56 protein-coding genes and 1 tRNA gene (2 of these 57 running past the window's edge) are annotated in these 57,671 nt (G+C 46.2%); 29 read left to right on the plus strand and 28 right to left on the minus strand.

Annotated features, from left to right (window positions below; translation table 11 throughout):
- Together H608_RS0118585 and H608_RS0118590 are read left to right on the plus strand one after the other, a co-directional pair.
- A protein-coding gene (locus H608_RS0118585; protein WP_028789003.1) for a type II toxin-antitoxin system HicA family toxin crosses the window boundary here: on the plus strand, nt 1-83 show its end. It extends 181 nt beyond the left edge of the window; the window shows 83 of its 264 coding nt (coding positions 182-264); its start codon lies beyond the left edge, outside the window; the stop codon is at nt 81-83.
- On the plus strand, nt 76-438 hold the full coding sequence (locus H608_RS0118590; protein ID WP_028789004.1) for a type II toxin-antitoxin system HicB family antitoxin: 363 nt from the start codon (nt 76-78) through the stop codon (nt 436-438). The genes H608_RS0118585 and H608_RS0118590 overlap by 8 nt, the downstream gene beginning before the upstream one ends.
- A 15-nt stretch (nt 439-453) precedes the next feature.
- On the opposite strand, the gene H608_RS0118595 is transcribed toward H608_RS0118590, so the two are convergent.
- On the minus strand, nt 454-2,697 hold the full coding sequence (locus H608_RS0118595; RefSeq protein ID WP_028789005.1) for a serine hydrolase: 2,244 nt from the start codon (nt 2,695-2,697) through the stop codon (nt 454-456).
- A gap of 88 nt (nt 2,698-2,785) precedes the next feature.
- On the minus strand, nt 2,786-3,256 hold the full coding sequence (locus H608_RS0118600; RefSeq protein WP_028789006.1) for a hypothetical protein: 471 nt from the start codon (nt 3,254-3,256) through the stop codon (nt 2,786-2,788).
- Between the two features lie 123 nt (nt 3,257-3,379).
- Here H608_RS0118600 and H608_RS0118605 point away from each other — a divergent pair, with 123 nt between their 5' ends.
- Genes H608_RS0118605 through H608_RS0118615 form a run of 3 tightly spaced genes read left to right on the plus strand, consistent with a single transcriptional unit; the run spans nt 3,380 to nt 5,446 of the window.
- Nucleotides 3,380-3,709 carry a PadR family transcriptional regulator gene (locus H608_RS0118605; RefSeq protein WP_028789007.1) on the plus strand — a complete coding sequence of 110 codons (330 nt, stop codon included), beginning with the start codon at nt 3,380-3,382 and terminating at the stop codon, nt 3,707-3,709.
- Complete coding sequence (locus H608_RS0118610) at nt 3,706-4,284, plus strand: HAAS signaling domain-containing protein (RefSeq protein WP_028789008.1); 579 nt, start codon at nt 3,706-3,708, stop codon at nt 4,282-4,284. Before H608_RS0118605 ends, H608_RS0118610 begins: the two co-directional genes overlap by 4 nt.
- Nucleotides 4,285-4,303: 19 nt before the next feature.
- Nucleotides 4,304-5,446, plus strand: coding sequence for a type 1 glutamine amidotransferase domain-containing protein (locus H608_RS0118615; protein WP_028789009.1), 1,143 nt, complete (start codon nt 4,304-4,306; stop codon nt 5,444-5,446).
- A gap of 6 nt (nt 5,447-5,452) precedes the next feature.
- Here H608_RS0118615 and H608_RS24975 read toward each other — a convergent pair whose 3' ends face one another.
- Nucleotides 5,453-5,836, minus strand: a complete 384-nt coding sequence (locus H608_RS24975; RefSeq protein ID WP_162142906.1) for a putative polyvalent protein kinase domain-containing protein — start codon at nt 5,834-5,836, stop codon at nt 5,453-5,455.
- On the minus strand, nt 5,820-6,104 hold the full coding sequence (locus H608_RS24470) for a hypothetical protein (RefSeq protein ID WP_155990252.1): 285 nt from the start codon (nt 6,102-6,104) through the stop codon (nt 5,820-5,822). The genes H608_RS24975 and H608_RS24470 overlap by 17 nt, the downstream gene beginning before the upstream one ends.
- A 267-nt stretch (nt 6,105-6,371) precedes the next feature.
- Here H608_RS24470 and H608_RS0118630 point away from each other — a divergent pair, with 267 nt between their 5' ends.
- Nucleotides 6,372-7,562, plus strand: coding sequence for a cytochrome-c peroxidase (locus H608_RS0118630; protein ID WP_028789010.1), 1,191 nt, complete (start codon nt 6,372-6,374; stop codon nt 7,560-7,562).
- A gap of 6 nt (nt 7,563-7,568) precedes the next feature.
- On the opposite strand, the gene H608_RS0118635 is transcribed toward H608_RS0118630, so the two are convergent.
- The 4 genes from H608_RS0118635 to H608_RS0118650 form a co-directional block, all read right to left on the minus strand.
- Entirely contained in the window at nt 7,569-8,336 is a 768-nt protein-coding gene (locus H608_RS0118635) for a hypothetical protein (protein ID WP_028789011.1), read from the minus strand.
- An 11-nt stretch (nt 8,337-8,347) separates the two neighbouring features.
- Nucleotides 8,348-11,008 carry a peptidase associated domain and porin domain-containing protein gene (locus H608_RS0118640; RefSeq protein ID WP_155990253.1) on the minus strand — a complete coding sequence of 887 codons (2,661 nt, stop codon included), beginning with the start codon at nt 11,006-11,008 and terminating at the stop codon, nt 8,348-8,350.
- 4 nt (nt 11,009-11,012) lie between these two features.
- Nucleotides 11,013-11,876: a GLPGLI family protein gene (locus H608_RS23890; protein WP_051268473.1), complete on the minus strand. Its 864-nt coding sequence runs from the start codon at nt 11,874-11,876 to the stop codon at nt 11,013-11,015.
- A gap of 108 nt (nt 11,877-11,984) precedes the next feature.
- Nucleotides 11,985-13,046: a BF3164 family lipoprotein gene (locus H608_RS0118650; protein ID WP_028789013.1), complete on the minus strand. Its 1,062-nt coding sequence runs from the start codon at nt 13,044-13,046 to the stop codon at nt 11,985-11,987.
- Nucleotides 13,047-13,489: 443 nt separating this feature from the next.
- Here H608_RS0118650 and H608_RS0118655 point away from each other — a divergent pair, with 443 nt between their 5' ends.
- Complete coding sequence (locus H608_RS0118655; protein WP_028789014.1) at nt 13,490-13,861, plus strand: hypothetical protein; 372 nt, start codon at nt 13,490-13,492, stop codon at nt 13,859-13,861.
- Entirely contained in the window at nt 13,854-14,846 is a 993-nt protein-coding gene (locus tag H608_RS0118660) for a type II toxin-antitoxin system antitoxin SocA domain-containing protein (RefSeq protein ID WP_028789015.1), read from the plus strand. The genes H608_RS0118655 and H608_RS0118660 overlap by 8 nt, the downstream gene beginning before the upstream one ends.
- A gap of 52 nt (nt 14,847-14,898) precedes the next feature.
- On the opposite strand, the gene H608_RS23000 is transcribed toward H608_RS0118660, so the two are convergent.
- Nucleotides 14,899-16,020, minus strand: coding sequence for a serine hydrolase domain-containing protein (locus tag H608_RS23000; protein ID WP_051268475.1), 1,122 nt, complete (start codon nt 16,018-16,020; stop codon nt 14,899-14,901).
- Nucleotides 16,021-16,207: 187 nt separating this feature from the next.
- Between H608_RS23000 and H608_RS0118670 the strand changes: the two genes are divergently transcribed.
- Complete coding sequence (locus H608_RS0118670) at nt 16,208-16,810, plus strand: DNA alkylation repair protein (protein ID WP_038009100.1); 603 nt, start codon at nt 16,208-16,210, stop codon at nt 16,808-16,810.
- Nucleotides 16,807-17,163, plus strand: coding sequence for a VOC family protein (locus H608_RS0118675; protein ID WP_038009103.1), 357 nt, complete (start codon nt 16,807-16,809; stop codon nt 17,161-17,163). The genes H608_RS0118670 and H608_RS0118675 overlap by 4 nt, the downstream gene beginning before the upstream one ends.
- An 8-nt stretch (nt 17,164-17,171) precedes the next feature.
- Here H608_RS0118675 and H608_RS23005 read toward each other — a convergent pair whose 3' ends face one another.
- Nucleotides 17,172-18,227: a serine hydrolase domain-containing protein gene (locus H608_RS23005; RefSeq protein WP_051268477.1), complete on the minus strand. Its 1,056-nt coding sequence runs from the start codon at nt 18,225-18,227 to the stop codon at nt 17,172-17,174.
- Between the two features lie 33 nt (nt 18,228-18,260).
- Nucleotides 18,261-19,517: a flavin monoamine oxidase family protein gene (locus tag H608_RS0118685; protein ID WP_028789018.1), complete on the minus strand. Its 1,257-nt coding sequence runs from the start codon at nt 19,515-19,517 to the stop codon at nt 18,261-18,263.
- A gap of 159 nt (nt 19,518-19,676) precedes the next feature.
- Between H608_RS0118685 and H608_RS0118690 the strand changes: the two genes are divergently transcribed.
- Nucleotides 19,677-20,762, plus strand: a complete 1,086-nt coding sequence (locus H608_RS0118690; protein WP_028789019.1) for a WG repeat-containing protein — start codon at nt 19,677-19,679, stop codon at nt 20,760-20,762.
- A 105-nt stretch (nt 20,763-20,867) separates the two neighbouring features.
- On the opposite strand, the gene H608_RS0118695 is transcribed toward H608_RS0118690, so the two are convergent.
- Both H608_RS0118695 and H608_RS0118700 read right to left on the minus strand, forming a co-directional pair.
- The gene (locus tag H608_RS0118695) at nt 20,868-21,869 is read right to left on the minus strand and encodes a lipocalin-like domain-containing protein (protein WP_028789020.1); all 1,002 of its coding nucleotides are present in this window, start codon (nt 21,867-21,869) and stop codon (nt 20,868-20,870) included.
- Between the two features lie 123 nt (nt 21,870-21,992).
- Complete coding sequence (locus H608_RS0118700) at nt 21,993-24,191, minus strand: B12-binding domain-containing radical SAM protein (RefSeq protein ID WP_028789021.1); 2,199 nt, start codon at nt 24,189-24,191, stop codon at nt 21,993-21,995.
- 161 nt (nt 24,192-24,352) lie between these two features.
- Between H608_RS0118700 and H608_RS24275 the strand changes: the two genes are divergently transcribed.
- From H608_RS24275 to H608_RS0118725, 5 genes are all read left to right on the plus strand, one after another.
- The gene (locus H608_RS24275; protein ID WP_081658952.1) at nt 24,353-24,790 is read left to right on the plus strand and encodes a helix-turn-helix transcriptional regulator; all 438 of its coding nucleotides are present in this window, start codon (nt 24,353-24,355) and stop codon (nt 24,788-24,790) included.
- Nucleotides 24,791-24,792: 2 nt separating this feature from the next.
- Nucleotides 24,793-25,125 carry a HipA N-terminal domain-containing protein gene (locus H608_RS0118710; protein WP_028789022.1) on the plus strand — a complete coding sequence of 111 codons (333 nt, stop codon included), beginning with the start codon at nt 24,793-24,795 and terminating at the stop codon, nt 25,123-25,125.
- 110 nt (nt 25,126-25,235) lie between these two features.
- The gene (locus tag H608_RS0118715; protein WP_211227090.1) at nt 25,236-26,087 is read left to right on the plus strand and encodes a HipA domain-containing protein; all 852 of its coding nucleotides are present in this window, start codon (nt 25,236-25,238) and stop codon (nt 26,085-26,087) included.
- A gap of 436 nt (nt 26,088-26,523) precedes the next feature.
- On the plus strand, nt 26,524-27,663 hold the full coding sequence (locus H608_RS23015) for a glycosyltransferase family 2 protein (RefSeq protein ID WP_051268479.1): 1,140 nt from the start codon (nt 26,524-26,526) through the stop codon (nt 27,661-27,663).
- A gap of 211 nt (nt 27,664-27,874) precedes the next feature.
- Entirely contained in the window at nt 27,875-28,732 is an 858-nt protein-coding gene (locus H608_RS0118725; protein ID WP_038009107.1) for a restriction endonuclease, read from the plus strand.
- Here H608_RS0118725 and H608_RS0118730 read toward each other — a convergent pair.
- The 3 genes from H608_RS0118730 to H608_RS0118740 are packed head-to-tail and all read right to left on the minus strand — an operon-like array spanning nt 28,724 to nt 30,462.
- Nucleotides 28,724-28,948 carry a hypothetical protein gene (locus tag H608_RS0118730; protein ID WP_028789025.1) on the minus strand — a complete coding sequence of 75 codons (225 nt, stop codon included), beginning with the start codon at nt 28,946-28,948 and terminating at the stop codon, nt 28,724-28,726. The two genes, H608_RS0118725 and H608_RS0118730, sit on opposite strands and share 9 nt — an antisense overlap.
- Before the next feature lie 6 nt (nt 28,949-28,954).
- Nucleotides 28,955-29,827 (minus strand): nucleotidyl transferase AbiEii/AbiGii toxin family protein, encoded by an 873-nt coding sequence (locus H608_RS0118735; RefSeq protein ID WP_028789026.1) that lies wholly within the window; start codon nt 29,825-29,827, stop codon nt 28,955-28,957.
- The gene (locus H608_RS0118740) at nt 29,824-30,462 is read right to left on the minus strand and encodes a type IV toxin-antitoxin system AbiEi family antitoxin domain-containing protein (protein WP_028789027.1); all 639 of its coding nucleotides are present in this window, start codon (nt 30,460-30,462) and stop codon (nt 29,824-29,826) included. Before H608_RS0118740 ends, H608_RS0118735 begins: the two co-directional genes overlap by 4 nt.
- 346 nt (nt 30,463-30,808) lie before the next feature.
- On the opposite strand from H608_RS0118740, the gene H608_RS0118745 reads away from it, so the two are divergent.
- Entirely contained in the window at nt 30,809-31,204 is a 396-nt protein-coding gene (locus tag H608_RS0118745) for a hypothetical protein (RefSeq protein WP_155990254.1), read from the plus strand.
- 3 nt (nt 31,205-31,207) lie between these two features.
- Here the strand turns inward: H608_RS0118745 and H608_RS0118750 are convergent, their stop codons facing one another.
- The 6 genes from H608_RS0118750 to H608_RS0118785 form a co-directional block, all read right to left on the minus strand.
- Entirely contained in the window at nt 31,208-32,461 is a 1,254-nt protein-coding gene (locus H608_RS0118750; protein WP_028789029.1) for a protein NO VEIN domain-containing protein, read from the minus strand.
- 125 nt (nt 32,462-32,586) lie between these two features.
- Nucleotides 32,587-32,901, minus strand: a complete 315-nt coding sequence (locus tag H608_RS0118755; protein WP_028789030.1) for a hypothetical protein — start codon at nt 32,899-32,901, stop codon at nt 32,587-32,589.
- A gap of 503 nt (nt 32,902-33,404) precedes the next feature.
- The gene (locus H608_RS0118765) at nt 33,405-34,634 is read right to left on the minus strand and encodes a Shedu immune nuclease family protein (protein ID WP_028789032.1); all 1,230 of its coding nucleotides are present in this window, start codon (nt 34,632-34,634) and stop codon (nt 33,405-33,407) included.
- 34 nt (nt 34,635-34,668) lie between these two features.
- Nucleotides 34,669-35,595, minus strand: coding sequence for a DUF5677 domain-containing protein (locus tag H608_RS0118770; protein WP_155990256.1), 927 nt, complete (start codon nt 35,593-35,595; stop codon nt 34,669-34,671).
- A 59-nt stretch (nt 35,596-35,654) separates the two neighbouring features.
- On the minus strand, nt 35,655-35,954 hold the full coding sequence (locus tag H608_RS0118775) for a hypothetical protein (RefSeq protein ID WP_028789034.1): 300 nt from the start codon (nt 35,952-35,954) through the stop codon (nt 35,655-35,657).
- A gap of 703 nt (nt 35,955-36,657) precedes the next feature.
- A tRNA-Arg gene (locus H608_RS0118785) sits at nt 36,658-36,732 on the minus strand.
- A 158-nt stretch (nt 36,733-36,890) separates the two neighbouring features.
- On the opposite strand from H608_RS0118785, the gene H608_RS0118790 reads away from it, so the two are divergent.
- Together H608_RS0118790 and H608_RS0118795 are read left to right on the plus strand one after the other, a co-directional pair.
- A complete protein-coding gene (locus tag H608_RS0118790; protein ID WP_051268483.1) occupies nt 36,891-37,406 on the plus strand; it encodes a DinB family protein in 516 nt (171 codons plus the stop codon).
- Between the two features lie 221 nt (nt 37,407-37,627).
- Nucleotides 37,628-38,677 (plus strand): nucleoid-associated protein, encoded by a 1,050-nt coding sequence (locus tag H608_RS0118795; RefSeq protein ID WP_028789037.1) that lies wholly within the window; start codon nt 37,628-37,630, stop codon nt 38,675-38,677.
- Here H608_RS0118795 and H608_RS0118800 read toward each other — a convergent pair.
- Entirely contained in the window at nt 38,659-39,054 is a 396-nt protein-coding gene (locus tag H608_RS0118800; RefSeq protein WP_038009115.1) for a response regulator, read from the minus strand. The genes H608_RS0118795 and H608_RS0118800 overlap by 19 nt on opposite strands.
- Nucleotides 39,055-39,240: 186 nt before the next feature.
- On the opposite strand from H608_RS0118800, the gene H608_RS0118805 reads away from it, so the two are divergent.
- The 8 genes from H608_RS0118805 to metH all read left to right on the plus strand — a co-directional run bounded on the left by H608_RS0118805 (nt 39,241) and on the right by metH (nt 52,659).
- On the plus strand, nt 39,241-39,891 hold the full coding sequence (locus tag H608_RS0118805) for a tetratricopeptide repeat protein (protein ID WP_028789039.1): 651 nt from the start codon (nt 39,241-39,243) through the stop codon (nt 39,889-39,891).
- 178 nt (nt 39,892-40,069) lie between these two features.
- Nucleotides 40,070-41,968 (plus strand): beta-N-acetylhexosaminidase, encoded by a 1,899-nt coding sequence (locus H608_RS0118810; protein ID WP_028789040.1) that lies wholly within the window; start codon nt 40,070-40,072, stop codon nt 41,966-41,968.
- Between the two features lie 6 nt (nt 41,969-41,974).
- Nucleotides 41,975-42,949, plus strand: a complete 975-nt coding sequence (locus tag H608_RS0118815; RefSeq protein WP_028789041.1) for a helix-turn-helix transcriptional regulator — start codon at nt 41,975-41,977, stop codon at nt 42,947-42,949.
- Between the two features lie 130 nt (nt 42,950-43,079).
- On the plus strand, nt 43,080-46,232 hold the full coding sequence (locus tag H608_RS0118820; RefSeq protein ID WP_028789042.1) for an ATP-dependent helicase: 3,153 nt from the start codon (nt 43,080-43,082) through the stop codon (nt 46,230-46,232).
- A 269-nt stretch (nt 46,233-46,501) separates the two neighbouring features.
- The gene (locus tag H608_RS23020; RefSeq protein ID WP_071836981.1) at nt 46,502-48,028 is read left to right on the plus strand and encodes an Ig-like domain-containing domain; all 1,527 of its coding nucleotides are present in this window, start codon (nt 46,502-46,504) and stop codon (nt 48,026-48,028) included.
- A gap of 24 nt (nt 48,029-48,052) precedes the next feature.
- Complete coding sequence (gene recR, locus H608_RS0118830; RefSeq protein WP_028789043.1) at nt 48,053-48,673, plus strand: recombination mediator RecR; 621 nt, start codon at nt 48,053-48,055, stop codon at nt 48,671-48,673.
- 291 nt (nt 48,674-48,964) lie between these two features.
- Nucleotides 48,965-49,963: a homocysteine S-methyltransferase family protein gene (locus H608_RS0118835; RefSeq protein WP_028789044.1), complete on the plus strand. Its 999-nt coding sequence runs from the start codon at nt 48,965-48,967 to the stop codon at nt 49,961-49,963.
- A gap of 5 nt (nt 49,964-49,968) precedes the next feature.
- On the plus strand, nt 49,969-52,659 hold the full coding sequence (metH, locus tag H608_RS0118840; RefSeq protein WP_028789045.1) for a methionine synthase: 2,691 nt from the start codon (nt 49,969-49,971) through the stop codon (nt 52,657-52,659).
- Between the two features lie 106 nt (nt 52,660-52,765).
- On the opposite strand, the gene H608_RS0118845 is transcribed toward metH, so the two are convergent.
- Both H608_RS0118845 and H608_RS23025 read right to left on the minus strand, forming a co-directional pair.
- Nucleotides 52,766-53,266 (minus strand): RDD family protein, encoded by a 501-nt coding sequence (locus H608_RS0118845; protein WP_028789046.1) that lies wholly within the window; start codon nt 53,264-53,266, stop codon nt 52,766-52,768.
- Nucleotides 53,267-53,433: 167 nt separating this feature from the next.
- Complete coding sequence (locus tag H608_RS23025) at nt 53,434-54,633, minus strand: serine hydrolase domain-containing protein (RefSeq protein ID WP_051268484.1); 1,200 nt, start codon at nt 54,631-54,633, stop codon at nt 53,434-53,436.
- A 165-nt stretch (nt 54,634-54,798) separates the two neighbouring features.
- Here H608_RS23025 and H608_RS23030 point away from each other — a divergent pair, with 165 nt between their 5' ends.
- On the plus strand, nt 54,799-55,872 hold the full coding sequence (locus tag H608_RS23030; RefSeq protein ID WP_081658954.1) for a sensor histidine kinase: 1,074 nt from the start codon (nt 54,799-54,801) through the stop codon (nt 55,870-55,872).
- A complete protein-coding gene (locus tag H608_RS0118860; RefSeq protein ID WP_028789047.1) occupies nt 55,844-56,545 on the plus strand; it encodes a LytR/AlgR family response regulator transcription factor in 702 nt (233 codons plus the stop codon). Before H608_RS23030 ends, H608_RS0118860 begins: the two co-directional genes overlap by 29 nt.
- Here H608_RS0118860 and H608_RS0118865 read toward each other — a convergent pair.
- The 3 genes in view from H608_RS0118865 to H608_RS0118875 are tightly spaced (at most 37 nt apart) and all read right to left on the minus strand, a layout consistent with a single transcriptional unit that may run on beyond the window.
- Nucleotides 56,542-57,162 carry an HAD family hydrolase gene (locus tag H608_RS0118865; RefSeq protein ID WP_028789048.1) on the minus strand — a complete coding sequence of 207 codons (621 nt, stop codon included), beginning with the start codon at nt 57,160-57,162 and terminating at the stop codon, nt 56,542-56,544. The genes H608_RS0118860 and H608_RS0118865 overlap by 4 nt on opposite strands.
- Nucleotides 57,143-57,424: a SemiSWEET family sugar transporter gene (locus H608_RS0118870; RefSeq protein ID WP_028789049.1), complete on the minus strand. Its 282-nt coding sequence runs from the start codon at nt 57,422-57,424 to the stop codon at nt 57,143-57,145. Before H608_RS0118870 ends, H608_RS0118865 begins: the two co-directional genes overlap by 20 nt.
- Before the next feature lie 37 nt (nt 57,425-57,461).
- On the minus strand, nt 57,462-57,671 hold the end of the coding sequence (locus H608_RS0118875) for a glycoside hydrolase family 97 protein (protein WP_051268488.1). The gene runs 1,929 nt beyond the window's last position; 210 of the gene's 2,139 nt are visible here — the last part of the coding sequence; the start codon falls outside the window, past its right edge — the gene reads right to left on this strand; it ends in the stop codon at nt 57,462-57,464.

The raw sequence follows: 57,671 nt of genomic DNA on the forward strand, positions 1-57,671 counted from the left end.
ATCCGGGAAATGTAGTTAAGCACTATGTGATAAATCAAATAATTCAACACTTAAAAGAAAAAATGAAAATTAAAGATGAATGATGTGCTTGAATATAAAGGGTACTTAGGCGAAATCCGGTTTAGCAATGAGGATGAGATTTTCTATGGTAAAATTGTTGGAATCAATGATCTCGTAAATTTTGAGGGCAATTCCGTTAAGCAGCTAAAAAAAGCATTTCGTGATGCTGTAGATGACTATCTGCAAACCTGTGAGGTTTTAGGAAAAGAACCCGACAAAACTTATAAGGGAAGTTTTAATGTTCGGATATCCTCAGAACTTCACCGTGAGGCGGCCCGGTACGCAATTTCGAATGGAATGTCCTTAAATGATTTTGTAAGATATGCCCTTGACTATACAGTAACGAGGCGCCTGGCACCAGGCGCCTCAAGCCGTTAAACAATAGTAAGTTGCTTACTCCTTCAACGCCATCAACAACAGGTCCGTCATGTCGTACCTGGGAAAATCTCCGTGGTTACCCAGCAATACAATACATGTTTGTGTTTCCGGCACCATCACAAACATACTGTAGTAACCAACATCGGTTCCCGGATGATACCAGATCGAATAGTTTTTAGAAGCGCTGAAAGCTTTTTCATCTTTCATCCAGCCGTATCCGTACCAGGCATCCCAGTCGGTATAAGCAAACCGCGGCGCCAGCATGCTATCCGTAAGCGACTTCGAAATCAATTGATGATTATAAACAGCCAATGCCCATTTTCCCATATCAGTAACAGTGGATGATATACCACCTGCACCGGCCATATTTTCCAATGGATATAAAACCTCGGGTGAACCCATCCAATAACCCCGCGAATTAATAGCCGTATCTGCAAATGCCGTTTCCTGCATTTCCACTGGTTTGAAAATGCGTTCTTCCAATGCCTGCTTCCAGCCCGTGCCGGTAATCCTTTCTGCAACAGCAGCCAGCAAAAGATAACCTGTATTGCTATACCGGAAAGCCGTTCCGGGTTCAAACTCCAATGAATCACTTCCAAATTTTTCGATCAGTTCCTGCAGCGGATACCGTTTCTGCACCATGGCTGACAATGATTCAGCCGACCGGCTATAACTTGGTATCCCCGAACTATGACTGAGTAATTGCTCCAACGTCACCCGACCATGTACATATCCCGGCAGCCAGGTGCCAATGGTATCGGTGAGATGACATTTGTTTTCCTGCACCAACTGCATCAGCAATACTGCTGTGAATGTTTTTGAGGCAGACCCGATCCTGAATTGCGTATGTATGTCATTGGGCTGGCCGCCAACGCGCGACAAACCATATCCTTTTTGTAAAATCGATTGTCCTTTGTGGTTGATGAGCACGCTACCGTTGAACAATCCGTTACGGTGATAATAACTTATTATGGAATCAATGCGTGGTTCGGCTTGCTTTGGGAGCTTCTTCCATTTGGCGAGCAATTGATTTTTCAGGCGGTTGCTCTCATTCTTCGCTTCGATGGTGGCGGCGATTTCTTCCGCATTGTAGTCCGCGAGCAGGATATTGTAATCTTTCCAGAAATCAGCACCGCTTTTTTGCTGCTGCGATTCGATGAAACGGTTATTACCCAACGTCTCTTTTGCAGCGAAGGAACTTACTCCCGCAGTGTCGATTCCGGTAATGATATAATCTACGCGAACATCAGCATTGAAATCATAGTTTCGTCCCTTGCTCCGGAAGCGGAGCGTATTATCGTTGCGCACACGGGCCAGTATCCATTTGCCTGAGATGGACTGATACTCGACAGACAGATCGTCCCTGTTGATATCGATATGCATGCCCATCACTTTCAGCAAGGCCCGCTCTGCAGCCGATCCGTATTTTGCATAAGCAATGCCTTTCGGGCTTCTGCCCAGTTTTATGCCAACGATAGCTTCCGTTTCCACATCTATATAAAGAATGCCTTTAAACAATGATTCTTTCAATCCGTCTTTTTGATCAAAAGCTATCTGGTGAGCCGGTTGCCCATTCACGGTAGTCCGTTTCAGAAAGCGGAAGATATGTTTCTTCAAACCTGATTTGTCCAATAAATCGGATTGATCGAAGTCGCGGATGATATCATACTTATACAAGCCTTTGGGATTGAGACCCAGATCTATTCCATGCGAGCCTTTGTCGTCTTGTATCGAACGCATCTGCGACAAACGGAACTGGTTCGTTTTTGAAGAAGAATAACCGGGATTAAAAATATCAAATACGGCTTCGGACAGCATGAGGTGTTCATCACTTTTTTTGGTATGTACGCGATAGAAGCCGTGTGTAATATGCGGAGTCTGCCAATAGTTTTCCGGGATTTTATCAACCGCTCTTTTTACGAGATCCAGTGCGGTTATATTGGTGATGGTTACTGTTTCCAATGTGGCTTCGGCAGGCGTCATCGGTATGCTGAAGTTCTCCTTGTTTTTTATGGCTATACGTTGTTCGGCGTAGCCGATAAAAGAAACCACCAGCGAATCGCTGTTCGATCTTCCCGGCCATGTCAGGCGGAACAAACCTTTTTCATTGGTGAAAGTACCGGTGCCATTTTTGTTGAGGCGAACGGAGGCAAAAGCGAGCGGCTCACCTTTTTCATTGGTTACTTTACCGGAAACAACTTCCTGTCCGAAGGCGAAAGACGGAAGAATCAGCAGGAGCAGTAGTTTAACGAATGGCATGCACCAAAGATATTGGTGCGGGTGTTAAAGGAGTGTCAAACAAAAAGCCGGATCACGATCCGGCTTTTTGTTTATAAAAAATAAGTTCTCAGAATCTTTCGCTTTTTGCGGTCTGCAACGCGCGTGCATCGCTGATGCCCTTGACAAGTGTTACCAGGATGGCAATCTTAACAAAGATGCCACGGACCATATTGGTGATAAAGCCTTCTGCTCCCCAATCGAAATAGCCGATCAGACCGGAAATAATGATAAACAGGAGGAAAACGATCAGCCCCGTTACCACGGCGGTGTAAGGTTTTTTCCGCGTCCATAATCCTAATGCGACGAAGACGGCTGCTTCAAATAGGGCGATGCCGAATATCTGCGGATCAAAGCCGTAACCGAGCCGGAACATGATCAGCATTTCCCCGGCGAAGATCAGGCCGCCGGCCCAGAACAGCGCATTACGGGCTTTTTTTACACCTAATTCATAACCTTCTATCTCGATCTGCCGAATCTCGTTCATGTGGTCGGCCAGCACGGTTTTTTCTTCGTTCGGATTCGTTTGCTCAGGGTTCATTGGGTTGGTCTTTTTGTTTCAGGAAAGGTAGGCAATTTACTTTCTAAGGCCGCGGGCCGGAATACCTAGAAAAAAGTAATACATCGTAATGCGATGTATTACTTTTTTTATTTACTTCGTATTGTGAAAAGCGATTTTATCAAAAACTGGGACACCCAGCTCCGCAAGGGGTTGCTGCCACTTTTTGTACTTCATATCATTCAGCGCAAGGAGCAGTACGGTTATGAATTGATCGTGGAACTGAAAGCCACGGCATCTTTTGAGGTCACAGAGAGCACTATTTATCCCATGCTCACGCGCATGACCAAAGATGGTTTGCTGCAGTCTCGTTGGGTGGAACAGGGGTCGGGGATCCCCCGGAAATATTATTCCCTGACACCGGAAGGAAAGAAAAAACTGAAAGAAATGAAGCAGGTAATACAACGTCTCTTTACTAATCTGTCTGAACTATGAAGCCGATAGCCTTCGCTACCGATACTGCAGGGACCATATATGGCGAATATATGCGTCGTTGCGAAAAAGCACTGGTGCTGTTATCGCCTGCGGACAGGGAAGATGTGCTGATGGAGATCAACAGCCATATTTATGAACACATGCAGCAAAAGAAGGGTAGTTCTGAAGCGGAGAACCTGCTCTCGGTACTTGACGCATTGGGAGAGCCGGCTGATGCATTGAAAGAGATAGTAGCCGTTCGCAAAATCGATCAGGCGTTGAAGACTTTTCGCCTGAGGCATCTTCTACAGGCCTTGATGCTTAACCTGCAGAATGGTGTGGTATATGTTATTCTTTCGCTGTTTACCCTCGTATTGGCTTGTTTTCCGATACTGATAGTATTGAAACTATTGTTCCCCGCCGATACCGGTTATTTTGTTGGGAATGGCCGGCATGATTTCGGTTTTATCCGCGGTGAAAAAGGAGAAGAAGTAGTAGGTTTCTGGTTTATTCCCCTTATGCTTGCCGCGTGCGCATTGTTATACTTCGCTATAATTCTTGTATTAAAATTTGTAAGAAAGAAAACAAAATCCTGATTTTTTATAGTCTCTTGCCATGATCAAAAAATATGTATGTAAGCTCACGTTAGTGATAGCGTTGACGGGTGCGTGTCATCCGGTAGCTGCCCAGGCGCAGCCCCAAACAAAGAAACCAAAACTCCTGATTGTTGTCAGCGGATATGGCAAAGACAGCGGTATGACGCGCCCCGGCTATGAATTTGATGAATTTTCCCAGGCATACCTGGTGTTTAAGAACAATGGATTTGAAATGGAAGTGGCCAGTCCGAAAGGGGGACCGGTTCAACCGGATGAGTTCAACCGGCAGAAATCTTATAACAAAGCCGTGATACAGGATAAAAAGGCGATGGCCATGCTGGCAGGCACAACGCCTACTGCCAAATTAAAACCGGCAAATTATGATGCGGTTTATATTGTTGGTGGCAAAGGGGCGATGTTTGATCTGCCCTATGATCCGTCACTGCAGGATTTTTTGTCGGCAGTAAAGCAAAGAAAAGGACTTTATATCGCAACGGTCTGCCACGGAGCAGCCGCACTGGTAGCGATTAAAGACACTTCAGGTACATACCTGGTGCAGGATTACAAAATCACCGGCTTTTCCAATAAGGAAGAAGAGTTGTTTGGCAAAAAATGGGTAAAAGAGTTTCCGTTTCTGCTGGAAGACAAATTGAAGGAGCGTAAAGCGGTATACGAACAAGGTCCGATGATGTTGCCTTATGTGGTGGTATCGGGGAATATTATCAGTGGACAGAATCCGTATTCAACGGCGGCGATGGCTGAAGCATTGGTGACGGCTATGGGTAAAAAGCCGGTAGCGCGCAAATGGTATACAGATGAAGCGAGTATGTATTTGGTTAAAAGAGCTTTGAATGGCGAACTGGACTGGGCAGGAAAAGAATTAGCTACTGCAAAAGAAAAATATGATGTTGAACTAATAGCGGTATACGGTTATTACCGGTTGATAGATAAGACTGCCGGCAATGACGATATCAGAGCCGGACTGACCATTACGGAACTGGCCAGGCCCTACTATCCTTTCAATGAATTGCTTTGGTATGAAATGGCTACTGCTTATGTTAAGCTGAACGAAAAGCAGCAGGCAAAAACTTTGCTGGAAGAAATAGTGGCGAAGAAACCGGATTTTGAGAAAGCGGTGGAATTGCTGGGAAGTATGAAGTAAGGTGAGTTATTCGGGAACGATTGTATAAAATACAGTATCTATAAAGAACAAGGTCTCGGAGTTTACAAGTACGTTTTCGTCATGCATATCCTCAAGTATCAACCCAAGCTCTTTATTGATGTAGTCATTTCTTCTATTGTTCTCAAAACCGTTATAGGCCAGAAGTTTTTTTATATCATTTAAATCGGCCTGCGCATCCGCGCTAATAAATGGTTGTTGTAAAACTGCGTACAATAGGTCGTTCTCTTTTAGGAATCCGTCTAAACGGTAAGCTGTATTTGTGAAGATGGAATTATGCAACAAAATGCTATTAAAGAATTCCAGCCATGTAGCATAATATACAGCATCGTTGAGTTTGATTACCTGTTTATTATCAGAATGGAGATATATGCGGGCCTCCCCACCCTCTAGTCAGATAACGGTCTTCTGCTGGAAGAGCAGCAACCCATAATCCTTTTTCATCGCAGTAGGCTTCTATAAGGATTCTCTGCTTTTCTTTGATGACTGATTTACCTTCGAAATCTTCTTTAACCGTTGTACTTGTTGGAAAGCTTGCACAAAGGAGGTTTCTGATTGCTGTGCAAGGATCTGCGCTCCCTTTAATGATAATTCCGCGAGTGATATTTTCAATTTTGCTTCGGGTATCATTTGGTAACATTTGATGCAAAATTAGTGAAAAGTGAATAATCGGGCAATGGGTATCCCTTCTCCATATAAAACCACCTCCCCAATACCTCCAGTCCCTTCAGTTCCGGCAAAAAATTGAATGATCCGGTTGATATAAATCATATACTCCACTCCTTCTTTCCATCCGCATTAAACCTCCTTGCATTTTCCCGGTCTGTTTTATACTTTAACAGGATCCTGACAGGTTTCAGGACAGACTGACCATCCACCATTTTCAACACCACCCACAACGCTGTTTATGAAACAAGTCGCTGTTATTACGTTAATCACCGGCCTGATGATAGCCGGCTATGCCTGTACACGACAAGACAATACCGATTCCTCCAATGCTTATACTGCTATCCGGGCCAAATTTGGCACCCGCATAGATCCGGATAATTTACTCAACTACGCCAACCAGGCGATACCGGGCTACATTAACAAAGACAACACCCGCGGAAATGCGATTACTAACGCGAAAGCCACTTTGGGACGGGTGCTGTTTTATGATAAAAACCTGAGTATCGACAATAGTATCTCTTGCGGAAGTTGCCATAAACAAGCTTTTGCATTCGGTGATAACGCGTTGGTGAGCGCCGGTGTACAAAGCGGTGTGTCAGCCCGGCATTCGATGCGGTTGGTCAACAACCGCTTTTCGGATGAAGTACATTTTTTCTGGGATGAAAGAGCAGCAACCCTCGAGGCACAGACTACCCGCCCTATCCAGGATCACGCGGAAATGGGATTCAGCGGCCAAAACGGCCGCCCGGATATTAACGCACTTATTCAAAAGTTGAGCGCCATTGATTATTACAAAGAGTTGTTTCAGTTTGTATACGGCAACGCCACCATCACCGAACAACGCATGCAGGAATGTCTCGCCTCCTTTATCAGAAGCATTCAGTCGTTCGACAGCAAGTATGATGCGGGTAAAGCCATGGCGGGTAACGATAATAATCCTTTTCCCAATTTTACGGCCCAGGAGAACCAGGGCAAGCAACTTTTTTTACAGCCTCCGCAATTTGATGCCGGCGGCAGCAGGATAGCAGGAGGTGCGGGTTGCCAGGGCTGCCACCGGGCACCCGAATTCGATATCGATCCTAATACCAGGAACAATGGCATCACCGGCAAACTCAATAACGCGGCCGGAGCGCCGGAGCTGACCAATACCAAATCGCCTACGTTGCGCGACGCAGTAAGTGCGGCCGGCAATTCAAATGGCGCTTTCATGCATTCAGGTGTCTTTACCACTTTGGAAAATGTAATTGGGCATTATAACAATATTGTTATTGCTGCGGGCAATACCAACCTCGATCCAAGGCTTACGCCCGGTGGCAACGGACAGCGCCTTAATCTCACCCCGGCGGATATAAATGCCATTACGGCCTTTATCAGAACACTCTCCGGAACCAATGTGTACCGCGATATAAAATGGGCCGATCCGTTCTGACGGCTATTACAAATGATTGCTGTAATCGATATTAACAGAAAGGAGATGATCCAGGCTGTTCAGCCAGTCCTTCTCCAATTGCTTCAATGACTTTCCGTAGATCTTTTTTATTTCTCCGAATCCTTTTGTCCATAACTCCCGGAGTTTTGGTTTGCCATAGCTCAACAACAGGAATCCCGTGAAACTCCCGGTCTGCGGATAGGTGATCATGGCATTCAGGGAATGAAATTTTTTGGATAAAACTGAAAGCGGGTAAAGCTTTTTATTGTCTTTTAAATGTTTCGTAAGCGAGTCGATCTGGTGGCCGTTCCATTTGTTATCGTTATACACCGCTAATCCTTCACTAAACCAGTTGTCAGCCGGTCGTCCCCAGAGATGAAAGGCATAGTAATGCGTAAGTTCATGTTTCGTAGCCAGTGAATAGTCTTTACTGTATAAAAAAATAACAGTATTGTTTTCGGGAATAGCAAATCCCTGGGCCTCAAATCCGAGTATCTTTTTTATTTTTTCCTTTGTATCAACAATGATAATATGAGCGGTGTCGGTAAAGCCTTTGTTTTCGAGAAACTCAATGATCCCGTTTCTTTGGTTTTCCAGATCCTGTTTAACCAGGTCAATATGCTGATCTGCAAATCGCCCTTCTTCTACATATAGATTAAAATGATTGACCGGGTATTGTTTCCAGGAAATAGTCAGTTGATTTAAAAAACGGTCTGTCTGACCGAAACCGGTAGTAAAAAGTAATACGCCAATCAATAATAACAAAAGCCGCATGCTGTATACGTTTAAAAGTAAATATCCACTTTCGCCATGATCATTCGTCCTCTCAGCAAATAATCGGTTGATATAAGGCGGTAACTATCGGCATTGAAATAGGTGTATTTTCTGACATTGAAAAGGTTGTAACCTTCAATGTTCAGGTCAAATTTTTTCTTCGAAAAAGTATACCTGATTTTGGCATCGGAGAAAAAGTATCCCTGCGTAAGAAAGTTATTTTTTTGAATGGCATTCCGGATTACCCAATCAACTAATAACCTTTTATTCGGAATAAAAGAAGTTTTGATGGTATGGTTCAGGTTCTGCACTTTCCGCGGTTGCATGGCCGAGAGTGCTTTAACCGCTGTATATCTGCCGTTGTATTCCAATGAAAATATATTTGAAAATCGTTTGGTAAGTTGTAATGAGCCCGACAGAATCCGGTTGTTGATAGTCGTCAGTTCATTGTTCAGTATCACATTGCTGGATGAAAACTGGTAACCGACTTTCACGCTCATGTTAAGCTTGACCGGGAAAATGAATTGGCTCACTCCTGCATTAGCCGACCAACGTTCCTGTGTATTGTCTTCCTTTATCAGTATTGTTTGTTCAATGCTGTCCGTGATGGCAGAGGTCATCAACGTATTGGCATTGACACGCGTATAACTCAGGTCGGCATTGAAGAAAAACAGGCTGATCGATTTCTGAGAACCATAGTTGAGTGAGGCCGCATGTATTTTATTAAAAGGGAGCACTCCCTGGCTCGAGGAGAGGTTGCGGTAATTTTTGAGCACGCTCCCGATATAGGTATCCGTAAAGTCGCCGAAAATGGTAGTGTAACTATAATTCAACGAAGCTTGTTTTTCCAGGTCAAACTGATGACGTACTGATCCTTTGGGGTTGAACCGCACACGGCTGACGGAATTATTAAGCCCGTAGTATTTTTGTATATCGCGGACCTGCTGCCAGATCACCGGCAGTTGTATCGTTCCACTCCATTTTTTTTGTTTAAAATCCATGCCGGTGCTTACATAATACTGGTTGCTTCGCCAGTTTTGATGATTGCCTTCATCACCCGAATAAGCAGTAAGCGATCCGTTATCCGAAAACAACAGGGAGGAACGCATCAGATGGTCTTCCATGATCCATCCGGCATTTTGATAAACCGTCCCCCAGCGCATCGCTCTTTTGCCAGACAGGTACAGATGCGATAAAGATACCGGGTCTCTTAATTGTTGGATGATGCTGTCATGCAAACCTTCATGCCCGCTGATGCTGCTGATATATCCATCATACAGGGTTAACTGTTTGTTGTTGCTGGTGGCGGTTTTCAGCAACCATCTCAGTTCGAGGATGGTTTTGGATTTTAACGCCGGCATCCAATGGAAGTCGTTGCTCCATTCGTATCGCCTGTTGCGCAATCCCTGCGAAAAGACGTTGTCGTTAAAGCGGACCTGCGAGGAGTTGGTTTCTACCCAGGAGCGGTATTGCGTAACGTTGTTAAAGTAAAATTTCTCTTTATTGGCCGATAGCTGCACTGATCCGTTGAACGCCTTGGGACTGTTTTTAATGCGTTCATTGTCGTGGTAAACGATGGTGTCGCCACCCGCGAAGTTTTGCGTGGTGCCGCTGTACGCAAAACGGTTTACATCGTTAAACACCTGCACATTGGCTTTTAGCTGAAAGCCGTTTTTCAGATTGTACAGGTTGTTGAGGTTGAAGATCCGGGAATTGTTATCGAAATAATATTGACGGGCAATATTCGGTAAGGCAGCAGATGATATCGACAAAGGCAGATCGGGAAGATCCTTGTCAATACTACCGGCCATGTTGCCGCTTCCCTGCGGCTTCAGTTGACTGCTGTAATCGTTGCCTGCATTGTTGATCGCAGCCAGGTTGAGGGACTTTATTTTTTTATTCAGGAGGATGGTGTTGGCGCTGATATCGTAAAGATTGGGAAGGCCTAGCCCAATGCTGCCCGCAACGGAAACCTTGACGGAGTTTTCATCAGCCAATACCAGGTTGATCGATGCCTTATCGGAAAAAACTTTGTCTCTTAAAACCTGTATAGGCTGATGGTTTTGGATAACATCCACGCTTCTGATCATTTCCTTGCGGATCACTTTGGTTGCGGTGCCATACTTTCCGCTCATCAGGTCATCACCTTGTATGTATAAATTATCGATTTGTTTGTCGTTGTAGTAAATGGTGCCATCTTCCATTATTTTGATGCCCGGCATGCGACGTAATATATCGCCGATACTGCGATCTTCCTTTTGCGCAAAACTCGATACGATATATCGCAGCGTGTCGCCTAATTGTTGAAGTTTCGGACGGTTGGTGACTGTTACCTCTTTCAGAAAAACAGATTCCCGCGTTAATGTGAAGGTGTAGCGTTGTTTCTCCGGATCAAATTTTATCCGTTCTTTTTTATAGCCCATACAGGTGGCCTCGATCCAGAGCGGTTGCTGCATCAGCGTTTTGGAGAGTGTCAATTGAAAGTTTCCCTGTTCATTGGTCAGCGCAAAACTGACTAAAACGGATTCGGTATTGACAATAAATACATTTGCTGCAGGAATGGGATGGATAGAATCCGAGACAGTACCTACGTAGGTTTTCTGCTCCTGCGCATGAAGCAATAGGGGTGAACATAAAAAGAAAAAGCAGTATAGCAGGTTCTGGGATCGCATTCCTCTATTTAATTTCCATCGGGTTGTATTTAGCTATTTTTTTAATCGTGGTGTTGCCCGGCGAATCCGGGTTGCGGATGCTGACAGGGGCTCCCGGTATTTGCGCTTCGATAATAGCAGCAGGATCGCTGGCAAAACTTCTGGTGATTTTATAATACTCTTTTGGTTTGACTTCCACGCTGCGGCCGAGATTCATGTAAGACGTAACTAACTCTTCGGGGTCTTCATTTTTTGTGATTTCCCTGGCCACAAAAGAAAGTTCGTTTTTCGTATCGTTGGCGGCAAGGATCAATCCGGGTAAGCCGTTCAATTTCCAGGGACCGAAAGCATAGGGCAGGTCAGCAGTAAACCAGGCGTCAAATGTTCTGCCGCCAAAATCACCCGTTGCTTTCTGGCAGTTGTAGCCGAGGATTACTTTTGTTTCATTGCTTAATTTCCAGTTGATGCCCGGAAGGGAAACGATGAAATGATAGTTTTTAAAACCGATCCTGCCGGCGGTCTGCAGTGTAGACTTCGATTTATTGATAAAAATTTCTTCATTGATCAACGTGCCGGCATTGCTGACAAGAAGCATAGGCCCGCCTACAGCAACAGCGGTGCTTCCGCCTCCTGAAGCATTTGCTTTTTCCTCCTGTTGTTTATTTTTTTTGATGGCGGCTGCGCTGTTGCGGTTAAAGAGATCGCGGGTGGTATACCGGCTGCTCAGTGTGCCGGTAGAGAGGACCATTTCAGCCTTGTACGGATTTGCCGTGTCGGCCAGGTCTCTTTTGTAGGAAAAATCATAGACGATATTCAACACCGTTTGTTCCTGCGCCTTCAGCTCCAGGCACTGAGATACAATCAAAAAAGCAAGAAAGTATTTTTTCATGTTGAGCAGTATTTGCCGTGAATGCAATAATATCTGGTGCGTATGATAAGGTTAGCCGAATAAGCGACGATCCTAATATAAATAATTCAGGCAGCACAAAAGACAGCTTTACCACTTTAATTCCGCAAAACTAATGGCGTTGGTCCGCGGATTCAACGTGTAAATCATCCTGTCGTCGGATGAAACAGTGAAATCAACAATGTCGTTTTTTAAGTTGATCTGTTTAACCGGATTGCCGTCCCAATCGAACACCAATATTTTATTGCCATAAAACCGGCGATCTGACTTAACAGGGCTGCCGGAAAATAACAGGTAGAAAAATTGTCCGGTGACATGTCCTTTCAAAAATCCGTACAGGGTTTCGTTATCAGGTGCGGCAACGGGGTTACCGATATTGTCTTCGAACGGCGAAAGCTGTGGTGCAAAGCCAACGGGACCTTTAACCTTTTTATAGGATCCATTGACCAGATCGATTAACTCGAACTGATCGGTATAACGCCCGGCCAGCAGCACTTTTTGTTTATCCGGTCGCAGCAGCATAAAACTTTCGTAAGACATTTTATTGATCCTTGAAGAACCAATCACCGAATCGTTGTGGTAAGACAGCAACGTTTTGTTTTTGGTGCTATCTGAGAAATTTCTGTAAATGAGTTTTTCGTCGGTATCATAATTGCCGCTGAGCAGGGCCTCATTACGGTTTAACAGCAGCGCATCATAATAAAATATTTGCGGTTTCAGCCGGTATTCCGAATAGTGTGCTAAACTGCCATTTCCTGTCAATAAAGTATTTATGTTTCCGGTGATAAAACCATTCTTCGCCACATCGAAAATCCAGACCAGGCTGTCGGAAATGCCGAAAGACATAAAGGAAAGTGTGCCGCCCTTTTGCTGGCTTGCAGGCAGCAGGTTGTTAACTGCTTTTCTGCTTGCTATATCGTAAACGCGGACATGATGCGGGTTGCGGTTCATGTTGTTGACGACGAGCAGCAGGGAGTCCTGGTAGATAGTCATCTGTTGCGGCATTGGCAGGCCGGTGTCGAACAGTTTCGTTTCCGTACAGGTGCTGGTGGCAGGGAATTTATTAAAATCCGTCGTAGTCAGTTTCGTTGCGGAGCAGGCGCAGATGCCAAAAAGAGTCAACAGAGAGAGAAAGTTATAAGATTTCAGCATAGGAATGTTTTGAAAAAGAGACGGCTTGCTCAAAAGGAGATAGTAAGTTAAAACAAAAGTTCTTAACTCATCCAGGAAGTAAACACCTCATATTTAATCTATATAGCGATATAATAAATCAAGTATCTGATGAGCGTGACAATAGTGCCAGGAAGGCTTTTTTGACCTTACCGATAATAACGATCGGAGCTGGTTAAGTATGGCTGGAAGTTGTGTATGACTTTGACTCAAATCCTTTCCGGTTCAATTGATCAACGTAGAATTTTAGGATTAAAAAGGAGTATTCGTTTATTATTTAAAAGTGAAATAATGGCCAATTTTCATTAATTTATCACTTTAAAAGTGAATTTTCATAACTTTGATTGAACTTAATCCCTTTCCACACATTCTAAATGACAATTTTATGAGTATCAGACCATTATTAACCGTAATAAATGAGACGAATGACGACAGAGGCTCAGGTGAAAGCGTTCTTAAGTGATTTTCACCAAAAGATTAAAATTTATCCCGAAGAAGTAAGATTTAGGGATGACAGAGGAAAGAATTTCGAAGCATTAGCTGTATTGGATATTTCGGCCAGACAAAGATTAGAATATATAAAAGCACTTACTGTAACCGACTATTCGGAAGGCCCGAAAGACGATATTTTACATGCGGGATCTCCGTTGTGGGTATTTGGGTGTATGGTGAAAAAGATGAGTGTTTATATTAAAATTAGCATGGGGTCTCCAAACAAACCTGTAATATGCATTTCATTTCATCCTGCCGAATATGAAATGACGTTTCCTTTCAAAAGGAGTGAAGACTATGAGTAACAAATTTGACAATTCCAGTGTGCTGAAGTGGGAGTCTCGCACATTAACGTATAGAAATGAAGAATACAGAGTATTATTTCACTTCTATGTTGATGGTGATACCGGTGAGCAATATACTACTACTGAATTAGATGAGTTAAACCTTACTCAACTACATAATTTATACCGATTCCGAAATGGGATACCATTTATTGATGAAATAAAAGCAATACGGGAACAATATGGTTTAAGTGCGTCTAAAATGAGCGAGGTGCTGGGATTGGCTGCCAATGTATATAAGAATTACGAAAATGGAGAAATGCCAAGCCCGGCAACCGGCCGGTTAATTCAATTAGTTAAAGACCCAAAGGAGTTTAAGCATCTGATCGATATCTCCAGGCATAAAATGGAGCAAAACGATATTAATAAACTATTAAACAAGGTGCAATCGCAACTTAATAACTGGAATTTTGAGGAAAAGATATTTGAACATTATTTATTTGGTGAGATAAACCCAAGTTTATTTACTGGGTTTCGAAGTCCTAATCTGGACAAAATCGGCAATATGGTAAAGTATTTCTCCTACTCATTGAAGCCGTTTACAACAAAGATGAATAAACTATTGTTTTTTGCAGATTTTCTACATTTCAAGAAAACCGGATTTAGCATAAGCGGGCTTTGTTATAAAGCTATTGCCTACGGACCTGTGCCAAATAACTATGGAGGACTATACGACACATTATATGATCATGGTTTTATGGAAAGAGAAGTAGTGACATTTAAAAATGGGGAAGGTGAAATATTCAAAAGTGCTGCAAAGGAAATAGCAGAAGATTTATTTGAATCAACCGAAATGAATGTCATGAACGAAGTTGTAAAAAAGATGGGTCATTTATCGACTAACGCAATAGTAAATGCCAGTCACGATGAAGATGCCTGGATAAGTAATGTCGATGAAAAGGATCGTGTAAATTACCTCTACAGTTTTTCTCTACGTTCAATATAGTAATTTGTAGTTTAAGCGTGATGCGAAGGTCTTTATTTATGATCCTGAGGTCTCAACGACCATTATTCTTCTGAATATAATCAAATACCTGGTATGCCATATCGCCCAGTTTGCCGGCAATTGAATCGTCAGAAACATTCGTAAGTATTACTACACCACTATTGATTTCTGGATAGAATACCACATAACCCGTATAACCATATGTACCGCCATCGGTCCACAATTGATGGTTGCCATTCTCATGTTTATATTTTAACCAATTTAAACAAGCGCTATAATAACCTGCGTTAAAGGATTCTTTTTGACTCAGGATGATTGCCGGATCTTTGTGCTCAAGCTGCAGTCGGATAAACTTTAGAAGATCAGCGGTGGTCGAATACAATCCACCGACATATTGCAGGTAAGCGGTATTGAAATAAGGTGCTTTAGCTCCCTTTTCACCGTAGCCGGTGGTCAGTGAACGGCTTTTTGCTCCCGACGCCAGAAAAGACGTGCTGTTCATTTTATTGGGGACAAGTATCAATTTAGCGATCAGTTTATCCATAGAGGTACCATACACTTTCTCCAGGATATAACCCAGTAATTGAGCGCCGGCATTTGAATGTCTTCTTTTAAAACCGGGAACAGTATCCAATTCAACACCATGTAAGGCGGCAAAGAAATCTTTTGGTGTAAAGGCCCCGTAGATTTTTTCCCGGAAAAAAGCTGTCGAATCAGCGGGTGCGTTTTTGATCTTATCAGACGTAGCGGGCAACCAATCGGGAAGCCCTGCCGTGGCATTGGCCAGTTGTTCTAAGGTAATGGGCGCCTGGTTGTATTGAAGATTGGGATAGTCGCCGTCGAGGTATTTACGGATATCATCATTTAACGCCACCTTTTTTTCAACTACCGCTTTGGCCAATACCAGTGCAACAAACAATTTGGTAACGGACCCTGTTTCATACAGTGAATTTTCTGTGGGCGTTTGCGACCGGCCTTTGGCCGTTGTACCAAAGTTGTAATAGTAGCTGTTGCCATTATGATACACCCCGATTGAAAGACCTGCCGCCTTTGGATCTGCTATGAAAGTGTTGCCGAGCCGGTTGACAAGCGTGTCCGGGTTGACAGATTTATGTTGAGCGATGAGAAAATGCGGAAGGACAAGGAGTATGGCAAATACCACGGTTTTAGTCATCACATTTATTTTTGGATAAGGGAAATTGGTTTGAATACGACTAAAATACGAAACGTTTCGTTATTTAGAAACGTTAATTATTATAGCGCACCGCGCAGACTGCTGACAGGAATACTTTTCAGGCTGACTTTCGTCATACTAATCGCAATAGCTTTCTGCTAGGTTTGTGCCGCAATAAAAGAAGCTGATGAACAAGCTATTGGAAAAGATCAAAAGCATTGAACATGGATTTACCCATATCGTGGCTGCAGGTGACACCATATTGGCAGACGAGGCTGTTGATCCCCTGTCCTTCGCAAACACCTGCCTGAAAGATGACAGTTACCAGGTAAGAATGCTGGCTACTTATCTGCTGGGCCATCTATCAGTCGACCATCCCAAAGCGTTAAAAACACTGGAAACGAAAGTGGCGGCAGACGAAAACTGGCGTGTGCAGGAAATGCTGGCAAAAGCTTTCGACTATTACTGTCAATCCAACGATTATGAACAATCATTGCCCACCATTAAAAAATGGCTTGCAGATAAGAATCCCAACATCAGAAGAGCGGTGGTAGAAGGTCTCCGCATCTGGACGGGACGACCTTTCTTCAAAGACAATCCCGCTATAGCCATTCAACTCATTGCATCATTGCGATCAAAGGCTGGTGAAAGCGAATACCTGCTGCGGTCCGTTGCCAATGCCTTACGCGATATCCGGAAAAAACACGCATCATTGGTTGACCAGGAAATATCCGGATGGGACCTGACTAACAAAACAACCTCATCGATTAAAAAAATAATAGAGAAATGAAAATAGCCGACTATGATAATTTCTTTCTGGGTACAGCCAACCTGGAGGAAAGCAAAAAATTTTACCAGGATAAATTAGGACTGGCGTTAAAATTTGATTTCAGTGAAAAAGGAATGGTCGCTTTTAAAGTAGGTGACAATGAACCCGCGATCATCTTAAAAGATCTCAATAAGTCTCCGGCGGCAAAACCGGCTATTTGGTTTAAAGTTGAATCGGTGGCAAAATCTTATGAAGAAATGAAAGAAAAAGGTATCGCCTTTTCAACCGAACCTTATAAAATACAGACAGGCTGGGCCGTGGAGTTCACAGACCCTTCTGGAAATTTACTTGGATTAACAGATTACCTGGCTTAGCAGGCAGTTCAATTTTTCTTAGCCCTGAAATAATAATCGGCCAATGCCCGCGTGATCGCACCGGGATTTGCTTCATCCGTATTGGTGAGAATGATGATCGACAGCCCATCATTCACATAACGATCATAATTGGAGCGGAAGCCTGTGTTGGCACCTCCATGTGTAACGAGGTGATGGCCCTTGTATTCGTCGATGATCCAGCCAAAGCCGTAAAACTGTTTGCTTTCGGCTTTACCGGATGTTTTGATAAAAGGCGTCCACAATAACTCCCAGTTCTCTTTTCTCAGAATGATTTTTTTCTCCGTCAATGCTTTGTCCCAAAGGATCATGTCGGTGCTGGTGGACAAAAAGCCGCCGCTGGGCCGCACGGCATACATGGCATCGGCATTTACCAGTGTATCGCCTTTGTGCATATAGCCGCTGGCGCGGTTGGGAATGATGGGATAAAAATCTGTCATGCCGCTGTTCTTCATGCCGGCAGGAAGGAAAAGATTTTCCCGGATATAATTTTGCCAGGGCATGTTGCTTACCTGTGATATGATCTCTGCGAGCATAAAATAAGCAAGGTTGCAATACTGGTATTTTTCCCCGGTCTTGAAATCAAGTGGCAAGGAATAAGCTGATCTTATGATCACCAGATCTGGCTGGATGATATGGTTTTTATAAGCCGGTCCTTCTCTTTTCAATCCGGAGGTATGCGACATCAGGTGTTTGATCTGTATCGGGCGCCATGTCTCCGGTGCATCGGGAAAGAATTTGTGAACGGAATCTTCGATGCTCAGTTTTCCTTCTTCTGCCAGTTTGAGAATAGCGGTTGTAAAGAATTGTTTGCTGACTGAACCGAGGCGGATCACTGTTTCTGCGGTAACCGGAACGTTAAGCTCTACATTGGCGAGGCCATAACCTTTGTTGACAACGGCTTTGCCATTTTTCACCACCGCCAGCGAAAGACCCGTAATCCGCTGATCTTTCATCATTTTTTGAACGATGATGTCGGTGCTGTCTTTTTGCGCGTATGCAGTAACATTTACCAGGACAAGCAGGATCAGCCAATGGATTTTCATAAATTGGTTTTAGTTGCTGCCAAAATACAACATCTATTGTTTGTTGCTGCGAATTATGGCTGCCATTTGCCTGCCAGATACCAAAGCCGCCTCCACGGTACCCGGGCTTTTGCCTTCGTACAAAGCTTCTCCGCAGAAATAGATCGTATGTTTCAATGGAGTACGCAGCAATGCGCTGGCTGTTGGAGACTGAGGCGTTGGGTAGGTATAAGCGGACTCCCAGGTACAAACATGACTGCCCAGCAATAACGAACGGATCATCTTTTCATCCGTATTAAAAATAGCCGAGAGTGATTGAATGCCCATATCTACGATTGATCCGGTGTCCGCGTTCATCCATTTCGCCGCAGGCGGCCCGCCGAGCCAGCCGGTCAGCATGGCTGCCTCATCCGGTCGTTGTGTCCACCAGGTTGGGATAGCTTCATCACTGATGATAAAACCGGTATCAGGCCGGTCCGCTTCCCAAAAAGCCGGGCTGAAGGAAAGCTGCACTTTTATGACGGAGCCCATGCCGATGTCTTGCGCCGCCGCAAGATATTCGACAGGTTCAGGATCAAAGTGGATGAATGCTTTTGAAGCAGGGTTGCCCAATACGGCAACCGGTTGCGTAATAAGTATCTTTTGTGCGGTAAATACTTTGTTTTCATTCGTAAACACATCAACCCTTCCTTCAGTCCATTCGACGCGCGATGCCGTTTGCTGATACATAAAACGGCAACCCTTTTCCCGGCATTGCTGTTCCATGTAACTGATCAGCCGGCCATAACCGCCGTTTACGCGGAAATTTGTCTCTTGTTCGTTTTTCCACTCATCATACAAGGCCCTTGCACTTGCCAGGTTTTCGTCGGCCAGGTCAAAACCATTGGCGTAGCGGATCACTTCTTTCCGGAAGGAATGATATTTTTCCTCACTATAATATTTATCGAGGAACTGCGACAAAGTCATACCGGCATCGGCACTTTTCATCCGGCTCAGTAATTCATCCCATCCTTCGATCATCTCTTCTTCCTGTGTCCAATGGCCATCGATTACCCGGTAAAAAGCTCCTTCTACGGCTGTATAGTTTATGCCTGCTTTATGTAAAAGTTCCAGGGTTACCGGCAGCTCGCCATGCACAAACTCGGCGCCGTCTTCGACGGGTTGGGGAAAATATTTTTTATCAACAGTGCGTATGCGACCGCCAGGCTGATCATGCATTTCCAATACGGTGATGTCGTAATGATCGCTCAGTTCGAGTGCGGCCATCAATCCCGCGGCGCCGGCTCCAACGATCACAATAGAAGACTTCATATGGCTAATTTAAAATATTTAATGGGCCGTATTTTATAAACAAGGTAGGGAAGAAAAAATAGAAACGACTTATGCAAAAGCGGCATTTTTTTATCTTATGTACTCCGGCATCCTGGCCCGGTTTTTTATCGTGTCAGTACATCTTTAAAAAAATTAACGATGAGGCCAATCAGCTTTCTGTTTTTACTACGCTTCGTTTGTTCCGCCGCCGCTGCGCAGACCGGCACCTGGACAGCCTTCTACAACGCCGACTCCACGTTAACGGGCTACAAAGACCAAAGCGGAATGGTAAAGATCGAGCCCAAATTTACCGGCCTGGGCAGTGCGTACAGGTTTGACCACATCATTGCCGTAACCGAAGAAAGCAACGGCAAATGGCAAAGCTATTATCTCACCAAAGCGGGGAAAATAGCGGGGAGGGACAGCCTTTTCTTCTTTGACAATACGCAGGATTGCGAAAGCGAAGGCTTTATCCGTTTTCACGATCGCAAAACCGACAGAATGGGTTTGTTTAACCGGAATGGCGACATTGTCATTCCCGCTGGGTATAATGCCATGACACGGGTGATGAACGGTATGTTGGTAGTGCTGAAGGACGCAGAAAAAAAATACTGGGATACAACCGGTCACTCGGATTGCAATCATTACAGTTGGGTGGGCGGAAAAGAAATGCTGCTGGATACCCTGGGTAATGTACTGGCAGAAGACTTCAGGCTGGCGGATAACCTTAATTTCTTTTCGGTAAAAAAAACATCCCAACCCGATGCCGATACCACAAGGACAAACTTCCGTGCAAAAGGCGGCGGCTATCTGTCGTTTACCAACTTTGAAAAAGAATTCAGGACCTGGTTGAGGACTGAGCTGTTTCCCGGTCTTACCGCTGAAAAATTGATCGCTGCATCCTACGATTCCATCACCTGGTGGTCAACGGACGAGTGGGTGAAGACAAACAAGACCGCGTTTATCAACAACAACTTTGAGTTATTAGAAAACGGTTTATTGGAAATACAACAGCCCGGTGCTGACTATTTCATCGGCAACGATGGATTGAACCAGTTTATGTACGAAGGCCGGGAGTTTGAGAACTACTATAATAACTGCGGTGAATCAAAGCAATGGATCTACCCGGTGATGAACATCGTCGTATCGCACGGTGATCTGACTCAAAATAATTTTAGTTTTCTGCGGACGGAGAAGGGATATCGGTTGATCGAGGTGACTTTGAGGAGCGGCAAGTTGAGATAGTGAAACAGGTCAAAAACAATATATTTTGACACATCTCCGGTGAATATAAGTCAAAAAAGCCCCTTTTTGACTTATATGTCCGTACTCAGAAGACCTTCATGGCAATCATTTGCCTCCCGGCGGGTTGTCGATCAGCGAGGCGGATGTACGAAATGCATAGTTAAACTTATACGGATCGGATGGCGCATTGAACTGACCGCCATCTCTTACGGTTGCTTTGCCGGGTTTCAAGGAAAGACTGTTGCCATAGTTGGGGTCTACAATGATCTCAAACGTATAGGTCACTTTCTCCAGTTTATGATGCTCGGATTTGGCAAAACTACCCCACTCGTTATTCTTTAGACTTTTCGGTTTGTTCCAGAACTGAGTCTTGCCTTGTTTGGGTATAATGGTCAACTGGTTGCCGCTCACGGAATAAGTGCCTGACTCGCTCACAAAATATATCTGCGTTGAGCTGGACAAAAAGTTTTTCTTACGAAAAGTATAAGTGCCGTCTTTGTTAAAGGCATACTCTTTTCGGAGATAGCCGGTCGTATACTGCTGATAGGCATTTCTCTCCACGGTGTAATCTGCCCACAGCCCGGCGATGCTGACGGTATTTTTATTGGTGGACGTTTGTCTGGTGGCTTTTGAAAGTTCCAGCGAATTGATGAAGGCAAGAAGATCGGGTTGATACTTGCCGGTATTGGTCATCAGGATCACTGCGGTGGTTTGTCCGCCACCCGAAGCAGCTAACAAGGTAGCGGTGCCGGTGTTGGCTCCCTCGGTGTAGGGCGCGTGGCCTGAAACGATTTCCCATCCGTTACTGGTAACGGCATCCTGCATGGCCGGCTCCCCGGACACCGCAACGGTAGCTTTTACAATATTATTCCAGTAGCTGTTGAAATTATCATTGGGCGAAGCATTGGAAGCTGTCGATTTGATAAGCAGAACGGTGGCATATCCGCCTGTTTTGGCATCGGTGATGGTCAGTTGCCGCCCGCCCTCCGCATCTTTTTGCTGCCAGCCCTTCGGAAAAGTAAAGGTGAGCACATCGTAGGTTTGTTTTTGGGCAAATGTTACCAACGAACCCAATAACAGTGCAATTGAAAGTATTTTCCTCAGCATAGATTTTTATTGACCGGATAAAACTACTATGCTGCTATGGTGGTCGCGTCACCTTAAAAGGGGATTATTTACCGGTCTTCAAAAGGTACATATGCATGTATAAATCTCAAACATTGCGATACACTACAAAGCCAGCAAACCCGCCTTCCACAACGTATTGACAGGCTTGTTATCCCAAAACAATTCAAAATCATCGAGGCCTGCTGCCTCATAACTGTCTTTCACTTCCTGCAGCGTATGTAATTGCGGGTTATCGACTGACACCTTCTTCAACGTCTCTGCCAGCCAATCGCCCTGCTCACGGCCCACGCTGATGCTGAATGGCGCGCGTTTGGTCTGAAAGGTGAAGGACGTCATTTCCCAACTGCTGCCTTTTTTGCTCTTGGTAAAATGTTCTACGGTGGGTGGCTGACCGAGATAAACAATACGTGTGCTTGGTTTGGCTGAGGTGTAAATGTCCTGTTCCAGCATTTTCGCGATATAATCAGGCGCAACACTTGGTTTGGGTACCTTGAAATCAAACCACTTTTGAAGCGGATCCTTAAAGCCGATGCCGTGCATGTAATTCAGCAATGATTTTTTTAACCCAAAGGCAAAGGTTTCGTGATCGGCGCCGGTCTCGTCGGTATGCACTAGGTCATTATTCGCAAAGGCGCCAACGGGTGCGGCGGCTTTTTTTACGTTAAACTTTTCCGGCTGCATGCCAACAGGACTGTGTGCAGTCATGGTAAACAAATGCCAGAAGGCAGACTGCAAAATGCCGGCGGCAAACATTTGCCTTATCATCTCTAGCGAATCAATTGTTTCCTGTTCGGTCTGCGTGGGAAAACCGTACATCAGGTAAGCATGCACCATAATGCCGGCTTCGGTAAAATTTTTATTCACCTGCGCTACCTGTGCTACGGTGATGCCTTTGCGGATCAACGCGAGCAGCCGGTCGCTGGCCACTTCCAGTCCGCCGGAGATAGCGATACATCCCGAACGTTTCAGCAACACACAAAGATCGCGGGTGAAACTTTTTTCAAAACGGACGTTGGCCCACCAGCTTACGGTGAGTTTGCGGCGGATGATTTCGAGCGCCAGGGCGCGCATCAGGGCGGGCGGCGCTGCTTCGTCTACAAAATGAAAACCGTTTTGCTTCGTTTGACGGATCATCTCTTCCATCCGGTCTACCAGCAGCGAGGCGGCAACAGGCTCGTAGAGTTTAATATAATCGAGTGAAATATCACAGAAAGTACACTTGCCCCAATAACAACCATGCGCCATGGTGAGTTTATTCCATCGGCCATCGCTCCACATCCGGTGCATGGAATTCACCACCTCGATGGCTGAAATATATTTATCCAGCAGCAGATCGCTGTAATCCGGTGTACCGACCTGTGCCTGTTTATAATCGGAGCAATTGGCATTGTTGACATACTGCACGGCGCCATCCTGTAATAAAAAAGTGCGCTTTAGTTCTTCGGCAGATATATCACCTTCGGCAAACTTTACGAGCTGTTCCAAAGGAGCTTCGCCATCATCCAGCGTAATAAAATCGTAGAACTCGAAAACACGCGGATCGGTCAGCGACCGCAACTCGGTATTGGCGAAGCCGCCACCCATGGCCACGGTTACATCGGGGTAATGTTGTTTGATCCACTGGCCGCAACGCAGTGACATATACAAGTTGCCGGGAAAAGGAACGGAAATGGCCACCAGTTTGGGCTGCAGCCGTTGCATATGGGACTGCAGCAACTTGATGAGTAACTCATCGATAAAACTGTAGTCCTGTTGAAGCGAAGTATACAACTCGTCGAAACTATTGGCGGAGCGGCCGAGTTTTTCGGCGTAGCGGCTGAAACCGAAATGAACGTCCACACACTCGGTGATCAGATCAGAGAGGTCCTCGAGGTACATGGTGGCGAAATGTTTAGCCATATCCTGTGTGCCCATGGAACCAAAAGCCCAATCGAGGTCGGCGAGTTGCTCAAAGCGGCTGGCTTCGGGCAGGAAATCGCGCTTACAAATGCGATGGGCGAGTGTGGGGTTATGTCCCTGGAGGAAAAGGACTACCTCGTCGACGGTATGAATATATTCATCCCGGAGGGTCACCATGCGTGCAGCGTTAGGCGAGAGGGTAAAGCCCGACTGGTTGATCCGGTTAAAAAGGTCCTGCAGGCCCTGGCGGCAGAACAAAGCAATGGTGACTTCGATGCCCAGGTCGCTTTGAAAGGAGGCGATGTTTTTGGTGTTCAGGAAACCTTTCAGGTAGGCGGTGGCCGGGTAGGGCGTATTAAGCTGTGTGAAAGGCGGCGTAATCAGGAACACGGGAACACTCAAGGGGGTGAAATTTGGGCAAAATTAAGGCAAAGTGGCGGGTTGGAGGGAGGGTGACTTATCTATACCCGATCAGGTATATTTTTAAGCGACTTGTTTAATTCTATACCTTATCGGGTATAACATCGGAATTTTTATTATATTTATACCCGAAAGGGTATATTATGGAACAACATAATCTGGCTGACCTGGTCAAATATATGCGGCAATCAAACAAACTGACGCAAGACGAGCTTGCGCAGAAAGCCGGTGTAGGGCTTCGATTTATCCGTGACCTGGAGCAGGGAAAACAAACTATCCGTATGGACAAGCTCAACCAAGTGCTTGCACTGTTTGGTTACAAAGTAGCTGCTACATCGGCCCGTAAGCAAGACCAGTGGGAGATCATCATGAACCACATGAACCGGAACGTACGCGTTACCCTTAAAGATTGGACCGAACGAACAGGGATACTGAAGGGGTATGAAATGAAGAATCAGCAGGTCCTGCATTGGGAATTTATACCCAATCAAAATGCCTTGAAGTACCAGGACACGAAGGATGAAAAACTGGTGCACAAGATCGATAATGATGATTTACTCAACGTCGAAAACCTGGATTAACCATGAGAAGCGGTCGTGTATATTTTAAAGGGATCAGGGCCGGGAGGGTATGGCAGAACGAAGACGGCTATGGATTTCAATACAACCAGGAGTACCTAGGTACTGCTAATGCGGAACCTGTAAGCCTTACGCTACCGCTGTCAGCAAAACCTTTCCTGAGCAAAACCATGATTCCCTTCTTTGATGGACTGATTCCGGAAGGCTGGCTGCTCGATATTGCCATACAAAACTGGAAGCTCGACAACCGCGACCGGATGGGACTATTATTGGTGGCCTGCAAAGATTGTATCGGTGCGGTGAGCATCGAAGCGGAATCTGAAACCGAAAATGAATAAAAATGCAAGCGCACAGGTGTCTATACTGTTATCAAATATTGGAAAAGGAAGGTGCAGATTTCCACGAAAAATGTAGTCGTGATTTTTTTGGCACCACTAATCCGCCTGGATTGGAATACAACAGCGAGGAGATGCTGGAGTTGGCGAAAGAAATTGTGGTGCGAAGCATTGCCGTAACGGGTGTACAACCTAAACTATCGCTGGACCTCCAAAAAGACACAAAGGATCCAAAGAAATCCAGGCTGACCATTGTTGGCCTCTGGGGCGCTTATATATTGAAGCCTCCTACCGGCAGTTTTCCCCACTTACCAGAGAATGAAGACCTGACCATGCATCTTTCGAAACTGATGGATATCCCCACGGCGAAGCACAGCCTGATCCGGCTGAAGTCGGGCGAGCTGGCCTATATTACCAAACGCTTTGACCGGCAGGGGCAGGAAAAACTGGCGCAGGAAGACATGTGCCAGCTAACCGAAACACTGACCGAAGACAAATACCGCAGTTCGATGGAAAAGGTCGGTAAGCATATCTTAAAGTATTCCTCGCGGCCAGGTCTCGATGCTGTTACCTATTTTGAAATGGCTTTGCTTTGTTTTCTTACAGGTAATGCAGACATGCACCTGAAAAACTTCTCGCTGCTCACCACGAAAGACCAACAGGTGATCTTGTCACCGGCCTATGATCTGCTCAGTACCAAAGTGGCCATACCGGAAGACGCAGAGGAAATGGCGCTTACAATCAATGCCAAAAAAAGAAAGATCAGGCGGGCGGATTTTATGGCCCTGGCAAAGACGCTCACGATACCTGAAAGATCGGCAGAGAACAGCTTGCGCAAACTGGCAGGATTGCTGCCGGAGATTTACAGGTGGATTGAGATATCCTTCCTGCCGGAGGAGCAGAAAGAAAGCTATTCCGGAATTGTGAAGGAGCGTGCGGGTAAGCTCGGGGCTGTAGTCAACTGAATATAATATGTATCGTGATGTAAAATTTGAAACAGATAATGGGAAAAAATCCCATTATCTGTTTGTAAAATGACATAACGTGTAAGCCAGGCAACCAATATCAGGTGCGAAGGCCAACTGATAACGAATGGAATCCTGATGTACCTGCTGCAAGACGACTCGCGTCCACACCGCTGTATAGCTGATCACCCGGTCAGCAAAGTAGCAGCACTTTTACCACTCCGATACAAAAAATAATCCGTCAGGTAAAGGTGTAATTGGCCGGATGCTTACATAGAAATGCCTTATTCCGGCAACGATCTTCCGGCGGATTGATTACTAGTGACACTACCAGTAAACAAAGACAGACCGTTAATGAAAAGGATTTGAACATCGGCGCTGGAACTTTTATCCCGTTATCTGGTTGTCTGCCCGAAGTCTGTTATAGCTTTGCTGCATGATCGTACTGATTTATGCTATCGTAATGCTGATCTCGTGGGTCAGCGTAACACTTTTTCTTGTCATCAATACCCGGAGAATCAGTTTTCTTAAAGACATGCCGGTAGCGCTTGATACAGCGCCGCTGGTTGCCGTGATCATTGCGGTAAAGGATGAAGAAGCCGACGTGGAGGAGGCGCTGCAAAGTGTGTGCAGGCTACAGTACCCGCATTTTCATATCATCGTTGTCAACGACCGTTTAACAGATAATACTGCAGCTATCCTGCAACGGATAGCCATCAATGAACCACGCATTACCATCATAACCATAGATGAACTGGCAGAAGGATGGTTGGGGAAAAATCATGCTTTGTATAAAGGATATATGGCCAGCACGGAAGAGTGGTTGCTGTTTACCGATGCGGATGTAAAATTCAGACCGCATGTTTTGCAGAAAGCGATGAACTATATCCGGCAAAAGCGGCTCGATCACCTGGTTGTATTGCCCGAGGTCACTTCAGGTTCTCATTTATTTCAAGCCATGATGAATGTATTTACCATCATGCTGGACATCAAGTTGCGGCCATGGACCGTATCCGATCCCGACTCCTCTTCTTCGATTGGGGTAGGGGCATTCAACTTTGTAAAAAGATCCGCTTATGAAAAAGCGGGTACGCATGCTGCGATCTCTTTACGACCCGACGACGATCTGAAATTGGGAGAAAGAATCAAAAGTGCCGGCGGGCGGCAGGACCTGCTTTATGGCGACCAGGAGGTGAGCCTGGCCTGGTATAACAGCCTCTCTGAATTTGTAAACGGGTTGATGAAGAATACGTATTCGGTATTTAATTACCGGTTTGTCTTTGCCATGGCGGCAGCGCTGGCGGCGTTGCTGGTGTTTGTACTGCCGGTTCCCTTATTGTTGCTGATGGGAACACCTTACGCCTGGATCGCACTGGCTATCATTGGTTGCCATATTGTTTTATTGTACGGCAACAAAGGCATCCGCGCACGCTGGTGGCATTTCCTTCTGGTGCCTTTTGCAGGATTGGTGATGGCCTATATTGTTATACGGGCATCGATCCTGACCGAGCGCCAAGGCGGCATTTACTGGAGAAAAAGTTTTTATTCGTTGAAGGAGTTGCGCAAGCAGTTGTAAAAACATTTGAAATTACCTGCTTGGGAATGGTTTCATATCGTCGTGGCATGATTACGCTTACTTCTGAAATACAAATCGGCTAATGCCCGCGTGATACAAACAGGATTGTGAAGGCTAGGAAATTTATTAAATTAGAAGATGATTATCAGTGAACAACAAATTTGTTAATTGGAAGTACACTTTATAGATTCAAAAACTCTTATGTATAGCAATGAGTAATTCGCAACGTTTAGACTGGAAAAAGTACGAGGCCATTACCAAATACATTTATGAAACTTTGGGTAGTCAAGCCGGAGTTAAAATAAAAGGATATGGTCCTACGTGTAAGGTGACAGGGAAATCCGGCGTGGTTCATCAAATTGACGTTCTCGCTACGCACTCCGACGGCATTCATTCCTATCAGACTGCCATTGAATGTAAGTTCTGGAATGAGAAGATCAATAAGGATATTGTGATGAAGGTGTCTGAAATTATTGAAGACGCCGGTATTATGAAGGGTGTTATTGTTTCCAAAAGCGGATTCACAGCAGATGGCATTACTTATGCTAAACACCGTAACATCGGTCTTGTTGAATTAAGAGAAGTTGAAGAAAAAGATCTGGAAGGGCAGTCTACAACATTCGATGTCGGAACTGTGGAACTTCATATGCGGGTTACCAGGCTCCGTCCCGAAATTGTACGGATAGAACTGGATTCGATTGAAAATCCGCAAATAGAAAAGGAGTATTGGATAAATAACTACATCCTGAAATTAGCCGACGGGAATCAGGTTCCTTTTGCGAATTACCTCAAGGAGTTCCAGCATGAATTACATCGTCAAAATAAGGAATGGCAAGCTGTTTCAAAAAGCTACGAAGTTCCGGGAGCAGTTTTAAATAATGTGCAAAGAAATTTTTCCGTCACTGTTAATGTCATAACGCTTACCGGAGTACTGACTAAAACTGATCAAAACACTACTCATCAATTTACGTTGGTGGATCAGGTGTGGCTTATTATGAAATCGCTTTTCGAACAAAAGACTTTTACTTTTTCTGAGAGTGGCCTTATCGTAGAAAAAAAATCAGCGTAACTCCACACTAACCTGCTTTTCACCGGATGCTGATTGAAAAGAAATTTGCGGGTGAATGATATCACTGATGTTCCCTGCTGCTATGTCGAATTCATTCCTGTCATCTGCCACAAACCAACTGTACTCCTGGCCGGTAGCACTGTGTACTTTCACAGTAAAATTTCCTTTTACAAATGTCAACCGGATATTTCTGCCATAAGTTAACGGTTGTTGCATTGACCACTATTCATTAAAAGATACGCGCTGCGTGAAGTTGATTTTTCTAACGAGGTCATGGAAATATTCAGGCGACCAAATCTCCATCACCTTCTCATCCCGGATAAAAGGCCGCACATCCGCTTTGATACTATCAAAAGATACTGCATCGATTTTTTCATCGAGCAACTGTATCACATTTGCTTCAGCAATCATCGGTGCCGGCCAGTCGCCGCTGTCGTAAGCCCTTGACCCCAGATGCACCAAATTCAGCGGAACTGCTTTGCGGATATACCATTCCATGTCAAACCAATCTCTTCCCTTCACTCTTCCTTTCCATTTCCTGAATAGAAGGGCGTGCATTTTCCCTGCGAACAAATCCGGCAGTGTGAAGCATTTCACATAAAATGAGAAAGGCTTCAGCAAGAGTTTTTCCTCTGTTGTGAAATCGAGCGGTGGCCGGGTGTCCACTTCGATCTTTATTTTAATGGCCGGACGCATCTTCACCGATTCCTGCGGCATAATTTCCTTAATCACCAATTCTTTCCAGGTCGTGTCCGCCTTCAGGAAAGCCGAATCTACTTTCGTTTCCTTTGTTTTATTTTTTTCCTCGATGCTGACAGTCACCCCGAGTGCATTGAACTCTGTTTCGATTCCACGCAGATAGGGTTCCAGTGAAAAATCACCATTTATTGCGAGCAAAGAAAAATCCAGGTCTTCCGAAAAACGGGGAAGCCCGTGAAAGATGCGAAGTGCTGTGCCACCATAGAAGGCGGCTTTCTCAAAAAAGCCACTACGCTGTAACCCTGCCAGCGCAATTTCCTGCATAATCTCCCGCAAAGCCTGCTCAGCATCCCCTTGTGTTGCGGGCTTATATTCTTCTAACCATTCCTTTATCATAGTGTTTGAAGGGTTTTTACCAGCATGGCCAGGCTTTTACCCTTTGGAGCATCCTTCACCCAGCTACTGATCATTTTTATATCCAGTTCTTTCAATCTCATCGTGTCTATCCGGAAATCTTCGACGAGTATTTCCTTCGTCTGTTTCACGCTCCTGAGGATCACCCCCCGTGTCAATACGATTTTATCGCATACCGCTTTTTCTGCACCCGCCATCAGGACGGTCTGCATTCGGGTGAGCGATACCTGCTGTATGCCGAAAGCGTAATACGGAAGTGCCAGGCGCGTGTAAATGAACCGTCCGATTGCCGTCCTTACCTTTTTTGACGGGTTCGTTGTCACGGAAGTGATTTCATAGACCCGTTCAGGGATCAGCCCCCAGTGCTGGAGGGCAGAATCCAGCGATATATAGCTCGGGCCGTAGAGGTGATTGGCGATCAGGAACAATTCCGGTACTGGCAGCTTCAACTTCGGTCCCGGTACATACAGCCCTCTTTTTACCTGCACCAAGAAGCCCTGCTTTACCAGTTCATCAATTTTGTCGTGCGGCCGCTTGTATCCCTTGAGCACCTCCATCAGGAGTTGCCCTGATAGCGGTTGCCCTATATACGCTTCTATTGCAGTTCTGAAGTCCATATTGTTAAATATACTATCGTTATTCGGATAATCTCCGAATTGGTTATATTAATATAACAATATTATGTAAAATAGTCGTAAATAATTCGGAATTTTCCCGAATTGATGTGTAAATATTTACAAAAGATTGTGCAACAGAGTCTGAAGAGGAAAATTTCAAATACGAAGGCCTTATCGATACGCCCGGCGCAGCCATCGGCACATAGAGCGGATACTCGCGATAGAGTCTGAAAACTCTAATTAGGAATGGCCCGAATATAAAGGGGAGCCTACAGATACAAACAAGTCGTGATTAAGGCGGCAGTCCTCCATTCGTTTTTGCTGTTCCAATTGGTTAAATTTGGAGATGCTTGACACCACCCAACTTCGTCATGGTAACTGGCTATACGATGCACAGCATGGCTGCTATTGTATAGTGAGTGAAGTCAACCGAGGGATGTTGAAGGTTAAGCGTTACCCGGCTCTTCTGTATGAACCTGATCTGCTAAAACTGCGTGGTATTGTTATCATCCGGGACAACCTGAGCCTTGCAAAGTTTGAACCCGGCAAAGGGAATTTTCATGAACGTACAGTCAGCGACAAGCACCTGGTAATTGCTCCTCTGGAGAATGAAACTTATGGATGGTGGGTAAACGAAGAATTTGTAAAAGAAATACACTACATGCACGAACTCCAAAATGCTTTTGAAGAAAATACCGGCCAGTTACTTGAATTAAATATGTACGGTGCAAAACATTTATAAGCATTACGGGGTTTCTTTTTTCAGTGATGCTTTGTAAACAACAGGTGACAGATGCACTCCGCTTTCATTTTCCTTAAAAGGATTACGGATCGCCCATATTCCCGGCCTTGTATTTAAAATATCTGACACATAATAGATGTAATAATTTTTGCAACTTAACGCCGTTGTTCTTTCAAACTCTGTAAGGAAAAAATCAATTTTATCAGTCGAAGGGCGGGTTGTTGTTTTTACTTCAATCTGTACAGAAGTACCGTCCAATTCAACGGAATTAATATCATACCCGAAACTATCCGTATGCTCAGAGACCCATTCAAGCCGTGCGAGCAACTCCGGATAGCACTTTAACCTTCTTCGTTCCCATTCCATCACGATCTGTTCTCCACGGGTCCCTACAGCCGTATCACGAATGGTCTTCTGCGCATAATTTTTTTTCGGTTTTACTTTAGACGAAGCTGCTGTATATACTTTCTCTACCTCCTTGAAAGACGGATCAATTTCATCCGTGCTAAATACCGGCAATATCTCCCCCAATTCAGGAAAGCGGGGGACTTTATTCTCTTCGTTCTTCTTTACTCCTTTCTTCTCAAAATCATAATAGGCATTGAGTTCCCGGTTAATAAAGATGGCAAACTGTGTCAGATTCCAATGTTTCATAATATCATCTGCATTTTTCCAGCGGATAAGCCTCTGTTGTTGTAAGATGGGTGCTTCCTTATAACTGCTGCCATCATCAAGACTGAAATATTTGAGGATATCGTTTAGATAATCATCAGCGTAAATACTGAGATATATTTCAGGGTAGTAAGTTGCCAGTATTTTCCCTTTAAACTTATTGGCAATCCTATTGGCTGCAATGGCATTGAAGTCTTTTTTTGCACCAGCCTCAAGAAGATTTTGTATGAAAACTATTACTTTCCTATAAGCTTCTTCCACCGTGTCGCCATATTTTTTAGTCTTCCTGTAACGTACTTCCTTATCCTCACCGTGTGTTCCATACCAAACGCCATATTGAAAGCAGGGGCTACCCGCTATCCTTCCGAAATCCGACAATTCCTTTTCCATCCAATAACAAAATGTCGGGTGTTGATTTATCCTGAATTTGCCATAGATATATTCATCTATCGGCAGTTTTCCTAAGCCGGATACTGGATAGGTAGTTTGGAAAGTCCTGAGCCTTCTATGTATATCTGCTACAACAGCTTCATCAAAATCTTTCACAAATACTTGCTGTTTTGCCCGGAGTTGTTCAAGTTTCATGGTTATAAAAAATTGTTGGTAATAATTACCAAGTGATTTTCCCTGATGCATGATCAATAGATCGGGCACGAATTGCACCCTGGGAAGTTGTATAAAGCTTGCCTTCCCGTTTTCCTGATGGCCCTTCAGATAAATAATTTAGCAACACCGTTGAGAGTGATTTTATTCCCGTCTAAAACCGATGGCTTTAGCGCATAACTAATGCCATCATGATGGTACTGGACGCTTAGATAGATAATGCCGTCAATGCCTTCTGTCCTGAAGACGATGTCGGAATACGCACTCGCCAGCGTATAAATATTTTGATCCTCAACGGCCGATTGAGCATACCTGTCAGCAATAAAATAGAAAAAAAGGCGAAGCCGCTCGATTTCGTCAGCAGGTTGACGACTGATCACCTCATCAAAATCGTTTTCAAATAAAGACATATACCTGGCCATCGTTCCTTTATTACCAGGATTAAAATAACCACCATTTCCAGATCATCCTGAACAACCCAGTCACCTACTGTCACAGGAGCGTTGTATTGTACGGTATTCTTTTATCAAGAGCATGCATCAATTCAATGAAGGATTTCCATTCAAATTTGGATGCATAAAATACTGATTGCTGTGGAAGATTACATCGCCCATATTGGCGGATCTGCAAGGCCGGTGGATGTTTCAACTCGTCTATGTGACCAAACAGATCAACGTCCTCGTTTAGCCTGCAACGATAGATAAGGCTTCCCTTCTTAAAAGTTACCTTAAAATGCCGTATGCCTGAAAACTGCATCAAAGCCGGACGAACCTGTTGCGACGCATCCGTTTGCCGGAGGTCAATAGCCTGAATCGTTCTTATACAGTCCTGAACGCTGTCATAAAATAAGTTCATACCGCCATCCTTTTAATAGATACAATTCAAATAATCAAAACAATGGCACAGGGTTTACACTCCCAAACCGTTAAGATTTCTTTATCTGTTCAATGGTGGACTTTAGTCGTTGCAGGAGATTGTCATAAGTAATAATATCAACCACATTCTTATATTTCCGTTTTACGACTTCAAAGTCCAGTTTTTGTTCCTCGCTCAGATTATTCTCACGGCCCATGATAATGATGCCGCCCGGATTCGTAATGCGGATGCTTAACCCCTGCGGGAGCTCGTCTTTATATTTCTCTGTCAGCTTTTCCTCTCCCTCAACTCCCCACCGGTTAAGATAATAGATATATTTTTCTATCTGCATGATCGTACCGGATAGTTCACGAAGCGGAATATAATTATTGCGATAAACAGCTTCCGTGATAATACTTTTGCCGAACGGACGCTTTATTTCAACAATATCTGTATGCCCGCTGGAATCCACCAGTATATAATCCATAAATCTTTCATTCATGTTACGGCCCCGCACCGGTACTTCGCGGAAAACAGCAATATACTTAGGATAGATCAGTAGCAAAATCTGTAAAATCTCCTCCTGCCATTGCTTTTCCGAATAAGCATCTTCATCCTTCAGCATCTGCTGCAATTTTTCCAGGATCGTTTCGTATTTGACAAGCTCACTGTCACGAAACATACGCTTCAGGTCGCTTCCTTTTTTGCTCACCCTCTTATTCATGTACCGGTTATACTTTGCTTCCGCATCTTTCAGACTGCCCACGTATTCTCTGAGAATAGCTGTCACCCTTGCCTGCACATACTTCTTGCGTTCATAGCTGTTCGGAAAACTGGCTAACAGGTTAGTAAAGCCTTCCAACGGCACAGCTTCCTGGTGATCACCCCCGATATAAATGTCTTTAGTCATAATGGAGGCAAGCGTGGCAAATATGGATATGTCTGAATCTGTCACAAAATCTTCGACTTCCATTTCAACGGATTCATGAAAAAAAATATCAAAGCCGTCAATGAGTATGCCCTTTTTTATTTTGAAGTAACCGCCCTTTAGTTTAGCAAAAGAAAAATGGACCGGTTCATTTTCAAAATCGAAATCATCATCGAACCGAACACCACCATTTTCTTCAAGCTCTTCCGGTGCGGGAGGTGTAAACACATCTTTTGACGTAAAATGAAAGGTCTTTTTCAGGGTAATCTCACCCCGGGCTTCCAGTTCACTCTTTGCCCAATTTTCCGTACCGCCTCTTTCCTGCGTGTACGTGCATATCATTTTGTCCCCAGACCTCCAGAATTTAATCATGCAAATTCATTTAAATGATCTATACAAAAAAGAATCACAACACCTGGATCAACTCCTTAGTATTAAATAAAAGATATTGATCCCTGATCGTGGCGTACCAGTTTACAAAATCCGATTTCCTGGTAGGAATGCGGTTATCAATATATACCTGAAAAACTTTGATACAAAGAGACAGGGAGTACTTCACTATTTCCTGAACATCTTTAATGTAACGGAGCTGCACAATTTCCACTCCGCCTGCCTGATCCGAGGTAACCTTCCCAAGAAATATATCAGATCCGTGCACGGCTCCCGACCATTTTCGATACAGGAGTTCATACATCGTTTGCTGCCTGAGATGGATCGCAAGTTCCCTGATGTTCTGCGGTCCATTGAAAAAACGGTACCATATCGGGTTTTTTACTTTATTGCTTTTTAGTTGCAGGAATTCGTTGTGTGCATTACTGAATTCAGGCAGCAGTAAAACTTTCTCTTTGTCCTGAATGGCTTTATGCAAAATGATAGCGGGATTTATGCTATAGCCTGATAACATTTTCTCATCATCCAGTATCTTCTTGAATGCCTGACCTTCGGGCGTTGCACTATTCATTTTCTTCAATGTCTTTATCTCGTTTAGTGTCTCGACATACAAAAAAGCCATCGCTTTGTCATGCGTATTGCCATCAAAGAGATACTGGATGCCAAAGAACGTCTCCAATGCACCCCGAACCAATAGTTTGGAGGTATCGCCGCAGGAATTGCGGGAGAGAATGGAAATTGAATCAATCAGGTCAAGAAAATGACGGAAAAGCATAGTAGGGGCAATATTCTCAGGACCATTAGTAACGGGTGATTTATCCCAGTCAATTACATGCGAGCCAAAATTGACAAACTCATTCAGCAAATCTGAAAAAGCGTTCAGCGTCGGGATAATATCGGCAGGTATTTCACGGGGAATAATCTCTTTTACTGGCAGGGTCATATTTTTGGGTTTAAGTATACTTATTTCTTCCAATTATGCGGCAAACTTGCCCACTTAACTCATGAAGCAGCTGAGGCCTCCTGTCTGGTCCTGATCTTTTCGATGGCAAGCATGACCGGGCGGTGCAAGTCCATTATAATCTGGCCGTCACCCATTGTAAAATTGACTTTATTACCTGCCTTGTAATAATAATCATGATGTCTTCCATAAAGCCTGACCAGCACTTCATCATGCAGATGAACCCAGTAACGGATAGTGTCATCTTCTGGTGGAAATTCTTTAATGGTAGCCGTATAAAAACAATTCCCGGTCAGGTAATCAACATTACCTATCTGAAATACGATCGTGTATTCTTTCATATAATAGTAGTTTAATCAGTTATCGAAAGGTTCTTTGTAAAAACTCGTTAATGTCTTTAATAAAATATAAGTTTTTTGCAGCTTATTTCCAAAGGAAACATCACCTTATCCTGTCATTTTGAACAATATATAGCTATTTATATTTTGGGACTATTCGATTGCAGGGTTCTGTTTACATTTATCCTAAAGAGATACTATGACTGATCAGTTTACAGGGATCAAAGGTGGGGTGCTTATTATTGGCTCACTGCTAATGGCAGACGATCTGGATGAGCCCGGTGACGAGGTTGGTAAGAATTGGCGGTCTGGCCACTTGCTGGAAAAGCAGGGAATCCAGGTAATAGCGCCCATTCGGTATGGCCGACAATCCAGTAAAGGTGAAATAACAATGGTCTTTCCCATTATGCCAAGGTCAGGCCGGGTAGTGCCTGGGTGCTCCCATTTTCACAGGATACAATGGAAGATAAAGCCCGGCTAATTAATGAAATTCAGGCAATGTCAACAGCCGAAGGAATGCGTGGCCGGTATATTTCGACCAGACCGAATGGTGAAGAAAGGGAAGCCTGGTCAACCATAGGATTAATTCTGAATAATCACCGCATTCAGCCAACGAAACGAAAAAAGCTATTGACCTGGTGGCAAGGGAAAGGGTTTCAACGAAATAAAAAACCGGAAAAACGGTTCAAAAACACGTCTTTCCGATTGGTAGCCCCGACAGGAATCGAACCTGTATCTGGAGTTTAGGAAACTCTTATTCTATCCATTGAACTACGGGGCCATGCCTGCCAGCCTCATAGCCGGGCAGGGCGGCAAAAATAGCTTTTCCCGCCCGCATTTTTTTCCAATTTTTCTTTTTTCCTGCTGACATACCGCTGTCACTAACCGGTCGGATTTTTACATTGTCATCCGATTTATACAGCTTTAAAACAATACGTTATGTCAACTTCCACAACCGCGAAACCAGCCATCACCAACGAGTTCCTCAGCTCCGCCCAGCTCCTCGAAGATTGGCAGGGCCATCGCCGCCTCACCCGCCGGGTGATCGAAGCTTTTCCTGAAAAAGAGTTTTTTACTTATTCCATCGGCGGCATGCGCCCCTTCGCCGAGATGGTGCTCGAGTTTCAGCGCATGGCCGAGCCCGGGGTCCGCGGTATCGCCACCCGCGAGTGGCTGTCCGCAGATCAGTTGCCTCATCTTGCTAACCAGGCTCCTGCCACCACCAAGGCCGAAGTGCTTGCCCGCTGGGATGCCGCCACCGAGGCCATCAACGAAGTGTGGCCCACCATCCCCGAAGGCCGCTGGCAGGAAGAAGACGTTGCCTTCGGTATGTACCCCGGCCATTTTTACGATTTCATCCTGTATTTTATCGACAACGAGATCCACCACCGCGGCCAGGCTTATGTGTACCTCCGCAGCCTGGGCATCGAGCCACCGGCGTTCTGGGAGAGATAGTAAGGTAAAAAGGCTTAAGGCGTAGGGCAGTAAGTAATAAGTAGTAAGTAATAAGTAAACAGCCGTTCACTATTCACTTATTGACCGATTGACTTATTGCCCACCGCTTTTTGTCACGCAAAGCTGCATAAGGAGCAAAGCCGCAAAGAACAGCCATTCACGATTGACGATTCACGATTGCCGAAGCGCCGTTATCTTCGCGCCACTTAAATTCCAAAAAGATGACCGGCATCGATGATGTGAAATTACAACAGGTGATCGTGCACCAGGTAGGCAATCCCACCCGCGGTGAAGAGTTGCGCCTCTCCGCCAACCCACTCACCATCGACGACGAGATCGTAGGTAAACTCCTCACAAAGTATTTCCTCGGGTCTTTCAATGCCAATGAGCTGTTTCATTTCACCCACCTCAGCGATATCGCACTCAATGAAGTGTATACTTACGTCAGCCGCATTTTTGAAGACCGATCCACTTTCCAGGAACAGTCCAACCTGCTCGCTAATTTTCTTTATAATAAGAGCACACACGTGAAAGTGAAACAAGGCGAGTTGTATATCGCCCTGATGGAAGAGGTCCCTTTCGAAGACGATACGGTTTCCGCCATCGGCATTTTCAAATCTGAAACAAAAGAGACCTTTCTCAAGATTGCGCCGCAAGGCAACGACGATTGGAACCTCACACACGAAGAAGGTATTAATATCAATAAACTCGATAAAGGCTGCCTCATCTTCCGCACCGAAACCGCCGACGGATTCCGTTGCTGCGTACTCGATGCCACCAATAAACAAGGCGACGCACAGTATTGGGTGAATGATTTTCTGCAGGTTCAACCTTTGGCCGACAGCTACCACCAGACCGACAAGTACCTCAGCCTTTGCAAGAATTTTATCACCAACGATTACGCGGATAAGTTTGAAGTGTCCAAAACCGATCAGGCCGAGATGCTCAACCGCTCCATCGAGTATTTCAAGACACACGAACAGTTCAGCCTGAAAGAGTTTACCGAAGAAGTGATTCATCACGAAGAAGTGGTGAATACTTTTATGGATTATAAGAAAAATTTCGAGGCTTCACGCCAGTTCGAGATAGAAGATGAGTTTGATATTCACGGTGCGGCGGTTAAAAAACAGCAGAAGGTGTTTAAGACGGTGCTGAAACTCGACCGCAATTTCCATATTTATATTCATGGCCGCCGCGACCTCATCGAAAGAGGCGTGGATGAAATGACCGGCCGCAAGTATTACAAGATTTTTTACGAGGAAGAAACCTGATCCGTCTCGGGCTCCATGCCTTTTTTCAGTTTGCCGGTCAGCACATCAAGGTCAAAAGGTTTTTCAATAAAGTCGTCGGCTCCCGCTTCTTTGCAGGATTCACCGGCATCGGCATGGCCAGACATCATTATTATATATAGTCCGGCATTGGTTTCGTCTGCGCGCAGGCGGCGGCATACGTCACGGCCGTCCGTATTTCCCAGTAACATATCCAGTAATAACACGCGGGGTGCATAGTCCCGGAGGAGCTGGTCGAGTCCGGCAGGTGAGGTAGTGGTTTGCACAGTCATCCCGGCAAACTGCAGCACGGTTTCGGTCATGGTGCAGATATCCGGATCATCGTCCAGCAATACAATATCAATGGCTTGGCGGTTCATCTTCGGTAAAAAAAGCAGGACGACGGGGCGTCAAGATACAGGTTTATCGTTTAGCCACCATCCGTACTGCTACGGATTGATAAACGCATTTGGCAGCAATGGCCGTGCCACAGTGTCAAATCCCGGTGTAAAAACAGCTCTCCGCAAGGCTGCAAACCTTATCTTTGCAGCCCTTAACACTTTGACATGAAATTTTATAATCAACTGATAAAATACCGCCTCTGGATCGGCATCGCTTTGCTGGTGCTGGGTGGTTATGTGAATTATATCGCCGGTTTCTGGCCCGCCTTCTTCCTTTACCTCGTAGGCGTGATCCTGATCCTCGGTCATTTTTTCTTCGGGCCCCTGCGCCTGATCCAGGAGTATATGGAAGCCGGTGATATGGACGGTGCGGAAAAAGTGCTCAATTCCATCCAGTTCCCCAACCTGCTTTATAAGCCCATCCGTTCCGTTTATTTCACCCTCAAGGGCAATATCGCCATGATGAAGCAGGACTTCGACGGCGCGGAAAAGATGATGAAAAAAGGCCTCGATCTGGGTATGCCCATGAAAGAAGCCGAAGGCGCCAGCTTATTGCAGATGGGTATGCTGTCCATGCAGAAAAACGATCTCCGCCAGGCAGAAAGTTATATCCGCTCCGCCATCCGCAAAGGCCTGCCCGACAAAGAAAACGAAGCAGCCGCTTACCTGCAGATGTGCAGCCTGATGATGAACAAACGCGAATTCCGCGCGGCCAAGGATTTTTTCCGCAAAGCCAAAGCGCTGAAGCCCACTACACCGCAGATCGTTGATCAGATCAAACAGATCGAGAAATACATTACCCGCATCCCGGGGTAACGTGAATGGTGAATCGTCAATCGTGAATGGGGCGCCTGTTAATAGTCAATGAACATTCTGGAAGGGAATGGCTGCACTGCCTGAAGGCTCCGCCGGCTGTTTCATTTTCACACTTCCACATTTACATATTTATACATTAAAAGCTGGCGGCACGCCAGCTTTTTTTATCTTGCCATATATGAAATCAATCTTCTCAGCTCTTGTAGCGTGTTTCCTGGCTGTGCAGGTTTTTGCGCAGTCTTCCGTATTGCCGGTTATTCCCGTGCCCGTTTCCTATACTTATGGAAATGGACAATACACGCTGCCCGCTTCCATCACCATCCTCACACCCGCTGATACGTTGATCGCCAAAACCGGCGAGCGGCTGGCCGCTCAATTGCGGACTATTGCGGGCCGCAACGTGAAAGTGCTGGCAACCGATCAAAGAGCTTCGGGAGATTTTGTTTTCGTAATCGATAAAAGAATTCCCAAAGAAGGTTACCGCCTGCAGATCGAACCACGTGGTGTGCGCATCACGGGCGGTGGCCCTGCCGGTATTTTCTATGGCGTGCAAACCATGCTGCAGTTGTTTCCCGCCAGCATCGTCAGCAAAACCGCTCCTGTAGCAGAACAATGGATGCTGCCTTCCGTTACGGTGGAAGATTATCCGCGCTTCGCCTGGCGCGGTATGATGCTCGACGTGGCAAGGCATTTTTTTACCAAACAACAGGTAAAGGATTTTATCGACCAGATGGTACAGTTTAAGTTCAACACGCTGCACCTTCACCTGGTAGACGACCAGGGATGGCGCCTCGAAATAAAAAGTTTACCCAAACTCACCGAGGTAGGCGCCTGGCGCGCCAACCGCGTTGGCCGCTGGGGCGATTTTACCAAACCCACTCCCGACGAACCCAAAACTTACGGCGGGTATTATACACAGGACGATATCCGCGAGTTACTCGCGTATGCACGCGAACGTTTTGTGACCATCATTCCCGAGATCGATATTCCCGGGCATAGCCTCGCGGCGGTTGCCTCTTATCCGGAACTCACCTGCACCACCGACAGCACTTACCAGGTAAATGCCGGCGAGCGGTTTATGATCTGGCCCGGCAACGGTACGTTCTACGGCACACTCGATAATACATTGTGCCCCGCCAATGAAAAAGTATACGAGTTCCTCGATAAAGTATTTACCGAAGTAGCGGCCTTGTTTCCTGCGGAATACATTCACATGGGTGGCGACGAATGCTACAAAGGTTTCTGGGAAAAGAGCAAGGCCGTGAGCGACCTGATGAAGCGCGAGAAATTAAAAGACATGCACGAAGTGCAAAGCTATTTTGTAAAACGCGTGGGCAAGATCATTGCTTCCAAAGGCAAAAAAATGATGGGTTGGGATGAGATCATGGAAGGCGGACTGGCACCCGGCGCAGCCGTAATGAGCTGGCGCGGCATGAAAGGTGGCACCGAAGCCGCCACGGCCAAACACCAGGTGGTGATGTCGCCCAACGAGTTTGCCTACCACGATCTTTACCAGGGCGATCCGATTGCGGAACCGCCGACCTACTCAAAAGTATTGCTCAATAAGGCTTATGAGTTTGATCCCGTGCCTCCCGGCGTGGACCCGCAATACATTTTAGGCGGACAATGTAATCTCTGGAGCGAACGCCTCTGGACCGTCCGCCATATGCAGTACATGCTGTGGCCGCGCGGGCTGGCAACAGCCGAATCCGTATGGTCGCCAAAAGAAAAGAAAGACTGGACCGGTTTTATCGGTCGCGTGGAAAATCAAATGAAAAGATTTGATGAAGCCGAAGTGAATTATTCGCGCAGCATGTACGATCCGGCTTTTATCGCCAAAAAAGATGCGAAAGGGGAACTCAGCATTGAAATGACGACGCAGATAGCCGGACTCACCATTCATTATAGTTTCGATGAATTTTTCCCGGATCGTTTTTATCCGGCGTATACAAAACCATTGAGCGTGCCGAAGGATGCCGCCAACCTGAAAGTGGTGACGTATCGTGGTAAGGAACAAGTGGGCAAGATCATCAACATGCCTGTAGCCGAGCTGCGCAAACGCGCCGGTATTAAATAAATTCTTATGAATCGCATTGATCGTGTTACCGCCATACTGATCCAGTTGCAATCACGCAAAGTGGTGAAGGCACAGGATATTGCCGATCGCTTCGGCATTAGTCTGCGCACGGTTTACCGCGATATCAAAACATTGGAAGAAGCCGGCATTCCGTTATACGGAGAAGCGGGCATCGGCTATTCGATCATGGATGGCTACCGTTTGCCGCCGGTGATGTTTACCAAAGAAGAAGCCACGGCCTTTCTCACAGCCGAAAAGCTGATCGAGAAAATGACGGACGCTTCTACCGACGAAAGTTATAAATCCGCGATGTACAAAGTGCGCGCAGTACTTCGCTCAACGGAAAAAGATTTCCTGGAAACGCTCGATAACCAGATACAGGTTTTTAAAAGAAGCCGTAAAAGCCTCGAGGATAAACCACCTGCCCTGCAAACGATCCTGAAAGGTATCGCCGGCAAACAGGTATTGCGGATCAATTATTTTGCGCAGCACAACCAGCAAAAAAGCGAACGTGAAGTGGAGCCGCTGGGTATCTTTTACCTGGAAAATTTCTGGCACCTCATCGGCTGGTGCCGCCTTCGCAAAGCTTACCGCGATTTTCGCGTAGACCGCATTTCTTCCATTCGCCTGAGCGAAGAAGTTTTTAAAAAAGATCATCCGAGCCTGGAAGAGTATATCGAAGAAAGAAAAAAAGACAAGCACGAACTCGTAAGCGTGGTGCTGATGGTTGAAAAAGATATTTGTCACTGGCTCGACGAACAGAAGTATTTCAGCGGCTTTATTTCACAACACGAAACAGCGGAGGGCATGGAAATGCATTTCCTTACCTCCAGCATCGAAGGCTTCGCCTGCTGGTTCATGATGTTCGGAGAGCGTGCGCGCATTATTGAACCCGAAGCCTTACGTGAGCGCGTGGTGGAAATGGCGGAAAGCGTGTTGAGGAAGGTAGGGGGTAATACAGTGCTAAGTAATAAGTATTAAGTTATAAGTAATTTCTTTGCTCCCTTATGGAGCTTCAGTTATCACGCAAAGGCGCTAAGTAATTAAGGCGCAATTGACGATTCACGATTGACTATTCACGACGGACCACGAACTTTTCAACTTTAGAAGAATGTCATTCCAAAAAGAACAAGCGGAGATTTTTTTTAACGAGCAATATCAACGGCTGAATGAACAGCAGCGCAAAGCCGTGGACACCATCGAAGGACCGGTGATGGTGATCGCAGGTCCGGGTACGGGCAAGACGCAGATCCTCGCAACGCGCATCGGGAAAATATTATTGCAAACGGACGCAGGCCCCGAAAACATTCTTTGCCTTACCTATACCGAGGCAGGCGTGGTAGCCATGCGCAAACGCCTGCAGCAATTCATCGGCCCCGATGCTTACCGCGTCAACATTTATACCTTCCACGCTTTTTGCAACGATATCATCCAGGAAAATCTATCGCTTTTTGAAAAGACCTCCCTCGATCCTATCTCCGATCTGGAAAAGATTCAGCTCTTCAAAGAACTGATCGATAGTTTCCCCAAAAATCATCCGCTCAAACGTTATCGCGGCGATGTATATTTTGAAGTAAACAACCTGCAATCACTCTTCAGTACCATGAAGCGCGAAGGCTGGACACCCGCTTATATCAGTCAGAAAATCGACGAGTATTTAACCGATCTTCCCACGCGCGATGCTTATATCGCCAAACGCAAAACCGGCAACTTTCAGAAAGGCGATGTACGCTGGGATAAAATAGAAGAAGAAAAGGAAAAAAAAGAAAAGCTGCGCGCTGCCGTCAATGAATTTGACCGCTTCCAGGAACTCATGCGCCGCCGCAACCGCTACGATTTCGACGACATGATCAACTGGGTGATCAAAGCCTTTGAAGGAAATAAAGGACTGCTGTCTACTTACCAGGAAAAGTTTCAATACATCCTGGTCGATGAATACCAGGATACCAGTGGTACGCAAAACCGCCTGGTGGAACTGCTGATCAGTTTCTGGGAAAAGCCCAACGTATTCGTAGTGGGCGATGACGACCAAAGCATCTACCGTTTCCAGGGTGCCAACGTGGAGAATATGCTCGACTTTGCGCATCAGTACCGCAATGACCTGATGACGGTGATCCTCACCAACAATTATCGTTCTACACAACCCATTCTCGATATTTCAAAAGCGCTGATCGATCGCAACGAAGAACGGTTGGTGCGTAAGATCGAAGGGCTGAGTAAAGAATTGCTTTCATCCAATCCCGCACACGCCGGGCTCTTGAATCAGCCGGTACTCCGCGAATATGAAACGCAACGCGCCGAAATGATCGGCATTACCACGCAGGTACAGCAATGGCTGGATGAAGGCGTGGCTCCCGGACGTATCAGTATCATTTACCGGGAAAATAAATACGGAGAAGAACTCGCCACCTATTTTAAGTTGCTGGGTATGCCCGTGTACAGCAAGCGGCACGTAAATATTCTGCATCTGCCGTTCGGACAAAAGATCGTATTGCTGTTGAAATATCTTGCGGCCGAACACGACACACCTTACGGCGGCGATGAGATGTTGTTTGAATTATTGCATTTCGACTGGTTCCATATTTCTCCGATAGAAATCGCCAAGCTGAGCATGGAAGTAGCAGAAAGACGTTTTGGGGAAAACCGTACGTCGATGCGGCAATTGCTGGCCGAGCGCGCCAATGCGCCTGCTCGCGACCTGTTCAGCGCCGGTCCTCATGAAGCTTTCAGCAATGTGTCAAAGATTTTAGAGCAGCTCATTGCCGATGTGCCGAATGTGACCCTGCAGAATTTGTTTGAACGCATCATCCGCACAACCGGTTTGCTGCAGCACGTAATGAACAGCGAAGAAAAACATTGGCTGTTGCAGATACTGACGGCATTTTTTGATTTTGTAAAAGAAGAAACACGCCGCGCACCCACACTCAACCTCGAGCAATTGGTACAACTCATTTCCCTGATGGAAAAAGAAGGCATAGCGCTCTCGCTGGTACAGGTTAGCGGCAACGATAAAGGCGTCAACCTGCTTACTTCACACGGTTCGAAAGGACTGGAATACGAGTACGTGATCATTGCCGGCTGTAATGCTGCCTTCTGGGAAAAGAAACGCAAGCCCGGCGGCGGTTACAGCCTGCCGGACACCATGTTCAGCTCGCAGCCGGTATCCAGTGATGAAGAAGAATTGCGCCGTTTATTTTATGTGGCACTGACCCGGGCCGAGCGGCATTTATATATATCCTACAGCCGTTTCCGTACGGATGGCAAAGAACTCGAACCATCGATGTTTATTGCGGAAATACTCGACCGCCATTTATTGCCGGTAGAAAAAATAATCCTCGATACCGAAGTAGAAGATCGTTTTGCGGCCCTGCCTTTCGGCGAAACACTGCGGCCGGAGATTGCGCACATGGAAGAGGCTTTCATCGAACGTTTGCTGGAAAAATTTGTGATGAACGTTACGGCATTGAGCAATTACCTCAAATGTCCGCTCGAGTTTTATTACCGCAACCTGGTACGTATTCCCTCACCAAAAAACGAAGCCACCGAATTTGGTTCATCGGTGCACCACGCGCTGGAACAATTGTTCCGCAAAATGCTGGACGATGCCGACAAGCAATTTCCCTCCAAAGAAACCTTTATCGCCGACTTCGATTGGTACATGTACCGCCACCGCGAAAGTTTTACGCGCGAAGAATTTGAGCGGAGAATGGAATACGGTCATGAAGTGCTGGCCAATTATTACGATACCTATATCAACCGTTTCAACCGCATCGTGGCCATCGAACGGAATATCCGCAATGTGGTAGTGGAAGGCGTGCCGTTGAAAGGGAAACTGGATAAGCTGGAATTTGATGGCAAGTCGGTAAACGTGGTCGATTATAAAACCGGCGATCCCGAAAAAGCGCTGGCCAAACTCAAAGGTCCGTCGGACAAAGAGCCGCATGGCGGCGATTATTGGCGCCAGGCGGTGTTCTATAAACTGCTGGTGGATCATTACGAGAAAAAAGACTGGAAAGTGGTGAGCAGCGAGTTCGACTTCATTGAACCGGACAAGAAGAAAAACTACCGCAAGGAAAAAGTGATCATCACACCGGAGGACACGGCGGCCGTTTTACAGCAAATCCGCGAAACCTGGGATAAAATTCAGGCCAAAGACTTTTATACCGGTTGCGGAAAACAGGATTGTCATTGGTGCAACTTTGTGAAGACCAACGAACTGGCGGTGGCGATGCATGAGCAGGAAGAGGATAACCTGGAAAGCTGAGGATTATAGCGCCTCCGTTGGTCTCCCGACCAACGGCAATGCAAGGACTTCTGATTCGGGCACCCTCTTGTTGGTCGGGAGACCAACAAGGGCGAGAGGGCTGTTGGCCGGGATGCCAGTGCAAGAATCTGAACACGCATTATCTCCCGGGCGATTAACAAAGAAATGTTAAACATTGCCGCTTCTGATTGCTTCTTCGCGCCAGGTTCTGTTTTATGACAAACCCTGCAAGCCATTTGCCCCAAACAAACTAAGTTTGCAAACTCATTATGCGTCTGGTCCGAATCATATCCCCGCTCACCATCTTACTGCTGATACTGGCTGCTTTTGCCGGCAGCCCCGGTTGTGCCAATATCATTCCTCCTGAAGGTGGTCCGCGTGACAGCCTCGCACCGAGGGCAATTGCTGTCCGCCCGGCGGACTCTACCCGCAACTTCAGTGAGCGTCGCATCACCTTCAACTTCGACGAATACGTAGAAGTGCAAAATGCCCAGCAGAACCTGGTGGTATCGCCTCTCCCCAAGAACATGCCGATCGTAGAGGCCAAGCTCAAAACAGTTACCGTCAGGATCCGCGATACGCTGGAACCCAATACCACCTATGCCCTCAACTTCACCAAAGTGATCAAGGACGTGAATGAAGGCAACGAGGTAAAAGATTTCATTTACGTATTCAGTACCGGCCCAACCATCGATTCGCTTGAATTGTCAGGCCTGGTAGTGCTCGCCGAAAACGAGAAGGCAGACAGCACGCTCACCGTTATGCTGCACACCAGCAATGTTGATTCGGCGGTGATCAAAGAGCGTCCGCGTTATATTGCCCGCCTCGACGCTGAGGGGCATTTCCATTTCCGGTTCCTGGCCCCCGGCACTTACTATCTCTATGCAATGAAAGATGAAGGCGGCGCTTACCGGTATATGAAGCGTTCGCAATTATTTGCCTTTGCAGATTCTGCTGTCAAGCTGGACGGGACACCCCATGTTCCGGTAAAACTTTACGCTTATTCGATTCCCGAGCCACCCAAGCCCGCGAGCAGTCAGACCAATACAAGAAAAGACAACAACGACCGCCGTTTGCGTTACCAGAACAATATCGGCGCCTCGCATGATCTGCTGAATGATGTGGTGTTTACCTTCGAAACACCCCTTAAAAGATTCGATTCCTCCAAAGTCCGCTTCACCACCGATACCTTGTTTACGCCTGTTACATCCGGTTATCGCTGGGAAATGGATAGCACGTCTACCAAACTCACGTTTAAATATCCCTGGCAGGAAAATACATCGTATGCTTTCCTGTTCGACAAAGATTTTGCCACGGATACATTGGGCAAAGAATTGTTGAAAGCGGATACCATCAGGTTCGTTACCAAAAGAAAGATCGATTATGGCGAACTGCGGCTGCGTTTCCGCAACCTGGATATGAGCAGCAACCCTTTGTTATTGTTTATCCAGAACAACGAAACGAAAAAGGCGGTGCCGCTTACGAGTGAGAACTTCTATGATCCCTTGTTCATTCCCGGTGAATATGATCTGCGCATTGTAAACGACCGTAATAAAAATGGCAAATGGGATCCGGGCGATTTCTTCAACGGGCGCCGTCAGCCGGAAAAAGTGATTCCGCTGAGCCGCATGATCAATGTAAAAGCCAATTGGGAAAACGAGGTGGAGATTGATGTCCGCCAGGCTTCACAACCCGGGCAGGGCCAGACGCCCGGAGGACGCAGACCTGCCGGTTCCACGCCGGGTGGTCAGCCGCGCCCCCAGCGAACCATAACCGACGCGCCGCTTCAGCGATAAGCCACGTGTCCGTATCTTTGTACTATGCAGTTTTCTTCTTCATTATTGGAAAATGCCGTGACTGAATTTGCCAAACTTCCGGGTATTGGCAAAAAGACCGCATTACGATTGGTGTTGCATTTGCTGCGCCAGGAGGTGGGGGAGGTGGAGCATTTTAGCGAAGTAGTGGCGCGGATGCGCAGGGAGATCAAATTTTGTAATCGTTGCTTCAATGTAGCTGATGGCGATATCTGCAGCATTTGTGCCAACAGCATGCGCCGCCAGGATCTCATCTGCGTGGTGGAAACCATCCGCGATGTGATCGCCATTGAGAGCACCCAGCAATACAACGGATTGTACCATGTACTCGGCGGCATCATTTCCCCGCTGGACGGCATCGGCCCCGATCAACTCACGATCGAGGCACTGGTGAACCGCATCCAGAAAGAAGCGACATCCGAATTGATCTTCGCGCTCAATCCGAATATCCAGGGCGACACCACCATCTATTACATCCAGAAAAAAATTCAGGCCTTCCCGGTGCAGGTTACCACTATTGCCCGCGGCATCGCCTTCGGCGGCGAACTCGAATATGCCGACGAAATGACCCTCGCCCGCAGCCTGCAGAACCGCCTGCCGGTGGAGAGGTATGTAGCGGGGAGATGATTGGCTAATTTGAAGATTTGAAAATTTGGCAATTTAATTCAAGAAATACCGGAATTGACAACGGGATAACGCACTTCCTCCCTCATCTTCAAATTATCAAATCTTCAAATTTTCAAATTGTATTCGATACCTTTGCCCCATACAGGCGGATTTGTTTATTGTTCGGCCTTTAAACGGAACTAATAAACGTAGTAAACTCCTCAAAAAGTTTCCAAGCGTTTACGGTTCTGTATGCAGGCCTTTCCCCCGGAAATGCTGATCCTCTGTGCAAACTAATTAAAACATAACGTCATGAATATCAGAGAAGAACTGGGTCGCAGGATCCTGGTGATCGACGGTGCAATGGGAACCATGATCCAGCGGTATAAGCTCCAGGAAGCCGACTACCGCGGAGAACGTTTCAAAGACTGGCATTCGGATGTCAAAGGCAACAACGACCTCCTTTGCCTTACCCAGCCGCAGATCATTACCGAAATCCATCGTCAATACCTCGACGCAGGTGCTGATATTATCGAGACCAATACCTTCTCCAGCACCTCCATTGCCATGGCCGATTACGACATGCAGTCGCTGGCCTATGAGCTGAATGTGGCCGCTGCAAAATGCGCACGCGAAGCCGTTAAGCAATCAGGCAAACAAGCCTGGGTAGCCGGCGCTATCGGTCCGCTTAACAAAACACTTTCGCTTTCTCCCGATGTAAACAATCCCGGCTTCCGGGCCGTTACTTTCGACGAAGTAGTGGAGGCTTACTATGAGCAGGTGAAAGGACTGGTAGATGGCGGCGTCGACATTCTCCTTATCGAAACGATCTTCGATACGCTCAACGCCAAAGGAGCCATTTTTGCCATCAAAAAATATTTCCGCGATGTAGCTGCGGAGCCATTGCCCATCATGATCAGCGGTACCATCACCGATGCATCGGGCCGCACGCTCAGTGGCCAGACGCTGGAAGCTTTTTATACATCCGTTGCACATGCACGTCCGCTGAGTGTCGGACTCAATTGTGCGCTCGGGGCAAAAGAAATGCGTCCCCATATCGCCGAGTTATCACAACTCGCTTCCTGTTTTGTATCGGCTTATCCCAATGCAGGTCTTCCCAACGCCATGGGCGAATACGATGAAGACCCACAGGATACCGGTCATTACCTCGAAGACTGGGCACGCGAAGGTTATGTAAACATCGTGGGCGGCTGCTGCGGCACCACACCAGATCATATCAGGCACATTGCGGAACATGTAAAGCATGTTAATCCGCGACCACTGCCCGTTGTAGAAAAAGAACTTGTTTAACGTTTATGAGTGAAGTGAATAGCATTAAACCATATTTGCGGCTGTCCGGACTGGAACCGCTGATCGTACGTCCGGAAACGAACTTTGTCAATATCGGTGAGCGTACCAACGTTACCGGTTCCAAGAAATTTGCGCGGCTGATCCGCGAAAACAAATACGAAGAAGCATTGAGCGTAGCCCGCCAGCAGGTCGAAAGCGGCGCACAGGTGATAGACGTCAACATGGACGATGCGCTGCTCGACGGCGTGCAGGCCATGACCACCTTCATCAACCTGCTGCAAAGCGAACCCGATATTTCACGTGTGCCATTGATGATCGACAGCTCCAAATTCGAAATCATCGAAGCCGGATTGAAATGCGTGCAGGGCAAGTGCATCGTTAACTCTATTTCACTCAAAGAAGGCGAACAGAAATTCATTGAACAGGCCGTCATTTGCCAGAGCTATGGCGCGGCCGTGATTGTAATGGCCTTTGATGAAAAAGGACAGGCCGATACCGAAGACCGCAAAGTGGAAATCTGTCACCGCGCTTACAAAATCCTTACGGAGCAGGTTGGTTTCGATGGTCAGGATATCATTTTCGACCCCAACATTTTTGCCGTAGCTACCGGTCTGGAAGAACACAACAACTACGGCGTTGATTTCATCCAGGCTACACGCCGCATCAAAGAACTGATGCCGCTGGCCGGTATCAGCGGAGGTGTCAGTAACCTCTCCTTCTCTTTTCGCGGCAACGAACCCGTGCGTGAAGCCATGCACTCCGTGTTTCTCTACTACGCCATCAAAGCGGGTATGAACATGGGGATCGTGAACGCAGGCCAATTAGTCGTATACGATGAAATAGAACCGCAACTCCGCCAGCTCTGCGAAGACGTGATCCTCAACCGCAACAATGAGAACAACGAGGCTACGGAAAAACTCATCGCGTTTGCAGAAACCGTAAAAGCGACCGATAAAACAGAAAAGAAAAACGATGCATGGCGCAGTACTTCCGTGGAAGAACGCCTCAAACATGCATTGGTAAATGGCATTACCGATTACATCGATGAAGATACCGAAGAAGCACGTCAGCAATATGCCAAACCACTTGAAGTGATCGAAGGTCCGCTGATGGCGGGCATGGGTGTGGTGGGTGATTTGTTTGGTGCGGGAAAAATGTTTTTACCCCAGGTGGTAAAGTCTGCGCGCGTGATGAAAAAGTCCGTGGCCTGGCTCACGCCTTTTATCGAAGAAGAAAAAAGGAACAATGCATCGTCCACTACCGGCAACGTAAAAAAGATCCTGCTGGCAACAGTGAAAGGCGATGTGCATGATATCGGTAAAAACATCGTAGGTGTGGTGTTGGGTTGCAATGGCTATGATATCATCGACCTGGGAGTAATGGTGCCTACGGATAAAATACTTGACACGGCCCAAAAGGAAAATGTGGACATCATCGGACTGAGTGGACTGATCACGCCCTCACTGGATGAGATGGTGAACGTGGCGCATGAAATGAAACGCCGCGGAATGGATCAGCCTTTGTTGATCGGTGGTGCGACTACTTCGCGTATGCATACGGCCGTTAAGATTGCACCGCAATATGAAAAGGGAGTGGTGCACGTACTCGATGCAAGCCGCAGCGTGACGGTAGCCGGTTCTTTGTTAGGTGAACAGCGCGGTAACTTCCTCAGCAAAGTACAGGAAGAATATGTTCGTCTCCAATACGATTTCGCCAATAAAAAAGTAGTAAAAGACTACCTGTCGTTTGCCGATGCACAAGCCAACAAGGTGAAAGTAGATTGGGATTCGTATACACCGCCGGCGCCATCATTCACCGGAACAAAAGTATTTGTGAACTACGATCTCGCCGAGCTGCGTGAATACATCGACTGGAAACCCTTTTTCATTTCATGGGAGCTGCACGGAAGCTTTCCGCAGATCCTCGAAGATGCGAAAGTGGGTGTGGAAGCTACCAAGTTGTACAATGATGCCAATGCATTGCTGGATCAGATCGTGAAGGAGAAATGGCTGACTGCGCAAGGTGTGATCGGTTTCTGGCCTGCGAGCCGTGTGGCCGCGGATACGGTAAATGTTCACCGCGATGGCAGTGAACTCGAACTGCAATTCCTGCGTCAGCAGATCAAGAAAGCCGCGGACCAACCCAATCTTTCACTGGCAGACTTTATCGCGCCCGCGGAAGCTGGCAAAGAAGATTATATCGGTGCTTTCTCTGTAACCATCCAGGGAATCGAGCAACATATCAAACGCTTTGAAGCCGCGCTTGACGATTACAACAAAATCATGTTACAGGCATTAGCCGATCGTTTTGCGGAGGCTTTTGCAGAATGTCTGCATGCACGTACGCGGAAAGAATTCTGGGCTTATGTAAAAGACGAGCAGCTCAGCAACGAAGAACTGATCAAAGAAAAATACCAGGGCATTCGTCCCGCGCCGGGTTATCCCGCCTGCCCGGATCATACGGAGAAATACAAATTATTTGAATTGCTGGGAGGGGAAGAAGCAACGGGAATTCATCTCACCGAATCGCTGGCGATGTATCCTGCTTCTTCTGTTTGCGGCTGGTACTTCAGTCATCCGCAAAGCCAGTATTTTGGCGTTGGAAAAATTCAGCAGGATCAATTCAAAGATTATCTCCAGCGTAAGAAAATGCCGGAAGAGGAATTGCAGCGGTGGCTGAGGCCGGTGATGGAATGAGTCAATAAGTCAATAAGTGAATAGGTGAATGAGTGAATGTTTTTCCCGTGGTTCGTGTATACACGAACCACGGGAAAAAACGTGGTGTCACTTATTTCAACTTTTATTATCTCGCTTTCACCACACGGGTCTTCGTCCAGCTATCATGCCATAGGCCGTTGCCGGACCAGATGCTGAACTGTTCAAACGGAACCAATCTGCACAGCGAACGGAGAAAAGCATCTTTGAAAGTCAGCTCTCCGCCATCGGCTCTGATGGCACGCGTACCGGAAAGGAGCTTGCCCAGCGTGTAACCCTTGAATACTTTTTCACAGATGGTGTAATAAATAAGGTAATTGAACAGGCCGATGCCGTAGCCGAACAGGAGCAGGTCGATGCTATTGTCTTCCTTGTAAGCTAATTCCATCATGTACTCCGGCGCTATGTTACCCAGAATATAACCGATTGAATAGCCTGTTACATAGGTCAGGCCGAAGCGCATCAGGAGGTTGTCAACAAAAAAATTGGCAAATCGCTGGCCGGTGGAAGCCTCTTCGTACTGGTCGAAAAGTTCAAGTTCGTCTGCCAGCGCAGACGCTTGTTGGGTGGGGAGGTTTTGGTCTTGCATAGCTCGCAAGATAATATAATCAGTCAATAGGTGAATAATGTGTTGTTGGGCTATAAGTAAACCAGCGCTTATTATCGATTTACTTCTCTCAACGCTCGTGGTTCGTGAGGACACGAACCAGGGGGTAAAATGAATACGTCATTCACCATTGACCATTGACCATTCACCTATTGACTCATTGACCTGCTCACCTCCGTCACCACCTGCTGCAACGACACGCCCTTTTTGGTCCAATGATAACCCAGCCGCACAATGATCGACTCATTGACAGGATTCACATAAATATATTGACCTAAGATGCCCAGTGCATAATAGCCGCGGCCTGCATAGGATACATAGAATTGTTTTAAACCGTTTTTGAGATAACTGTGCAGTGCGGGCCTTGCATATTTTCCACTCGATGCAGCTGTGACAGCCGATAACGAATCCGGGAATACCTCATAAGACCGGTTGCCCCAGAACTGGTTTTTATATCCTTCTTCCAACATCAGTTGCCCGGTCAGTGTACTGTCGACCCATGCTTTTGACACAACCTGTTTTCCGTTCCAGTCACCTTCTCGCAGGTACAAACGTCCGAGTTTGGCAAAGTCACGCGCGGTGGCATTTAATCCCGCATAAGCAATTTCCAAATGCCGTTTGTCGGTGTTCCAGGTGGCGGCATATTCCATTTGCAAAGGCTTCCAGATTTTTTCCGACATGTATTCCGCCGCCGTTTTGCCGGTTGCTTTGCTGATGATCATGGCCAGCAACAAGGTATTGATACTTTGGTATTCGGTCTGCATACCCGGCGCTTCCTTGATCTTTACTTTGTAAACGTGCGGTTTCATATTGGGGCGGAACGCCAGCTTGATGGAAGCATCTTTTAAACCGTAGGAACCTTCATCCCATTGCAGGCCGCTGCGCATGTCCAGTAAATGCTGAATGGTTATCTGCGCAAAACGCGGGTCTTTCTTCAGGAACTTCGGCAGGTAATTCGTCATCGGCTCGTCGAACGATTTGATCTTTCCTTCGTCGTGGGCAATACCGGTTAAGGTTGCCACAAATGATTTAACCAGGGAGAAAGAAGGCAACAGCGAACTGCGGTCAAAGCCATCGAAATATTTTTCGTATAAAATGGAGTCGTGGCGGATCACGAGGAATGCGGCAGTGCTGCTACCTTCCAGCGTTTTGTCCAGTTCTTCTCTCCACGGACCGGATTGATCGTGATCAGTAGCATCGGCAAAATGAAAAGCGTTGCCGTCATTTTTAATAGCAACAGATGGCAGGTTTTCATGCGAACGCAAAGTGAGTTTACGGTTTTTATAAGCCCTTACCATATAGCAGGATGAAAATAAGGGGAGGAGGAGCAGCAGGCTGAGGTATTTCATTTTTTATAAATTAATGTTTGATGACTCAAATGTTCACCACAACCGGCACGGCGTCAACAGAAATCTGCATACCACTGGTTTTTGTCTGCCAATCGGGCACAGTGGCCAAAACGAGGTTGCAGAGGAAATAAGCCCGTTGGCAGATGGCGGGTTTGTCCGGGTCGTATGAAGCACTATTTTCGCTATATGGGCCGGAAACAATTGATATTGGTTTATGCGATCTTTCTGTTTATGATGGTATGGGGATTTGATCTGCTTACTACCATTAAATATGGAGAGCCATACGATGTCACTGCATTCTGGAATATTTTCAACCTCTGCGCCTTGTTTTATGCGGGCAGTACATTATTGCTTGTACGCGCTGCCGGAATAAAATTTTATCGCAGCCGCCGCTATGCGTTATTATTACTGGGTTTGCTGGGTACGCTGATTTATTTTATGGCGGTGCGCTATCTTCTCGAGCAACTTATTTTGCCAAAGTTCTTTGAAGCACAAAACTATCCCTCGAACATTTCATTAAAGTATTTTATACTCGACAATACGTATTACGCATCGATCTATGTAGTACTGGGGGTGCTTTTTTTTCTATTGGAAAACCAGGCCTACAACGAAAAGAAACAAGCTGTGCTGCAACAGCAGACCCGCGATGCCGAACTCCAGTTTCTCCGTTCGCAGGTGAACCCGCATTTTTTATTCAATACGCTCAATAATATTTATTCGCTGGCTTATGAACGTTCAGAAAAAACGGCAGATGCTATTCTGCGCCTCTCCGACCTGATGCGGTATATGTTGTATGAAAAAAAACAGCAGGTAGCGATCCTGCGCGAATGGCAATACATCAGCAGCCTCGTGGAATTACAACGGCTGCGGTTTGAACATGAATTGCCGGTAGAGATGGAATTGAGCGGGAACGCAGATAAGACCTCCCTACCTCCGTATTTCCTTATTCCTTTTATCGAAAATGCTTTCAAGCACGGCGATTTTACGGACAACCGCATTCCGTTGCTCATCCGGTTGACGATTACAGACAACGGCTGGGAATTTGAAACACGGAATAAAATCAGCCACAAGAATAAAGACGCCATGGGCGGAGTAGGACTCGATAATATCCGCCGCCGGCTGGAGATTCTTTATCCCGGCCAATATAAAATGGATATCAATGACGGGGACGGGTTGTTCTCTTTACGTTTATCACTAAACAACAAAGCAGATGATCAGATGCCTGGTAGTAGACGATGAGCCACTGGCTCAGAACCTGCTGAAAAATTATATAGGGAAAATTGGCAGCCTCGAACTGGCCGGAGCCACCAGCGATGTGTTTGCCGCGCTGGATATGGCGCAGCAGCAAAAAGTGGATCTTATTTTCCTGGATGTGCAAATGCCCGAACTCACCGGCATTCAGTTCATGAAAATACTTGCGGGCAAATGCAAAGTGATTCTTACCACCGCTTACGAAGAATACGCGCTGCAGGCCTTTGATCTCGATGTGGTGGATTATCTGCTGAAGCCATTTTCTTTTGAACGTTTTGCGGCAGCTGTACAAAAAGCCCGCGAACGCCTGCAACCCCTGCAACGCGAAAACAATACGGCTGAACACCTTTTTATCAAAACTGAATACAAGATCGTAAGAGTGGCCGTGAAGGATATCCGCTACATGGAAAGTATGCGCGATTATGTTTCGGTTTATACGGAAAATGAACGCATCCTCACCTTACAGTCGTTGAGAACTTTTGAAGAGCAACTCCGTACCTCTTCGTTGATACGCGTACACAAGTCATATATCGTCAACCTTGACCGGATCGACAAGGTGGAGCGCAGGCGCATTGTGATCGGTGACAAATACATTCCGATAGGAGAGACTTACCAGGACGAAGTGAAGAAAAGATTACAGCAGGGCAATGGCTCCCTCTAAAGAACGCCCAGCTCTTTCAACGATCGTTCCAATGCAGCCGGACTGGTGAAATGAATGCTCCGTATACCCATCGCTTCCGCCGCTTTGATGTTGCGAACGTTGTCATCGATGAATAAGGCTTCGGACGGATTAAGGGCATACCGGTCCAGTAAACGCTGATAAAAGGCGGGCTCAGGTTTTCTCATTTTTTCTTCTCCACTCACCACGCGGCCGTCAAACCAATGAAGAAAGGCATAACGCACCAGCGCAATATCGAATAAGCCGGCCTGCCAGTTGGTAAGGGCATAGATCTTATATTGACCGGTTTCTTTCAACCGGCGGAAAATTTCAACGGTCTCCGGAATGGCGCCGCCAAGCATATCGGTCCAGCGGCCGTAATAGTCGCGGATGGCAGCTTCCCATTCGGGATATTGTGCTACAAGTTCCTGCGTGGCTTCCACGATCGAGCGGCCTTCGTCCTGCCGCTCGTTCCAATCCATCGAGCAGATTTTTTCCAGGAAGTGATCCCGCTTTTCGAGTGAATCGAAATAAGTGTCGTTGAACACATGACGCGGGTCCCAATTGATCAGCACGTTGCCGAGATCAAAGATGACAGCTTTAAAACGAGAGTTTTTCATCTTCCTTAGCGGAATACCGGAGTTTTAAAATGATCATGGTGAGTGACATAGAGAGGATCACCGCATTGGTGAGGATGATTACCCAGTTGGATAGCAACGCGCCATACACCACCCACATAGTCTGGTTCACCACGGCGATGATAAACATCATCATGGATACATCCTTTGCAGATTTCTCCTTTAATGTTTTAATCACCTGCGGCAGAAAAGTCAGTGAGGTGATAGCGCCGGCTGTGTAGCCAAGAATTTCTATTCCGGTCATGTCAGTTAGTTATAGCGGTAAAGCTACAAATAACCGGTCATTTATATTTTTTGATCCCCTTGGTTTCAGCAGCGGTTGCGGGCAACAGGCTGATAGCGGTTCCTCCACCAGGAGCCAGTTTCAGTTTTAGTGCGGTTTTCGATGTTACCACAAATTTTTCTACCACATAGGCTTCCGGGTTGCTCTTCCAATCCGCATTATCGGCATCGCGGTAAATGGTGGCGATATAGGTTTTGCCGGCATCGAG

Source organism: Terrimonas ferruginea DSM 30193, assembly GCF_000425585.1.
Classification (GTDB): Bacteria; Bacteroidota; Bacteroidia; order Chitinophagales; family Chitinophagaceae; genus Terrimonas; species Terrimonas ferruginea.

Bases quoted from the DNA above. Each gene is read 5' to 3' on its own strand.
- H608_RS0118590 (WP_028789004.1), top strand. From the start codon at position 76: ATGAATGATGTGCTTGAATATAAAGGGTACTTAGGCGAAATCCGGTTT.
- H608_RS0118595 (WP_028789005.1), bottom strand. From the start codon at position 2,697: ATGCCATTCGTTAAACTACTGCTCCTGCTGATTCTTCCGTCTTTCGCC.
- H608_RS0118600 (WP_028789006.1), bottom strand. From the start codon at position 3,256: ATGAACCCTGAGCAAACGAATCCGAACGAAGAAAAAACCGTGCTGGCC.
- H608_RS0118610 (WP_028789008.1), top strand. From the start codon at position 3,706: ATGAAGCCGATAGCCTTCGCTACCGATACTGCAGGGACCATATATGGC.
- H608_RS0118615 (WP_028789009.1), top strand. From the start codon at position 4,304: ATGATCAAAAAATATGTATGTAAGCTCACGTTAGTGATAGCGTTGACG.
- H608_RS24470 (WP_155990252.1), bottom strand. From the start codon at position 6,104: ATGTTACCAAATGATACCCGAAGCAAAATTGAAAATATCACTCGCGGA.
- H608_RS0118630 (WP_028789010.1), top strand. From the start codon at position 6,372: ATGAAACAAGTCGCTGTTATTACGTTAATCACCGGCCTGATGATAGCC.
- H608_RS0118635 (WP_028789011.1), bottom strand. From the start codon at position 8,336: ATGCGGCTTTTGTTATTATTGATTGGCGTATTACTTTTTACTACCGGT.
- H608_RS0118640 (WP_155990253.1), bottom strand. From the start codon at position 11,008: ATGCGATCCCAGAACCTGCTATACTGCTTTTTCTTTTTATGTTCACCC.
- H608_RS23890 (WP_051268473.1), bottom strand. From the start codon at position 11,876: ATGAAAAAATACTTTCTTGCTTTTTTGATTGTATCTCAGTGCCTGGAG.
- H608_RS0118650 (WP_028789013.1), bottom strand. From the start codon at position 13,046: ATGCTGAAATCTTATAACTTTCTCTCTCTGTTGACTCTTTTTGGCATC.
- H608_RS0118655 (WP_028789014.1), top strand. From the start codon at position 13,490: ATGACGACAGAGGCTCAGGTGAAAGCGTTCTTAAGTGATTTTCACCAA.
- H608_RS0118660 (WP_028789015.1), top strand. From the start codon at position 13,854: ATGAGTAACAAATTTGACAATTCCAGTGTGCTGAAGTGGGAGTCTCGC.
- H608_RS23000 (WP_051268475.1), bottom strand. From the start codon at position 16,020: ATGACTAAAACCGTGGTATTTGCCATACTCCTTGTCCTTCCGCATTTT.
- H608_RS0118670 (WP_038009100.1), top strand. From the start codon at position 16,208: ATGAACAAGCTATTGGAAAAGATCAAAAGCATTGAACATGGATTTACC.
- H608_RS0118675 (WP_038009103.1), top strand. From the start codon at position 16,807: ATGAAAATAGCCGACTATGATAATTTCTTTCTGGGTACAGCCAACCTG.
- H608_RS23005 (WP_051268477.1), bottom strand. From the start codon at position 18,227: ATGAAAATCCATTGGCTGATCCTGCTTGTCCTGGTAAATGTTACTGCA.
- H608_RS0118685 (WP_028789018.1), bottom strand. From the start codon at position 19,517: ATGAAGTCTTCTATTGTGATCGTTGGAGCCGGCGCCGCGGGATTGATG.
- H608_RS0118690 (WP_028789019.1), top strand. From the start codon at position 19,677: ATGAGGCCAATCAGCTTTCTGTTTTTACTACGCTTCGTTTGTTCCGCC.
- H608_RS0118695 (WP_028789020.1), bottom strand. From the start codon at position 21,869: ATGCTGAGGAAAATACTTTCAATTGCACTGTTATTGGGTTCGTTGGTA.
- H608_RS24275 (WP_081658952.1), top strand. From the start codon at position 24,353: ATGGAACAACATAATCTGGCTGACCTGGTCAAATATATGCGGCAATCA.
- H608_RS0118710 (WP_028789022.1), top strand. From the start codon at position 24,793: ATGAGAAGCGGTCGTGTATATTTTAAAGGGATCAGGGCCGGGAGGGTA.
- H608_RS23015 (WP_051268479.1), top strand. From the start codon at position 26,524: ATGATCGTACTGATTTATGCTATCGTAATGCTGATCTCGTGGGTCAGC.
- H608_RS0118725 (WP_038009107.1), top strand. From the start codon at position 27,875: ATGAGTAATTCGCAACGTTTAGACTGGAAAAAGTACGAGGCCATTACC.
- H608_RS0118730 (WP_028789025.1), bottom strand. From the start codon at position 28,948: ATGCAACAACCGTTAACTTATGGCAGAAATATCCGGTTGACATTTGTA.
- H608_RS0118735 (WP_028789026.1), bottom strand. From the start codon at position 29,827: ATGATAAAGGAATGGTTAGAAGAATATAAGCCCGCAACACAAGGGGAT.
- H608_RS0118740 (WP_028789027.1), bottom strand. From the start codon at position 30,462: ATGGACTTCAGAACTGCAATAGAAGCGTATATAGGGCAACCGCTATCA.
- H608_RS0118745 (WP_155990254.1), top strand. From the start codon at position 30,809: ATGCTTGACACCACCCAACTTCGTCATGGTAACTGGCTATACGATGCA.
- H608_RS0118750 (WP_028789029.1), bottom strand. From the start codon at position 32,461: ATGAAACTTGAACAACTCCGGGCAAAACAGCAAGTATTTGTGAAAGAT.
- H608_RS0118755 (WP_028789030.1), bottom strand. From the start codon at position 32,901: ATGGCCAGGTATATGTCTTTATTTGAAAACGATTTTGATGAGGTGATC.
- H608_RS0118765 (WP_028789032.1), bottom strand. From the start codon at position 34,634: ATGATTAAATTCTGGAGGTCTGGGGACAAAATGATATGCACGTACACG.
- H608_RS0118770 (WP_155990256.1), bottom strand. From the start codon at position 35,595: ATGACCCTGCCAGTAAAAGAGATTATTCCCCGTGAAATACCTGCCGAT.
- H608_RS0118775 (WP_028789034.1), bottom strand. From the start codon at position 35,954: ATGAAAGAATACACGATCGTATTTCAGATAGGTAATGTTGATTACCTG.
- H608_RS0118790 (WP_051268483.1), top strand. From the start codon at position 36,891: ATGTCAACTTCCACAACCGCGAAACCAGCCATCACCAACGAGTTCCTC.
- H608_RS0118795 (WP_028789037.1), top strand. From the start codon at position 37,628: ATGACCGGCATCGATGATGTGAAATTACAACAGGTGATCGTGCACCAG.
- H608_RS0118800 (WP_038009115.1), bottom strand. From the start codon at position 39,054: ATGAACCGCCAAGCCATTGATATTGTATTGCTGGACGATGATCCGGAT.
- H608_RS0118805 (WP_028789039.1), top strand. From the start codon at position 39,241: ATGAAATTTTATAATCAACTGATAAAATACCGCCTCTGGATCGGCATC.
- H608_RS0118810 (WP_028789040.1), top strand. From the start codon at position 40,070: ATGAAATCAATCTTCTCAGCTCTTGTAGCGTGTTTCCTGGCTGTGCAG.
- H608_RS0118815 (WP_028789041.1), top strand. From the start codon at position 41,975: ATGAATCGCATTGATCGTGTTACCGCCATACTGATCCAGTTGCAATCA.
- H608_RS0118820 (WP_028789042.1), top strand. From the start codon at position 43,080: ATGTCATTCCAAAAAGAACAAGCGGAGATTTTTTTTAACGAGCAATAT.
- H608_RS23020 (WP_071836981.1), top strand. From the start codon at position 46,502: ATGCGTCTGGTCCGAATCATATCCCCGCTCACCATCTTACTGCTGATA.
- recR (WP_028789043.1), top strand. From the start codon at position 48,053: ATGCAGTTTTCTTCTTCATTATTGGAAAATGCCGTGACTGAATTTGCC.
- H608_RS0118835 (WP_028789044.1), top strand. From the start codon at position 48,965: ATGAATATCAGAGAAGAACTGGGTCGCAGGATCCTGGTGATCGACGGT.
- metH (WP_028789045.1), top strand. From the start codon at position 49,969: ATGAGTGAAGTGAATAGCATTAAACCATATTTGCGGCTGTCCGGACTG.
- H608_RS0118845 (WP_028789046.1), bottom strand. From the start codon at position 53,266: ATGCAAGACCAAAACCTCCCCACCCAACAAGCGTCTGCGCTGGCAGAC.
- H608_RS23025 (WP_051268484.1), bottom strand. From the start codon at position 54,633: ATGAAATACCTCAGCCTGCTGCTCCTCCTCCCCTTATTTTCATCCTGC.
- H608_RS23030 (WP_081658954.1), top strand. From the start codon at position 54,799: ATGAAGCACTATTTTCGCTATATGGGCCGGAAACAATTGATATTGGTT.
- H608_RS0118860 (WP_028789047.1), top strand. From the start codon at position 55,844: ATGATCAGATGCCTGGTAGTAGACGATGAGCCACTGGCTCAGAACCTG.
- H608_RS0118865 (WP_028789048.1), bottom strand. From the start codon at position 57,162: ATGAAAAACTCTCGTTTTAAAGCTGTCATCTTTGATCTCGGCAACGTG.
- H608_RS0118870 (WP_028789049.1), bottom strand. From the start codon at position 57,424: ATGACCGGAATAGAAATTCTTGGCTACACAGCCGGCGCTATCACCTCA.